This window comes from Flavobacterium sp. IMCC34518, assembly GCF_027111095.2.
In the GTDB taxonomy this organism is placed as follows: Bacteria; Bacteroidota; Bacteroidia; order Flavobacteriales; family Flavobacteriaceae; genus Flavobacterium; species Flavobacterium praedii.
The window spans coordinates 2270418-2328088 of record NZ_CP114284.2 but is presented as its reverse complement, the minus strand read 5'-3'; the positions used below and the strand labels follow the sequence as shown (position 1 = coordinate 2328088).

53 protein-coding genes, 1 tRNA gene and 1 riboswitch (1 of these 55 only partly in view) are annotated in these 57671 nt (G+C 33.2%); of the genes, 26 read left to right on the top strand and 28 right to left on the bottom strand.

The window, feature by feature from the left end:
• The 3 genes from infB to rimP form a co-directional block, all read right to left on the bottom strand.
• Nucleotides 1-423 carry the 5' end (the start) of a translation initiation factor IF-2 gene (gene infB, locus OZP06_RS09850; protein ID WP_269221709.1) on the bottom strand. It extends 2475 nt beyond the left edge of the window, so only the first 423 of its 2898 coding nucleotides appear in the window; the start codon lies at nucleotides 421-423; its stop codon lies beyond the left edge, outside the window.
• Between the two features lie 90 nt (nucleotides 424-513).
• Nucleotides 514-1767, bottom strand: a complete 1254-nt coding sequence (gene nusA / locus OZP06_RS09845) for a transcription termination factor NusA (RefSeq protein WP_281238031.1) — start codon at nucleotides 1765-1767, stop codon at nucleotides 514-516.
• 13 nt (nucleotides 1768-1780) lie between these two features.
• Entirely contained in the window at nucleotides 1781-2245 is a 465-nt protein-coding gene (gene rimP, locus OZP06_RS09840) for a ribosome assembly cofactor RimP (protein ID WP_281238032.1), read from the bottom strand.
• 173 nt (nucleotides 2246-2418) lie between these two features.
• Here rimP and OZP06_RS09835 point away from each other — a divergent pair, with 173 nt between their 5' ends.
• Nucleotides 2419-3243 carry a universal stress protein gene (locus OZP06_RS09835; protein WP_281238033.1) on the top strand — a complete coding sequence of 275 codons (825 nt, stop codon included), beginning with the start codon at nucleotides 2419-2421 and terminating at the stop codon, nucleotides 3241-3243.
• A 109-nt stretch (nucleotides 3244-3352) separates the two neighbouring features.
• Here OZP06_RS09835 and OZP06_RS09830 read toward each other — a convergent pair.
• A tRNA-Gln gene (locus OZP06_RS09830) sits at nucleotides 3353-3423 on the bottom strand.
• A 263-nt stretch (nucleotides 3424-3686) separates the two neighbouring features.
• On the opposite strand from OZP06_RS09830, the gene OZP06_RS09825 reads away from it, so the two are divergent.
• A complete protein-coding gene (locus OZP06_RS09825; RefSeq protein ID WP_281323660.1) occupies nucleotides 3687-6962 on the top strand; it encodes a DUF2723 domain-containing protein in 3276 nt (1091 codons plus the stop codon).
• A 168-nt stretch (nucleotides 6963-7130) separates the two neighbouring features.
• Nucleotides 7131-7784 (top strand): polysaccharide deacetylase family protein, encoded by a 654-nt coding sequence (locus tag OZP06_RS09820; protein ID WP_269221708.1) that lies wholly within the window; start codon nucleotides 7131-7133, stop codon nucleotides 7782-7784.
• Nucleotides 7785-7801: 17 nt separating this feature from the next.
• Here OZP06_RS09820 and OZP06_RS09815 read toward each other — a convergent pair whose 3' ends face one another.
• Nucleotides 7802-8098, bottom strand: coding sequence for a thioredoxin family protein (locus tag OZP06_RS09815; protein ID WP_269221707.1), 297 nt, complete (start codon nucleotides 8096-8098; stop codon nucleotides 7802-7804).
• Nucleotides 8099-8170: 72 nt separating this feature from the next.
• Nucleotides 8171-9406, bottom strand: a complete 1236-nt coding sequence (locus tag OZP06_RS09810; RefSeq protein WP_281323659.1) for a metallophosphoesterase — start codon at nucleotides 9404-9406, stop codon at nucleotides 8171-8173.
• Nucleotides 9407-9610: 204 nt separating this feature from the next.
• Between OZP06_RS09810 and polA the strand changes: the two genes are divergently transcribed.
• On the top strand, nucleotides 9611-12472 hold the full coding sequence (polA, locus tag OZP06_RS09805; RefSeq protein WP_269221706.1) for a DNA polymerase I: 2862 nt from the start codon (nucleotides 9611-9613) through the stop codon (nucleotides 12470-12472).
• Nucleotides 12473-12563: 91 nt separating this feature from the next.
• Here polA and OZP06_RS09800 read toward each other — a convergent pair whose 3' ends face one another.
• Nucleotides 12564-13583: a LacI family DNA-binding transcriptional regulator gene (locus OZP06_RS09800; RefSeq protein ID WP_281323658.1), complete on the bottom strand. Its 1020-nt coding sequence runs from the start codon at nucleotides 13581-13583 to the stop codon at nucleotides 12564-12566.
• Nucleotides 13584-13932: 349 nt separating this feature from the next.
• Here OZP06_RS09800 and rplM point away from each other — a divergent pair, with 349 nt between their 5' ends.
• The 4 genes from rplM to tsf all read left to right on the top strand — a co-directional run bounded on the left by rplM (nucleotide 13933) and on the right by tsf (nucleotide 16703).
• Nucleotides 13933-14388, top strand: a complete 456-nt coding sequence (gene rplM / locus OZP06_RS09795) for a 50S ribosomal protein L13 (protein ID WP_111409710.1) — start codon at nucleotides 13933-13935, stop codon at nucleotides 14386-14388.
• Nucleotides 14388-14774: a 30S ribosomal protein S9 gene (gene rpsI / locus OZP06_RS09790; protein WP_077371473.1), complete on the top strand. Its 387-nt coding sequence runs from the start codon at nucleotides 14388-14390 to the stop codon at nucleotides 14772-14774. Before rplM ends, rpsI begins: the two co-directional genes overlap by 1 nt.
• Before the next feature lie 173 nt (nucleotides 14775-14947).
• Entirely contained in the window at nucleotides 14948-15742 is a 795-nt protein-coding gene (rpsB, locus tag OZP06_RS09785; protein WP_269221705.1) for a 30S ribosomal protein S2, read from the top strand.
• 136 nt (nucleotides 15743-15878) lie between these two features.
• On the top strand, nucleotides 15879-16703 hold the full coding sequence (gene tsf / locus OZP06_RS09780) for a translation elongation factor Ts (protein WP_269221704.1): 825 nt from the start codon (nucleotides 15879-15881) through the stop codon (nucleotides 16701-16703).
• A 369-nt stretch (nucleotides 16704-17072) separates the two neighbouring features.
• On the opposite strand, the gene OZP06_RS09775 is transcribed toward tsf, so the two are convergent.
• Nucleotides 17073-18314, bottom strand: a complete 1242-nt coding sequence (locus tag OZP06_RS09775; RefSeq protein WP_269221703.1) for an MFS transporter — start codon at nucleotides 18312-18314, stop codon at nucleotides 17073-17075.
• Between the two features lie 236 nt (nucleotides 18315-18550).
• Here OZP06_RS09775 and OZP06_RS09770 point away from each other — a divergent pair, with 236 nt between their 5' ends.
• From OZP06_RS09770 to OZP06_RS09720, 11 genes are all read left to right on the top strand, one after another.
• The gene (locus tag OZP06_RS09770) at nucleotides 18551-19609 is read left to right on the top strand and encodes an exopolyphosphatase (protein ID WP_269221702.1); all 1059 of its coding nucleotides are present in this window, start codon (nucleotides 18551-18553) and stop codon (nucleotides 19607-19609) included.
• Between the two features lie 259 nt (nucleotides 19610-19868).
• Nucleotides 19869-20546, top strand: a complete 678-nt coding sequence (locus OZP06_RS09765; protein ID WP_269221701.1) for a hypothetical protein — start codon at nucleotides 19869-19871, stop codon at nucleotides 20544-20546.
• The gene (locus OZP06_RS09760; protein WP_269221700.1) at nucleotides 20546-21118 is read left to right on the top strand and encodes a DNA-3-methyladenine glycosylase I; all 573 of its coding nucleotides are present in this window, start codon (nucleotides 20546-20548) and stop codon (nucleotides 21116-21118) included. Before OZP06_RS09765 ends, OZP06_RS09760 begins: the two co-directional genes overlap by 1 nt.
• Before the next feature lie 71 nt (nucleotides 21119-21189).
• Nucleotides 21190-21285: riboswitch (TPP riboswitch) on the top strand.
• Between the two features lie 63 nt (nucleotides 21286-21348).
• Entirely contained in the window at nucleotides 21349-21555 is a 207-nt protein-coding gene (gene thiS, locus OZP06_RS09755) for a sulfur carrier protein ThiS (protein ID WP_269221699.1), read from the top strand.
• 233 nt (nucleotides 21556-21788) lie between these two features.
• Nucleotides 21789-23612, top strand: a complete 1824-nt coding sequence (gene thiC / locus OZP06_RS09750; RefSeq protein WP_269221698.1) for a phosphomethylpyrimidine synthase ThiC — start codon at nucleotides 21789-21791, stop codon at nucleotides 23610-23612.
• 71 nt (nucleotides 23613-23683) lie between these two features.
• Nucleotides 23684-24295, top strand: coding sequence for a thiamine phosphate synthase (locus tag OZP06_RS09745; RefSeq protein ID WP_269221697.1), 612 nt, complete (start codon nucleotides 23684-23686; stop codon nucleotides 24293-24295).
• On the top strand, nucleotides 24268-25023 hold the full coding sequence (locus tag OZP06_RS09740) for a hydroxymethylpyrimidine/phosphomethylpyrimidine kinase (protein ID WP_281323657.1): 756 nt from the start codon (nucleotides 24268-24270) through the stop codon (nucleotides 25021-25023). Before OZP06_RS09745 ends, OZP06_RS09740 begins: the two co-directional genes overlap by 28 nt.
• Nucleotides 25016-25654: a thiamine phosphate synthase gene (locus OZP06_RS09735; RefSeq protein ID WP_269221695.1), complete on the top strand. Its 639-nt coding sequence runs from the start codon at nucleotides 25016-25018 to the stop codon at nucleotides 25652-25654. Before OZP06_RS09740 ends, OZP06_RS09735 begins: the two co-directional genes overlap by 8 nt.
• Nucleotides 25641-26411 carry a thiazole synthase gene (locus OZP06_RS09730; protein ID WP_269221694.1) on the top strand — a complete coding sequence of 257 codons (771 nt, stop codon included), beginning with the start codon at nucleotides 25641-25643 and terminating at the stop codon, nucleotides 26409-26411. The genes OZP06_RS09735 and OZP06_RS09730 overlap by 14 nt, the downstream gene beginning before the upstream one ends.
• 118 nt (nucleotides 26412-26529) lie before the next feature.
• Nucleotides 26530-27642, top strand: a complete 1113-nt coding sequence (gene thiH / locus OZP06_RS09725) for a 2-iminoacetate synthase ThiH (RefSeq protein ID WP_269221693.1) — start codon at nucleotides 26530-26532, stop codon at nucleotides 27640-27642.
• 43 nt (nucleotides 27643-27685) lie between these two features.
• Nucleotides 27686-28396 carry a HesA/MoeB/ThiF family protein gene (locus OZP06_RS09720; protein ID WP_269221692.1) on the top strand — a complete coding sequence of 237 codons (711 nt, stop codon included), beginning with the start codon at nucleotides 27686-27688 and terminating at the stop codon, nucleotides 28394-28396.
• 137 nt (nucleotides 28397-28533) lie between these two features.
• Here OZP06_RS09720 and aat read toward each other — a convergent pair whose 3' ends face one another.
• The 3 genes from aat to OZP06_RS09705 form a co-directional block, all read right to left on the bottom strand.
• Nucleotides 28534-29172 (bottom strand): leucyl/phenylalanyl-tRNA--protein transferase, encoded by a 639-nt coding sequence (gene aat / locus OZP06_RS09715; RefSeq protein WP_269221691.1) that lies wholly within the window; start codon nucleotides 29170-29172, stop codon nucleotides 28534-28536.
• Between the two features lie 105 nt (nucleotides 29173-29277).
• Complete coding sequence (locus OZP06_RS09710; protein ID WP_269221690.1) at nucleotides 29278-29652, bottom strand: DUF3127 domain-containing protein; 375 nt, start codon at nucleotides 29650-29652, stop codon at nucleotides 29278-29280.
• Between the two features lie 32 nt (nucleotides 29653-29684).
• Complete coding sequence (locus OZP06_RS09705; RefSeq protein WP_269221689.1) at nucleotides 29685-30560, bottom strand: flavin reductase family protein; 876 nt, start codon at nucleotides 30558-30560, stop codon at nucleotides 29685-29687.
• Between the two features lie 254 nt (nucleotides 30561-30814).
• Here OZP06_RS09705 and OZP06_RS09700 point away from each other — a divergent pair, with 254 nt between their 5' ends.
• Nucleotides 30815-31960 carry a HAMP domain-containing sensor histidine kinase gene (locus OZP06_RS09700; protein ID WP_281323656.1) on the top strand — a complete coding sequence of 382 codons (1146 nt, stop codon included), beginning with the start codon at nucleotides 30815-30817 and terminating at the stop codon, nucleotides 31958-31960.
• A gap of 4 nt (nucleotides 31961-31964) precedes the next feature.
• Here the strand turns inward: OZP06_RS09700 and OZP06_RS09695 are convergent, their stop codons facing one another.
• The 3 genes from OZP06_RS09695 to greA form a co-directional block, all read right to left on the bottom strand.
• A complete protein-coding gene (locus OZP06_RS09695; RefSeq protein WP_269221688.1) occupies nucleotides 31965-33131 on the bottom strand; it encodes a transglutaminase domain-containing protein in 1167 nt (388 codons plus the stop codon).
• Nucleotides 33132-33208: 77 nt separating this feature from the next.
• Entirely contained in the window at nucleotides 33209-33598 is a 390-nt protein-coding gene (locus OZP06_RS09690; RefSeq protein ID WP_269221687.1) for an HIT family protein, read from the bottom strand.
• A gap of 170 nt (nucleotides 33599-33768) precedes the next feature.
• The gene (gene greA / locus OZP06_RS09685) at nucleotides 33769-34245 is read right to left on the bottom strand and encodes a transcription elongation factor GreA (RefSeq protein ID WP_269221686.1); all 477 of its coding nucleotides are present in this window, start codon (nucleotides 34243-34245) and stop codon (nucleotides 33769-33771) included.
• A gap of 277 nt (nucleotides 34246-34522) precedes the next feature.
• Between greA and OZP06_RS09680 the strand changes: the two genes are divergently transcribed.
• On the top strand, nucleotides 34523-34936 hold the full coding sequence (locus OZP06_RS09680; protein WP_269221685.1) for a hypothetical protein: 414 nt from the start codon (nucleotides 34523-34525) through the stop codon (nucleotides 34934-34936).
• 234 nt (nucleotides 34937-35170) lie between these two features.
• Here OZP06_RS09680 and OZP06_RS09675 read toward each other — a convergent pair whose 3' ends face one another.
• The 6 genes from OZP06_RS09675 to OZP06_RS09650 all read right to left on the bottom strand — a co-directional run bounded on the left by OZP06_RS09675 (nucleotide 35171) and on the right by OZP06_RS09650 (nucleotide 42286).
• Nucleotides 35171-37453 (bottom strand): TonB-dependent receptor, encoded by a 2283-nt coding sequence (locus OZP06_RS09675; protein WP_269221684.1) that lies wholly within the window; start codon nucleotides 37451-37453, stop codon nucleotides 35171-35173.
• Nucleotides 37454-37686: 233 nt separating this feature from the next.
• Nucleotides 37687-38088, bottom strand: a complete 402-nt coding sequence (gene arfB, locus OZP06_RS09670; RefSeq protein ID WP_281238060.1) for an alternative ribosome rescue aminoacyl-tRNA hydrolase ArfB — start codon at nucleotides 38086-38088, stop codon at nucleotides 37687-37689.
• Nucleotide 38089: 1 nt separating this feature from the next.
• Nucleotides 38090-40216 carry a DUF4301 family protein gene (locus OZP06_RS09665; protein WP_269221683.1) on the bottom strand — a complete coding sequence of 709 codons (2127 nt, stop codon included), beginning with the start codon at nucleotides 40214-40216 and terminating at the stop codon, nucleotides 38090-38092.
• Complete coding sequence (gene pnuC, locus OZP06_RS09660; protein WP_281323655.1) at nucleotides 40165-40800, bottom strand: nicotinamide riboside transporter PnuC; 636 nt, start codon at nucleotides 40798-40800, stop codon at nucleotides 40165-40167. Before pnuC ends, OZP06_RS09665 begins: the two co-directional genes overlap by 52 nt.
• Nucleotides 40801-40822: 22 nt before the next feature.
• Nucleotides 40823-41563, bottom strand: coding sequence for a geranylgeranylglyceryl/heptaprenylglyceryl phosphate synthase (locus tag OZP06_RS09655; RefSeq protein ID WP_281323654.1), 741 nt, complete (start codon nucleotides 41561-41563; stop codon nucleotides 40823-40825).
• A 66-nt stretch (nucleotides 41564-41629) separates the two neighbouring features.
• Nucleotides 41630-42286 (bottom strand): 4'-phosphopantetheinyl transferase superfamily protein, encoded by a 657-nt coding sequence (locus OZP06_RS09650; protein WP_269221682.1) that lies wholly within the window; start codon nucleotides 42284-42286, stop codon nucleotides 41630-41632.
• A 278-nt stretch (nucleotides 42287-42564) separates the two neighbouring features.
• Between OZP06_RS09650 and ahcY the strand changes: the two genes are divergently transcribed.
• Nucleotides 42565-43881 (top strand): adenosylhomocysteinase, encoded by a 1317-nt coding sequence (gene ahcY / locus OZP06_RS09645; RefSeq protein ID WP_269221681.1) that lies wholly within the window; start codon nucleotides 42565-42567, stop codon nucleotides 43879-43881.
• Between the two features lie 286 nt (nucleotides 43882-44167).
• Nucleotides 44168-46471 (top strand): patatin-like phospholipase family protein, encoded by a 2304-nt coding sequence (locus OZP06_RS09640; RefSeq protein ID WP_281323653.1) that lies wholly within the window; start codon nucleotides 44168-44170, stop codon nucleotides 46469-46471.
• A gap of 117 nt (nucleotides 46472-46588) precedes the next feature.
• On the opposite strand, the gene rpmA is transcribed toward OZP06_RS09640, so the two are convergent.
• Both rpmA and rplU read right to left on the bottom strand, forming a co-directional pair.
• On the bottom strand, nucleotides 46589-46849 hold the full coding sequence (rpmA, locus tag OZP06_RS09635) for a 50S ribosomal protein L27 (RefSeq protein WP_269221678.1): 261 nt from the start codon (nucleotides 46847-46849) through the stop codon (nucleotides 46589-46591).
• Between the two features lie 22 nt (nucleotides 46850-46871).
• On the bottom strand, nucleotides 46872-47300 hold the full coding sequence (gene rplU, locus OZP06_RS09630; protein ID WP_269221677.1) for a 50S ribosomal protein L21: 429 nt from the start codon (nucleotides 47298-47300) through the stop codon (nucleotides 46872-46874).
• Between the two features lie 260 nt (nucleotides 47301-47560).
• On the opposite strand from rplU, the gene OZP06_RS09625 reads away from it, so the two are divergent.
• Nucleotides 47561-48886: a pitrilysin family protein gene (locus OZP06_RS09625; RefSeq protein ID WP_281323652.1), complete on the top strand. Its 1326-nt coding sequence runs from the start codon at nucleotides 47561-47563 to the stop codon at nucleotides 48884-48886.
• 12 nt (nucleotides 48887-48898) lie between these two features.
• A complete protein-coding gene (locus OZP06_RS09620) occupies nucleotides 48899-50947 on the top strand; it encodes a pitrilysin family protein (protein WP_281323651.1) in 2049 nt (682 codons plus the stop codon).
• A gap of 210 nt (nucleotides 50948-51157) precedes the next feature.
• Here the strand turns inward: OZP06_RS09620 and OZP06_RS09615 are convergent, their stop codons facing one another.
• The gene (locus OZP06_RS09615) at nucleotides 51158-52024 is read right to left on the bottom strand and encodes a DMT family transporter (RefSeq protein ID WP_269221676.1); all 867 of its coding nucleotides are present in this window, start codon (nucleotides 52022-52024) and stop codon (nucleotides 51158-51160) included.
• A 108-nt stretch (nucleotides 52025-52132) separates the two neighbouring features.
• Here OZP06_RS09615 and OZP06_RS09610 point away from each other — a divergent pair, with 108 nt between their 5' ends.
• A complete protein-coding gene (locus tag OZP06_RS09610; RefSeq protein WP_269221675.1) occupies nucleotides 52133-52513 on the top strand; it encodes a heavy metal-associated domain-containing protein in 381 nt (126 codons plus the stop codon).
• Nucleotides 52514-52585: 72 nt separating this feature from the next.
• Here the strand turns inward: OZP06_RS09610 and gldD are convergent, their stop codons facing one another.
• The 5 genes from gldD to mutY all read right to left on the bottom strand — a co-directional run bounded on the left by gldD (nucleotide 52586) and on the right by mutY (nucleotide 57568).
• Complete coding sequence (gene gldD / locus OZP06_RS09605; RefSeq protein ID WP_269221674.1) at nucleotides 52586-53149, bottom strand: gliding motility lipoprotein GldD; 564 nt, start codon at nucleotides 53147-53149, stop codon at nucleotides 52586-52588.
• 7 nt (nucleotides 53150-53156) lie between these two features.
• On the bottom strand, nucleotides 53157-54452 hold the full coding sequence (locus tag OZP06_RS09600) for a gliding motility-associated protein GldE (protein WP_269221673.1): 1296 nt from the start codon (nucleotides 54450-54452) through the stop codon (nucleotides 53157-53159).
• Nucleotides 54453-54475: 23 nt separating this feature from the next.
• Nucleotides 54476-54916, bottom strand: a complete 441-nt coding sequence (ssb, locus tag OZP06_RS09595) for a single-stranded DNA-binding protein (RefSeq protein WP_281238073.1) — start codon at nucleotides 54914-54916, stop codon at nucleotides 54476-54478.
• Between the two features lie 137 nt (nucleotides 54917-55053).
• Entirely contained in the window at nucleotides 55054-56223 is a 1170-nt protein-coding gene (locus OZP06_RS09590; RefSeq protein ID WP_269221672.1) for a hypothetical protein, read from the bottom strand.
• A gap of 307 nt (nucleotides 56224-56530) precedes the next feature.
• Complete coding sequence (gene mutY / locus OZP06_RS09585) at nucleotides 56531-57568, bottom strand: A/G-specific adenine glycosylase (RefSeq protein WP_269221671.1); 1038 nt, start codon at nucleotides 57566-57568, stop codon at nucleotides 56531-56533.
• Nucleotides 57569-57671: the final 103 nt, after the last annotated feature.

The following is a 57671-nucleotide window of genomic DNA, read 5'->3' as shown; positions in this document are numbered from 1 at the left end:
TTCCGCTGGAGTAATTACTTTTTCAGCAACAATTGGAGCTGGAGCAGCAGTTTTTTTCGGATTTAGATCAATTCTACCAACCTGAACAGGACCAGATAAAACAGCTTTGGCTTTAATAACCTCTTGTTGTTTTAAACGTTCCTCTTCTAATTTACGTTTATCTTCTACTTCTTTTTCACGTTCTACACGTAAAGCTTCTTTCTCTTTCCTTTTTTCTTCTCCTACTTCTTTTGAAGCTTCCTTATTCCCCTTGTCGCCTGCAAACTGACTTTGTAGGATATTAAACTCCTGTTCAGAAATTTTTGTGTTTGGGTTTGATTCAATAGCAATACCCTTATCTTTTAGATAATCCACAGCTCTTTCTAACGAAATATTTAATTCCCTTAAAACCTTGTTTATTCTAATAATTCTCTCTTCAGACATAAAACCTTTTTATTTTTACCTTATTCGTTGTCCTACTTTTACCTTATGATAAAAATAGGAATTTATTTTACATGAAGAATTAATAGCGTGTTAACTATCAAACTCTTCACTTAATATTCTCATTACATCTAAAATCGTTTCCTCTTCTAGGTCCGTTCTTCTAACTAAATCTTCCACATCATGTTTTAAAATACTTTTTGCAGTATCCAAACCTATTTTTGCAAATTCTTCAATTACCCACTCTTCTATTTCGTCTGAGAATTCTGTTAATTCAACATCATCATCATCAGATATAGAACCTGCAACATCGCCTTCGCGAATAACATCTAATTCATAACCAGTCAACAAACCAGCTAAACGAATATTATGTCCTCCTCTACCAATTGCTTTTGAAACTTCTTCTAATTTCAAAAATACTTCAGCTCTTTTGGTTTCTTCATTAATTTTGATAGAAGAAACTTTAGCAGGACTCAAAGCCCTTGTAATATATAATTGAATATTACTTGTATAATTAATTACATCTATATTTTCATTTCCTAATTCACGAACAATACCATGAATACGAGAACCTTTCATACCTACACATGCACCCACTGGATCAATACGATCATCATAAGAATCCACAGCTACTTTAGCTTTCTCACCTGGAATTCTAACAACGTTTTTAACCATTATTAAACCGTCAAAAACTTCAGGAATTTCTTGTTCAAATAATTTTTCCAAGAACTTATCTGAAGTTCTAGACATAATAATTTGAGGTTTATTCCCTTTTAACTCTACACTTTCAATTATACCACGAACATTATCTCCTTTTCTAAAAAAATCAGAAGGTATTTGTTTTTCTTTAGGCAATATTATTTCATTCCCTTCATCATCTACCAAAATTACTACTCGAGGACGTACATGATGTACTTCGGCAGTATAAATATCACCAATTATATCTTTAAATTGTTTGTAAAGATTAGTATTGTCGTGTTCATGTATTTTTGAAATTAAATTTTGTCTTAAAGCCAAAATCGCTCTTCTTCCCAAATCAATTAGTTTAACTTCCTCAGAAACCTCTTCTCCAATTTCAAAATCGGCTTCAATCTTTCTAGCTTCAGTTAATGTAATTTCTTCATTTTCAAAATCCAAATCCTCGTCAGCAACGATTACTCTTCTTCTCCAAATCTCCATATCTCCTTTATCAGGATTTATAATGATATCGAAATTATCATCCGAACCGTATTTTTTTTTCAATGCATTTCTAAATACATCTTCCAAAATTGCCATAAGCGTTACACGATCAATAAGTTTATCATCTTTAAACTCTGAGAATGAATCGATTAATGCTAAATTTTCCATGCGAATTCTTTAATTAAAATGTTACTGTAACAATTGCTTCTTTAATATCTGAGTAAGGAATTTGTAGTTCTTTTTGAACAGTTTCTTTTCCTTTTCCAATTTTTTTAGGTTCTCTAGCTTTCCAAGACAAAATTATAAAAAGATCATTAGCTTCAACTAATTCTGCTTCAATATTTTCTGTATTGGTCTTTACAATTAAAGTTCTTCCAATATTTTTTTTATACTGTCTTACCAATTTCAAAGGAGATCCAACTCCTACTGAAGCGACTTCCAACGAAAAATCTTGTTCTTCCCTATCAAGATTCTCTTCAACTGCTCTACTTAAATCTATACAATCTTGTAAAACCACGCCTTCATCTCCATCAATGCCAATTATAATTTTATAAGAATCTGTAATAGTCAAATCTATTAAAAATACAGCTGGTTTATCTTGAAGAGCTTCTTCTACTACTTGCTTAACTTTTTCTTTAAATGTCATATCTTTATAAAAAGAGGGGACATTAGTCCCCTCATTATTTAAGTTTTAATAAATAACGGTGCAAATATAGTGTTTTTTTATAAATCAAAAAAAATTGAATGCTATTAAAAAAAATTATATCTTTAAACTATCAAATTAAAGCTAGTTTTTCTGGCAAATTAAACCAACCTACCATGAAAAGAATACTTATCCCAACTGATTTTTCTAAATATGCTGATGAAGCTATAGAAGTTGGCGCACAAATTGCAAAAAAAAATGACTGTGAAATTATCTTAATTCACATGTTGGAATTACCAGGCCAAATGAATGATGCCATAAAAGGCGAAACCAGCATTCCTGAAGTTATGCTTTTCAAACGCAAAGCAGAAGAAATATTAAAAAGCATCAAAAATCGCCCCTATCTATCTGGAATTCAAATAACAGAAATAGTAAGACTTGACGGGGCATATAATGGAATAAACAATTACATCAAACAGAACAGCGTCGATTTAATTGTTATGGGATCCCACGGAGCATCAGGTATCAATGAAATTTTCATTGGATCCAATACTGAAAAAGTAGTACGACAATCCGAAATACCAGTACTAGTAATTAAAAATAAAATCGAAAACTTTAATGTCAAAAACATCATTTTTGCTTCCGACTTTTCAAAAGAGATTAAAAAACCTTTTCAGAAAGTTCTTGATTTCGCCAAATTATTTGGATCAAAATTAAATTTGGTAATGATTTGCACCCCAAACAGCTTTAAAAGCACTTCGGCAGCAAAAAAAATCATTACAGAGTTCATTACTGATTTTGACATGCCTGAATATTCATTTGAAACCTATAACGAAAGTAACATAGAAAGAGGAATAATAAATTATTCAAACGAAAAAGATGCTGATTTAATAGCATTTTGCACTCACGGTAGAACAGCTCTCAACCACTTCTTTACTGGTAGTATCTCGGAAGACTTAGTAAACCATGCTACAAAACCCGTATTAACATTTAGAATTTAAAAAACCAAAACAAACAAAGCCTTTCAGAAATCCCGAAAGGCTTTGTCATTTTACAAAAAACATGAAAAAAATCCATAAAAAAAAGCCTCTCGTAAAGAGAGGCTTTATGTTGGTCTACAAGGACTCGAACCTTGAAAGACTGCACCAAAAACAGTTGTGTTACCATTACACCATAGACCAGTAAACTTGCTGACATTTCTGCTAAGCGAGTGCAAATTTAAAACAAATTCCATGCTGTGCAAACTTTTTTTGCCTTTTTCTTTAAAAAAAATTGAAAAAAAATTCAATTCAAAAAAAATACTTCTTTAAACATTTGAATTACAAAGCTTTCAGCAAATCAATAATTTTACATAAAATTATAAAAAATGGAACTCAAGTTTAAAAAAAAAAACATTTTCTTTGTATCACTTTTAAAAACATATAAAAAAACAGAAGACTAGTATATGACATCATTCAATTTCAATAAATGGAATACCATTACAGGTTGGTTTGCCTTTTCAATCGCACTTATAACTTATACACTTACTGTTGAACCCACTATGAGTTTTTGGGACTGTGGCGAATATATAGCTACAGCAGCTAAACTTGAAGTAGGCCATCCCCCTGGAGCGCCACTTTTCCAAATGATAGGTGCATTTTTTGCCATGTTTGCCATAGACAAAGAACACATCGCCTTAATGGTTAATATGACTTCTGTTTTTTCGAGTGCCTTTACTATATTATTTATGTTTTGGTCTTCGACGATGATTCTAAAAAAAATTATTGGACAATATTCAGAAATTACTACAAACAATTCAATAGTGATTTTGGGTAGCTCTCTCGTTGGATCATTAGCTTACACTTTTTCAGACAGCTTTTGGTACAATGCTGTAGAAGCCGAAGTTTATGCTATGGCAACTTTATTAATAGCGTTACTATTATGGCTGGGATTACGCTGGGAACAAGAAATGAATACACCTAGAGGAGATAGATGGCTTTTATTAATTTCTTTGGTAGTTGGATTATCTTTTGGAGTACACTTTATGTCTCTATTAACCATTCCTGCTATTGGTTTTTTATATTTTTTTAAAAACTACAAGGTTGTAACCGTAAAAAACTTCCTGATTGCAAATGTAGTTGTGGTATCCGTTTTGCTTTTTATATTCAAATTATTACTCCCGTTAACAATGGCTTTCTTTGGTAAAACCGAAGTTTTCATGGTAAATTCAATGGGACTACCATTTAATTCAGGAACTATATTTGTCACACTACTTCTTATCGCCTTTTTCTATTTTGGATTAAAAATTACCCAAAAAAAAGGACTAGTGCATTACAATACACTTCTGCTATGCGTTCTTTTTATATTAATTGGCTTCTCAACATGGCTAATGTTACCAATTCGAGCCAATGCAAATACAGTAATCAATGAAAATAAACCGTCCGATGCAGCAGAGGTACTTGCCTATTACAACAGAGAACAATATGGTGTAAATCCCTTGTTTTATGGACCTCAATACACAGAGGCTTTTGTTGGACTTGATGCTAACAATCCATATTTAGACAAAGCTCCTAACTACGAAAGAGATTATAAAACAGGAAAATATGTAATTGTAAATAATTATATAAAAGCTGAACAAAATAGTGACGACAACCAAAAAACTATTTTACCAAGAATGTGGAGTACAGATCATATTGAAAACTATATGAATTTTACCAATCCACCTGCTTTTAGAATGAATCCCGACTATCCTTACGAAGATGATTTAGCAAAATACGGATTAGATCCTAGCAAACTTAGTGAAGAAGATTACAACAAAGCTATAGCACAATTAAAAAATGAAACCGAAAAAACCATTGCCGAGTTTAGACAAGCTTATGCTCAAAAACAAATCGACAATGAAGGTTATGTTTCTTTTCTAAAACATTATGGAGATTATTTAATCATTGAAAAACCTACAACAGCAGATAATTTCAGCTTTATGTTTGAATACCAATTTGGCTATATGTATTGGAGGTATTTAATGTGGAATTTTGTTGGAAGACAAAATGACGAACAAGGCAAATACGATTACTTGGATGGAAATTGGATAAGTGGAATTCCATTTTTAGACAATCTTCATGTTGCCTCACAAGATAATTTACCTGCTGATGTTTTGAACAACAAAGGAAGAAATGTTTATTTTTTCTTGCCTTTTATACTCGGCCTTATAGGAATTATGTATCATGCCAGTAAAGACCGAAAAAGTTTTTATGTCCTGCTTGCTCTTTTCCTTTTCTTGGGTATTGCATTAAAAATATACTTAAACGAAAGACCATTTGAACCACGCGAAAGAGACTATGCCTTAGTAGGCTCATTTTATGTATTTGCAATGTGGATTGGATTTGGAGTATATGCTCTTTATGAAAGCGTACAAAAATACCTTGCGCCTAAAATTGCAGGTCCTATAATTATTGCAGCCACTTTATTAGCCGCTCCAGTTCTTATGTCTTATCAAAACTGGGACGATCATGACCGTTCTGGAAAATACACGGCTACAGCAATGGCAAAAGCTTATTTAGAATCATGCGATCCCAATGCTATTTTATTCACAATTGGCGATAATGACACCTTTCCGTTATGGTATGCGCAAGAAATAGAAGGCGTACGAACTGACATTAAAATTGTCAATACCAGTTTATTCATGACCGATTGGTATATCGACCAAATGAAAAGAAAAGCATATCAATCAGAGGGGTTACCAATATCTTTTACACATGATGAATATGTAGGAGACAAACTGGATTATGTAGCACATATCCCTAAAACAGAAAGTCGTTGGGACATAAAAGATTATATAGCGTTTATAAAGAATCCTAAATCAACAGTTGAAATGCAAAATGGACAAACCATCCATTTCTATCCAACTAATAAACTCAGAATTCCTGTAGATAAAGCTGCAATAATAAAAAACAAAGTAGTTGATCCAAAACTTAATGATTCTATTGTTCCTTATATTGACATTGAAATAAAAGGAAGTGCGATCTATAAAAATAGGTTGATGATGTTGGAAATTATTAAAAACAATAATTGGAAAAGACCCATCTATTTTAGCGGAGGAGCATTTGCCGAAGAAGATTATTTATGGATGAAGGAATATCTTCAATTAGAAGGTATGGTTTACAAACTAGTACCAATTAGAACTCCCTTATCTGAAGAATCAGGTCAAATGGACATGGGAAGAATTGACACCGAAAACATGTATTCTAAAGTAATGAAATGGGATTGGGGCAATAGCGAAAGTGATAAAATTTATCATGATCCTGAAACCCGAAGAGAGAGTTTGACCTACAGAATGAATCTTTCTCGATTGATGAATGAATTGATTGCCGAAGGAAAAATTGATAAAGCAAGAAACATTATTGAACTTGCGATGACAAAAATGCCATTGGATAAATTTGGTTATTACTCATTAGTAGAACCATTTGCAAAAGGCTATTATGATGTTGGTGAAAAAGCAAAAGCTCATGATTTATTAGATAAATTAATGGCAAAATACAAAGACAACCTTAATTATTATGCAAAAATAGCACCTTCAGAACAATCTAATGTAGAAATTGAAATCATAACTGATTTAGAGCGATACAGAGGATTACTAATTGTGATGAAAGACAGCAAAGACATGGACTATTACAATTCGAGTAAGAAAACTTTTAATACCTACATTGAAATATTTGCTCGTTTCGGTCGTAAAAAAGAATAACTGAAATACCTAATTATCTAAAAATGTAGTGCTATAAAATTGCACTACATTTTTTGTATAAAAAACATTGATTTGAAGTATTTAGTTCTAAAAAAGCCATGCGAACACAATACTTTTTTTGAAGACAAGACCATTACCGAATTCCTATAATTAAAATAGTTTCAAAAAATGAGATTATACTGGATCAAAACAAATTCATTTATAAAAAATATATTTTCAAATTACATTTGGAATGTCCCAAATACGGGGAATAAAATCTACCTTACCTTTGACGATGGTCCAACTCCAAAGATTACGGAATGGGTTTTAGAAGAATTAAAAAAGTATAATGCAAAAGCCACTTTTTTCTGCATTGGAAAAAACATTGTAAGCCATCCCGATTTATTTAACAACATAATTAATGAAGGGCACACTCTAGGAAACCACACCTTCAATCACTTAAATGGATGGAATACAGAAACAACAAATTACATTGAGAATGTGGCTTTATGTGAGTCATCACTTTTAAATCAAAAATCAAAAGAACAAAAGACAAACACAAAATTTTTCCGTCCGCCTTATGGCAAAATAAAAAAGTCGCAATCTAAAAAATTACGACAATTAGGCTATAAAATAATTATGTGGGATGTTCTAAGTGCCGATTTTGATCAAACCATTTCACCTGAAAAATGTTTAGAGAATGTATTACAAAATACAGTATCAGGAAGTGTAATTGTTTTTCACGACAGTGTTAAAGCTTTTATAAACTTAGAATATGCTCTTCCTAGAACATTACAAATTTTAAAAGAAAAAGGATTTAAATTTGATACATTACCTTATTAATAGTAATAGTTTAAAAACTAGATTTGTTCTTGAACTAAACCTATTAAAGTATTCGCATCTAATTCACCTGATTGTCTCCAGATCATCATACCTTCCTTATAAATCATTAAGGTAGGCAGACCTTTAATACGCAAAGCATCAGCTAATTCTTGATTTTTATCAACGTCAATCTTTATAACTTTAACCTTGTCACCAAGAGCAGCTGCTACATCTTTTATTACAGGATGCATTGACACTGAAGATTCGTTCCAATCTGTGTAAAAATCAATTAACACAGGAACTTGTGTATTTATAAGTTCTCCAAATTTTGACATAAAACCAAAATGTTTAATTTCTATTACTTTCGAAAAGAGATATTATGTTGCAAATTTAGCATTTTAAACCAACTATGCTAATTTTTTACCCTTTATTAGTTGAATTACTGTAATTTCAGGCATAATTCCAACTCTTCCTGGATAAGCATGAAAACCAAAACCTCTATTTACATATACATACCTACCTAAATTTTCATATAATCCAGCCCATTGTTTGTAGACGTATTGCGCCAAACTCCATTTAAAATATCCCGGAATTTCTATCCCAAATTGCATTCCATGCGTATGACCAGATAAAGTTAAATGAAAATGTTTTTCATCATGTTGAATCACTTCATCCCAATGACTTGGATCATGACTCATTAAAATTTTAAAATCTTGTTTCGTTAAATTTTGAGCTGCTTTCTTTAAATCACCAGCTTGTTTGAAATTTTTACCCCAATTTTCAACTCCAACCAAAGCGATTTTATCATTCCCTTTTTCAATAAAAGTATGCTCATTCAATAATAAAGTAAAACCTATTTGACCATACAAATTCTTAATAGCATCAAAGTTCTCTTCTTTATCAATTTGTGTTGACCAAGTCACATATTCACCGTAATCGTGATTACCGAGTACTGAATACTTTCCAAACTCATGTTTTTTGATTCTATTAAAAGTATCTATCCAAGGGTGCATTTCCTTCGCATGTGTATTCACTATATCACCCGTAAACAAAATCATATCCGAATTTTGAGCATTAACCAAATCAATGGCGTAATTAATCTTATCTGGATTATCAAAACTGCCACTATGAACATCTGATATTTGGGTAATTGTAAAACCATCAAAAGCATCTGGTAAATCTGGAAAATGAATGGCTTGTTTGATTACTTTATAATTGTATCTCCCTTCAAATATCCCATATATTAAAGACAGAAAAGGAACCGCAGCCAACCCTAAACCAACTTGACTAACAAATTTACGTCTAGAAGGCAAAAAATCATTATTACTATTATTGTCGATAAAATAGTTGATTGAACCTGCGGCCAAACGAAATACATCTTCGCCAAGAAGCACAACCGTCATAACAATTTTTGGTATATAAACCACAAGTAACAATCCCATTGTGAACATAGTTTGCTGAGTTTGCCCAACCGAACGATCAAATTGTGTGAAGGAATAAAGTATAAATACAAAAAGTAAAAGGCTTATTATTTGATACGAAATCAACATCCATCGCAACTTGATTAAAGTTTTAACAGCTTGAAAAGCATAAAGTTCAATAATAAAAAGAACAGCCCCAATAAGTAATAAACGTAAACCCATTATTTTTTAAAATTTTACACAAAGTAACAACTAATGAAAACGTTAAGGATTTATATTATCAAAATTTTAACTTTGGATTAACAATCTCATCTTTAAAGTTTAAATAGCTAACAAATGATTAGTTGTCGAAATGAAATTAGAAATTTCAGCAACAAATTCATTTTTAAAACTCAATTGCCTATTTTTACAGACTAAATTTTTTATATGTCTGCTCAAAAACGCCTTTACCTTCTTGATGCTTATGCATTAATATTTCGTGGTTATTTTGCCTTTATAAAAAACCCAAGAATCAATTCTAAAGGAATGGATACTTCGGCCATTATGGGTTTTATGAATGCCTTAATGGATGTCATAAAACGAGACAAACCCGATCATTTGGCCGTTGCTTTTGACAAAGGCGGAAGTACCTACCGATACGAAATGTATCAAGAATACAAAGCACATCGTGATGAAACTCCCGAAGCCATCAAGATTGCGGTTCCATATATTCAAGAATTATTAAAGGCCATGCACATTCCTATTATTGAAGTTCCCGGTTTTGAAGCCGATGATTTGATAGGAACCATTGCAAAACAGGCCGAAAAACAGAACTATCAAGTTTTTATGGTAACACCTGACAAGGATTTTGCCCAATTGGTTTCCGAAAACATATTTATGTACAAACCCGCACGAATGGGAAATGGAATCGAAATTTGGGGAATACCAGAAGTGTTGGAAAAATTTGAAATCACCAATCCTTTGCAAGTAATTGATTATCTGGGAATGATGGGCGACGCCGCCGATAATATTCCAGGATTACCCGGAGTAGGCGAAAAAACAGCAAAGAAATTCTTGGCAGAATATGGCTCTATGGAAAATCTTTTGGCCAACACGCATCAATTAAAAGGAGCTATAAAAGACAAAATTGAAGCCAATGCCGAATTGGGTATTTTGTCTAAAAAATTAGCCACTATCCTACTCGATTGCCCAGTGACATTTAATGAGGCTGACTACGAATTATCAAAACCCGATGTTGAAAAAACTGACGCGTTATTCCAAGAATTGGAATTTCGTCAAATGAAAGCGCAGTTTGACAAATATTTTGGAACTGGAAAAGAATACGACGAAATTGACACAAATGGCAACGGTAATACTGTCGAGAGTGAAAAAATAGTCAAAAAAACTCCAGCAAAAAAATCCAACGAAGACCAATTTGACTTATTTGGATTTTCGGATGAAGAAAGCAACGAAGTGCACTCTAATTCACATTATGCTACTTTAGAAAATACGGAACATTTTTACCAAAGTATTCAAGGAGATTTTGCAGTGAAATTACTTTTGCAAAACTTAATGAACCAAACCTCTGTTTGTTTTGACACCGAAACTACAAGAATTGATGCTTTGAATGCCGAATTGGTTGGGATGTCATTTTCTTTCGAAAAAGGTAAAGCCTTTTATGTTCCGTTTCCAGAAAATCAAGAAGAAGCTCAAATTTTAGTCGATAAATTCAAACCTTTTTTCGAAAGCGAAACCATCGAAAAAATTGGTCAAAACATTAAATACGATTTAAAAATCCTTTCTCATTATGGTATTCAAATAAAAGGAAAGCTATTTGACACAATGATTGCGCATTATTTAATCAATCCCGATATGCGTCATAATATGGATGTTCTGTCGGAAACCTATTTAAAATATTCTCCAAAATCGATTGAAGATTTGATTGGTAAAAAAGGGAAGAACCAAAAATCGATGCGCGAGGTGGCATTGGAAGAAATTAAAGAATACGCCGCCGAAGATGCTGATATTACTTTTCAATTGAAACAAAATTTCAGTCCGATTCTAGACAAAGCAGAAACAAAGAAACTGTTTGACGAAATTGAAATTCCGTTAGTTCCTGTTTTGGCAGCGATGGAATTGGAAGGAATCAATCTTGACGTTCCATTTTTAAAATCAATGTCAATTGAAATGGCTGTTGAAAGTAACGCATTGGAACAAAAAATTTATGAAACCGCAGGAGAAAAATTCAATTTGGCCTCACCAAAACAGTTAGGAGATGTTTTATTCGACAAATTAAAAATTGGCGGAGCAAAGCAAAAGAAAACCAAAACCGGTCAATATGCTACTGGAGAAGAAATCCTAAGTTATTTAGCCAATGACAACGAAATTGTTCGTGATATTCTCGAATGGCGACAAATGGTAAAATTGCAAAGCACTTATATTGATGCATTACCGAACCAAGTTGATAAAAAAACAGGCAGAGTCCACACCGATTATATGCAAACGGTAGCAGCAACTGGGCGTTTGAGTTCTAATAACCCAAATTTACAAAACATTCCCGTCCGAACCGAAAGAGGACGATTGATTCGAAAAGCCTTTATTCCTCGTGACGAAAATTACACCTTAGTATCTGCGGATTATTCACAAATAGAATTACGAATTATCGCCGCATTGTCTGGCGAAGAGAATATGATTAAAGCTTTTCAAAACAACGAAGACATTCACAAAAGCACCGCTGCTAAAGTATTCAACGTACCATTGGAAGAAGTAACCAAAGAACAGCGAAGCAACGCCAAAACGGTAAATTTCGGAATTATCTATGGGGTTTCGGCATTTGGATTGAGCAATCAAACTTCGCTTTCGCGAAAAGAAAGTGCTGAATTAATCGATGCTTATTATGCAACCTATCCAAAACTAAAATCATACATGTCCAATCAAGTTGATTTTGCAAGAGAACACGGCTATGTACAAACGGTTTTAGGAAGAAGACGTTATTTGAAAGATATTAACTCTGCCAATATGATGGTCAAAAGTGGTGCCGAACGTAATGCTGTAAACGCACCAATACAAGGGAGTGCCGCCGATATTATCAAAATTGCAATGATTAACATCCATAAAAAACTAATTTCTGAAAATTGGAAGAGTAAAATGTTATTGCAGGTTCATGATGAACTTGTGTTTGATGTACACAATTCTGAATTAGAAAAAATTCAGCCTATGATCAAATACGAAATGGAAAACGCTTTTATTATGGACGTTCCATTAGATGTTGAAATAGGTTTAGGAAAAAATTGGTTAGAAGCGCATTAAAAAAACACAGAATCGAGTTTGCTCATTTATATAAAACACTACAGCCGTAAAATAAAAAAAAGCCATTCAAAAATTCTGAATGGCTTTATTATTATTTAGTAGATTCTCTTTCTTTTAATTTTGTTTTAATAATAACCGTTTCATAAGGTTTGTGTTCTTCTTTTGATTCTAATCTATCAATTAACAATTTAACAGCTACTTCGCCAATTTCAATACCATGTTGACTGACAGTAGTTAAACTTGGAGACAAACGTCTTGAAGCAAGAATACCATCTGCAAAACCAATTATTTTAAGATCTTTCGGGATTTTATACCCTTTTTTGACACCTGTTTTCAATGCACCTACTGAATCATTTTCATCTAAGGCAAAAACTCCATCAACAAGATTATTAGTATACAAGTCATTTATCTTTTCAATAAGATCTATTTCAGTATCCGTACGAATGATAATATTTTCATTTACTTCAATATTATTATTACTCAAAGCTTTTAGATATCCTTCGGCTCTTAATTTACCCACACTTAAATTATCCACAGAAGAAATTAAAGCAATGTTTTTACATCCTAAATCAATTAGATTTTGAGTTGCATTAAGACCAGAGTCAAAATCATCAACTATAACTTTATCGCATTCTACTTCATCTGAAGTTCTATCAAACATAACAATTGGAGTTCCATCATTGATAATTTCTTTAAAATGATTGTACTCATGTAATTTTTGCGCTTCTTCAGAAATAGACAAAACAAAACCATCAATAGTACCATTACTTAACATCTCCAAAGTATGTGCTTCTTTTTCAATAGATTCATTTGAAATACACATAATAACGTTATACCCTTTTTCGTCGGCAGCTTTTTCAATACCACTAAAAACTTTAGCAAAAAATGAATTTAAAATATTAGGGATAATTACACCTATAGTTTTTGTTTTACGGTTTTTAAGATTTAAACCAATAACATTAGGTTTGTAGTTTTTAAGTTTGGCATACTCCTTTATTCTGATTTTTGTTTGTTCACTAATCTCTGGACTGTCATTAAGCGCCTTAGAAACAGTCGATACCGAAACATTAAGTTCTTTTGCAATTTGTTTTAATGTAGCTTTTGCTTTCATTGGATAATGGTATTTAGTACTTTTGAAGGTTCTTTAAAATAAATAAAAAGATAATGGATTAAACAAAAAATGCTTATTTTTTAATGATAATATAAAATTTTATAAGCATTTAAAAGAATAAAAGGGAAAATTACAAAAAATATATTAAATCAGAAAAATAAATTAAGCTTATTATTTAAAAAAACAAATCTGAAACTAAATACAAAACTACACATTTGAAATATACATTTGATTATCAGTATAAATCCATTAAAAAAATAATCAAATAAGCTATTTGTATTTAAAATAATTAATTGTACTTTTGCAACCCCTTTATTGGGGATGGAATGTTTAATTAAAATATATTATTGTGAACGCATTAAGCTACAAGACAATTTCAACAACAAAAGCCAATTCTACAAAAGAATGGATTGTTGTAGATGCTGACGGTCATAACTTAGGTCGTCTTGCTTCAAAAGTCGCTATGATTTTAAGAGGTAAGTACAAGCCAAGTTATACGCCACACGTGGACTGTGGAGATAACGTAATTGTTATCAACTCAGAAAAAATCAACCTTACAGGTAACAAAATGGATGAGAAAACGTACATCCGTCACACTGGCTACCCTGGAGGACAAAGAACTTTAACTGCTAAAGTATTGCAATCAAAAAACCCTGCATTATTAGTAGAGAAAGCGGTAAAAGGAATGTTGCCTAAAAACAAATTAGGAGCTGAACTTTTTAGAAATTTAAATGTTGTTGTAGGATCTGAGCACAAACAAGGAGCTCAAAAACCTAGAACTGTTAACCTAAACGATCTTAAGTAATGGGAGTTATTCACAAAATCGGTAGAAGAAAGACCGCTGTTGCACGTGTTTATGTTTCTGAAGGAACAGGAGTTATCGTTGTAAACAAAAAACCATTCGCAACTTATTTCCCAACTGCTACTTTACAGTACAAAGTTTTGCAACCAATGTCTATGACAGAAAATGCATCAAACTTTGACGTAAAAGTAAACGTTTACGGAGGAGGTTCAACTGGACAAGCGGAAGCTGTAAGAATGGCATTGGCACGCGTTATGTGTGAAGTAAATGCTGAAAACAGAGCTATCTTGAAACCAGAAGGTTTATTAACTAGAGACCCGAGAATGGTTGAACGTAAAAAATTCGGTCAGAAGAAAGCTCGTAAGAGATTCCAATTCTCTAAACGTTAATATTGCCTGTCTTGTGCAATATGTACAAGACATTCTAGAATGTATTAAAAATTTTAAAACAATGTTGTTGTTGTCCAACCGAGGTTGGAAATTAGTTTAGCATCTAAATGTATGTAGCCGAGAAATCGCCATTCCTACATTGCTAATCAACAGAACGTAAACTAGTACAAAAAATGTCAAACAAAGTAGAAGTAAAAGAATTACTAGAAGCAGGTGTTCATTTTGGACACATGACTAGAAAATGGGATCCAAACATGGCTCCTTACATTTATATGGAGCGTAATGGTATTCACATTATCAATCTATATAAAACTGCAGCAAAAATCGAAGAAGCAAATGATGCTTTGAAAAAAATTGCTGCTTCAGGTAGAAAAATATTATTTGTTGCTACCAAAAAACAAGCAAAAGACATCGTTGCTGATAAAGCAAAAGCTGCAAACATGCCTTACATCACTGAAAGATGGCCTGGTGGAATGCTAACTAACTTCGTAACTATCCGTAAAGCTGTTAAAAAAATGGCTACTATTGATAAAATGAAGAAAGATGGTACATTCATGACCCTTTCTAAAAAAGAGCGTTTGCAAGTTGATCGTCTTCGTGCTAAACTAGAGAAAAACTTAGGTTCAATCGCAGATATGTCTAGACTTCCTGCAGCATTGTTCGTAGTAGATATCAAAGCTGAACACATCGCAATAAAAGAAGCTCAAAAATTAAACATTCCAGTTTTTGCAATGGTTGATACTAATTCTGATCCACGTGAAGTAGATTATGTTATCCCTGCAAATGATGATGCTTCTAAATCAATTGATAAAATTTTATCTTTAGTAACTGCTTCAATTATCGATGGTCTTGCAAACAGAACATCTGACAAAGAAACAGATGCTACTGAAGTTGTTGCAGAAACCGAAGCTCCTGTAGCTGAAGTTCCAGCAGTTGAAGCTCCTGTAGCTCCAGCAACTGAAGAATAAATCAAATTTTAAATTCCAATTTTAAATTCCAAATTCCATAAAAAATTAGAAACACTATGTTGATAATTTAATAAAATTGGAATTTGGGATTTAAAAATTGGAATTTTTACTTTTATAACATTAAACACATTATATTATGGCAACAATTACTGCTGCAGACGTAAATAAATTAAGAACAATCACTGGTGCAGGTATGATGGACTGCAAAAAAGCTTTGGTTGAAGCAGACGGAGATTTTGATTTAGCTATCGAAAACTTACGTAAAAAAGGACAAAAAGTAGCTGCTAACCGTTCTGATAGAGAATCTACAGAAGGTGCTGCAATTGCTGTTGTTAATGCAGACAAAACTGCTGGAGTTGTTATCACATTAAACTGTGAAACTGACTTCGTAGGGATGAATGAAAACTTTGTTAAAATGGCTACTGAAATGGCTAATTTAGCATTGAACTACAACACAAAAGAAGAATTCTTAGCTGCTGATTTCAACGGAATCACTGTTGCTGAAAAATTAATCGAACAAACTGGAGTTATTGGAGAAAAATTAGAAATTAGAACTTTTGAGAAATTAGAAGGTGCTTTTATCGGTTCTTACATTCACTCTGGAAACAAAATCGCTACTTTAGTTGCTTTATCTGCAAACATTGCTGGTACTGATGAAGTAGCAAGAAATATTGCTATGCAAGCTGCTGCTATGTCACCAATCGCATTAGACGAAAACGGTGTTGATGCTGACACTATAGCTAAAGAAATCGAAATTGCTAAAGACGTATTACGTCAAGAAGGAAAACCAGAAGCTATGTTAGACAATATTGCTAAAGGTAAATTAGCTCGTTTCTTTAAAGACAACACTTTAGTTAACCAAGACTACATTAAAGACAATAAATTAAGTGTTGCTGCTTATGCTAAATCTTTAGACAAAGATCTTACTGTAACTGGCTTCAAGAGAGCTGCTTTAGGATAATCAAATTAAGAGTAAAGATTTTGTTTTTTATAAAATCTAACTTTATAAAATCCCATTTTGTTTGTTAACAAAATGGGGTTTTTTTTTAATTTGAAGTTTTACCATTTTTATAATAAAATCAAATCAATACTTCTTCGTAAATTAAAAAATTAAAGAATTAATTCAGTTTTACACAACGGATAAAAAAGCAATAAACAGTAAATCAAATAAGGACTTTTTTATACTTTGACAAAGTAAATCAAGAAATGAATTCTGTCAAAAAACAATTCCAATTAACGATAAACCATTTTACAACATTAGTTTTTCATATAAAAAAAGTGGATAATCATAAGAATATCCACTTTTTTAGCAATGCTTTATTTAGAAATATTATTCGTCAAGAAAAATAGCATCAACTTTTCTATCATTATTATTTAATTCTTCCTTCTCAACCATATGGAACAATTTAAATACCAGCAAAGAACCTGCTACACCTAATCCAGCCATAAATAACCAGTTTGTCTCATACCCATATACTTGAATTATCTCCATACCAGATTTAGCACTTAGAATATGAGCAAAACTATAACTCATAGTAAATGCAGCCATATACTTTCCTTCATGAGATTCGTACGATCTTCCCATTGCAAAAGAGTTTGCAAAAGGAAAAGTTAACATTACTCCAAATGTCATAAATAGCATCATTGGTATCAATGCACCCTCCCAAGGAAACAATAAGAGTAAAAAGCTAGTTGACATAAACAATAACCCAATAAAAATAACTCTGTGGTTGTTTATTTTATTTCTAATTACATAATTTACTATTGGAAGTTCAAAAAGCAAAATAAGCAATCCATTTAAACTTAAAAGCAATCCACTATCAAACTCAGACATATTAAATCTTTCCTTGTGATACAAAGGCAAAGTAGTAAAAATTTGAAAAAACAAAATCCCCGTAATCATACATATCAACAAATGCAACATAAAAGGATGATCTCTTCTTATAGAAACTTTTTTAGGAGCACTATTACTTGCTTTTAACTTAACAGGTAAAGCCTTTTCCTTAACAAAAAGCATAAACACAATTATAGCTAAAATACAGGTTGCGCCATCAACATAAAATATATATCCATATCCCATTTGCATAATTATCAATCCTCCTAATACAGGTCCAAAAAGAAATCCTAAGTTAACAGCCGCACGAGTTAACGCAAAAGCACGAGCCCTATTTTCCTTTTTGGTATAAGTTTTTAGACAGACCAACATAGCAGGTCGAAACATATCAGCAATACTAGTCAGTACAAGTATACCTATACAAAGCTCTTCGAAAGTAGTTGCATATTGCAACAAAATAAAAACTATTCCGCTAGCAAATAAACTAAAAACCATCACCTTATAAAAGCCGATTTTGTCTGATAATTTACCACTAAGCCACGTCCCAATTATTGAACCAACTCCAAAGAAAACCATCACCCAGCCAATTTGACTGTAACTGAATTGCAAATTTTCCTTCATGTACTTTGAGAGAAAGGGAACAACCATAGTTCCAGCTCTATTGATAAAAGTAATTAACGTAAGTATCCAAATTTCTTTTGGAAAATCTTTAAAATTGTTTAGGTATTTTTTTATCATAATTTAATTTTTTTGGGGCAAAAAATTTATTCATTTTGGCAAAAATAGATTTTTTTTTCAATCCTCCAACAATCAATAAGTTAAAAATACAAAACAATTTAAAAACAAATAATTAACAATTTGAAAACGAGCTAAACTTTTAATAAAAAAAACTTAAATAAAAAAACAATAAATAAAAGGAAATCATGGATTTTTAATTTAGATTTGCAAATGTCAAAACCCCAAAAACTTATAATATGAAAGAGAAATTACACTACTTAATTGCCTGCCTAATACTCTCCTATTCTGCTCAGGCACAACTATATGGTGGAATAGAAATAGGAAGTAAAGGAATAAAAATGACTGTTCTTGATGTAGAAAGTATCAAAAAAAACACTTACGATGTAAAGGAATTTTGGACTGAAAACGTTGGAATAGCCGCTGGTATTTCACAAGATGGTACCCTTTTTAAAGAAGATATTGAAAAAGCAGGAACTGTAGTTTATAACAATTACAAAAAAATGCTTAGCGAATACAAAATTGAAGATAAAAACATTTTCATTGTAGCCTCATCAGGAGTAGGTCTAGCTACTAATACAGCAGAATTAGTAGACAAAATCAAATCTTTAACTAATAAAAAAATAGAAATAATCTCCTCATCACTAGAAGCAAAATTGCTTTTAAGAGGTTGTATCCCTCCTAAAAATTATTTAAACTCAGTTATTATTGATATCGGAGGAGGAAACACTAAAGGAGGATATGCTAAAGACATTAATGGTTCCTCTGTATTTTTCCCAATATCTTGTGACTATGGAACAGTTACATTAACTGAGCTTATCAACAAAAAATGCAAACAAAAAACAGTTTTTGAATTTAGTGAAGTCTTATTCGATTACTTACCTACAGTAAGAGAGAGCTTTAAAAAAATGTATTCTAGTAGAGCTGAATCACAAGAAAAAAGCAATGTATACATTTCTGGAGGTGCTGCATGGGCATTTTACACACTTTCTACAGGAATTAAAGCAGAAGAAAATTTCACTCAAGTTCAGTATGATGACATCTTAAGCATTAGAGCAACCGCTGAAAACAGTTTCCAGAGATTTGAAGCTAATGGTAGAGAAAACGTAGAAATCCAAAGAGTATTAAACACTTACCAACGCAAGTATTTAATAGCCGCTTTTAATCTACTTGAAACCTCACTAGAAGTCCTTCCAAACATACAAAGTAAAAAAATATATTTTGCTAAACAAGGTCAAATTGCTTGGTTAGTGAGTTATGTATTTGATAATGCTAAAGGAGTTAAACAAGTCTTTTAAACTTAATAATAATATAATTTTTTTATAAAATCCCATTCTTTTTGTAGAATGGGATTTTTTTTACCAACTAATTTGATTTAATAAACTACACAACATAACTTTATTTTTGAAAGACTAAATTCTCATTATATCCAAATTATATTTCTTATAATCCAAAAAAAATAAAATTCTCAGATTTATAATATTTACAAATTCATCCCATTTAAATTTAAAAATAAATTAAATTTGAAATAAAATTCCAAACTACAAAACTATTATCATGTTGCAAATTAAAACAATTGTCTTTTTTATAATTCTGGCAGTACTTGTTAGTTGCGGACAAAATAATCTTGAAGAAAAAAATCAAAAAACAACTAGAATAACCAAAATCAAAAATTTGGCATTCGATAGTGTTTTTTCGGAGAAAAGAGACACTTTAAATAATTATGCAACAACAACTTCAAAAGAGAACGATATACAAAATAAAAAATATAAAAGCACAAAAAACGACAACCTAAAAACAAAAATAACAACACCACCTTCTCACCCTATCCATACCCACATAAACCCTATAAGCAAAAAAGAAGAAATGACATCGGAAACTCCAATTAGAAACTTATTAAAAAATGGAGAAGTTGGAAAAACCTATAATAAAAAAGAACTCATAGAAAACTTTAAATTCACAAAAGAAGCCGTTACCATAATAAAACAAATAACTTATCTAGGACCAAATAAATTACATTTCAAATGGGGGTCCACTTGGTTTATTGAAAAAGTTTCTGATGCAAAACTGCGAAATGGCACCATGACTTTTGTATTCAAACAAAATAAAACTTACATTTCCGGGGATGCCTTAGGCATCAAATACAACAAAAAAGTATTTACCGATTTAATCCTTGTAAATGGCGCTGCTTACATCCCCTCAGTTAAAGGGTACCACTGGGAAATAAAAAAATAATGAAAACACAACGTAAAAGATGCAGTTGGTGCACTTCCAGCGAATTATATCAAAAATACCATGACGAAGAATGGGGAGTCCCTGTATATGATGACAAAACCCTTTTCGAATTTTTAATTCTAGAAACCTTTCAAGCTGGATTGAGTTGGATTACCATTCTTAACAAAAGAGAAAATTTCAGAGCAGCTTTTGATGCATTTGATTATATAAAAATTGCAAATTATACCGAAGCTAAAATACAAGATTTACTACAAGATCCGGGTATTATTCGCAACCAATTAAAAATACGTTCCGCTGTTTCAAATGCCATTTCCTTTATAAAAATTCAAGTAGAATTTGGCAGTTTCTCAAAGTACATTTGGGATTTTGTAGATGGAAAACCCATTATAAACAACCGCAAAAACATAAGTGAAGTACAAGCTACAACTCCCCTATCTGATGCAATAAGCAAAGATTTAAAAAAACGCGGATTTAAGTTTGTCGGCTCAACCGTTATTTATGCTCACATGCAAGCTACAGGCATGGTCAACGATCATACAGAAGATTGCTGGAAAGCACCTCAACATCAATAAGAAGAGTTACAGTTGTAACAACTTTTAACTTCCAAACGATTAAACTTCCAAACTTTTTTACATACATTTGTTTCCAACTTTAGGGGTGTCTACAATTGTAGGCTGAGATTTTACCCTCTGAACCTGATCTAGTTCATACTAGCGTAGGGAAAAGTAAGATGACTTCCGTGTACTATTACGTACCGTTTTGGCCATTCCTAAAGTATAATATATACTAAATCTTAAAAGGAATGGAGCTTAAAATCAACAATCAATACAAACAATTCTCACTTGAAAGTCTAACTATTCAAGCACTTCTCGATTTGGAAATTCCCGAAAAACAAAACGGAATCGCCGTAGCCATCAACAATACCGTCATTCCAAAAACCAATTGGAATTCACACCAAATCAACGAAATCGACGATATACTTATTATTTCCGCTACACAAGGTGGATAAAAAATAACACCCTCTTGGTTAATAAAAACCATTAGGGCGTGCCACCATTAAGAAAAAGGGCCAACTTATCATACCTATTATTAGGCCCTTTTCCTTAATGCTGTCGAGCTATCCGTGCTACTTCGGTAGCTTACTTCTATCCCTCACGCAAAAACACAAACCAAGAACATCTCTTTTAAACATTGAATATCCATTTTCAAAACAGAAAACAACATACTGTATTATAAAAAATTATGACCAACGAAGAAAAAATATCCAGAAAACCATTTCCTAATTCGACAAAAATTTATGTTAAAGGTGAAATACATCCCATAAAAGTTGCTATGCGAGAAATTAAGTTAGCCAATACTAATTTATCGAATGGAAGAATAGAAGAAAACCCACCTATAACCGTCTATGATACTTCTGGACCCTATACAGATCCAAATATAGAAATTAACATTAGAAAAGGATTGCCACGCATTCGAGAACAATGGATACTAGATCGTAATGATGTAGAAATATTAAATGAAATCTCTTCTGATTATGGCAAGGAACGATTAAATAATGAAAAATTAAACGATTTACGTTTCGAATATTTACACCAACCAATGCGAGCCAAAAAAGGCGCAAATGTATCGCAATTGTATTATGCAAAACAAGGCATCATCACTCCCGAAATGGAGTACATCGCCATACGCGAAAACCAACGTATCGAACAATTGAATGCGCAAACCAAAGCGATGCAATTCCAACATCATGGAAACAGTTTTGGTGCCAATACCCCAAAAAGCAAAATTACCCCCGAATTTGTGCGCAGCGAAGTAGCTCGAGGACGAGCCATAATACCCAATAACATTAACCATCCCGAAAGCGAACCAATGATTGTAGGACGCAACTTTTTGGTGAAAATTAATGCAAACATCGGTAATAGTGCTGTAACATCAAGCATAGAAGAAGAAGTTGAAAAAGCAGTTTGGGCATGTCGCTGGGGAGCTGATACCATTATGGATTTATCAACCGGAAAAAACATACACGAAACCAGAGAATGGATTATTAGAAATTCTCCTGTACCCATTGGAACAGTACCCATTTACCAAGCTTTGGAAAAAGTAAACGGAATTGCAGAAGATTTAACTTGGGAAGTTTTCCGAGACACCCTTATCGAGCAAGCCGAACAAGGCGTTTCTTATTTCACCATACACGCTGGAGTTTTATTGCGCTACATTCATTTAACAGCCGAAAGGGTTACAGGCATTGTTTCCCGCGGTGGTTCTATAATGGCCAAATGGTGTTTATTTCATCATAAAGAAAATTTTCTGTATACCCATTTCGAGGACATTTGCGAAATCATGAAACAATACGATGTAGCGTTCTCATTAGGAGATGGATTACGCCCAGGATCTATTGCAGATGCTAATGATGCCGCTCAATTTGCTGAACTTGAAACATTAGGAGAACTAACAAAGATTGCTTGGAAACACGATGTTCAAGTATTTATTGAAGGTCCTGGTCACGTTCCCATGCACATGATCAAAGAAAATATGGAGAAACAATTGGAACATTGTGACGAAGCACCTTTTTATACTTTAGGTCCATTAACTACCGATATTGCTCCTGGTTACGACCATATCACCTCAGCAATAGGGGCAGCAATGATTGGATGGTATGGCTGTGCTATGCTATGTTATGTCACTCCAAAAGAACACCTAGGATTACCCAACAAAAAAGATGTAAAAGACGGAGTCATCACTTATAAAATTGCCGCACATGCCGCCGACTTAGCCAAAGGTCATCCTGGTTCACAATACCGTGACAATGCTTTGAGCAAAGCGCGTTTTGAATTCCGTTGGGAAGATCAATTCAATTTGTCATTGGATCCAGACACTGCCCGAGAATTTCATGACGAAACTTTACCGGCAGAAGGAGCAAAAGTGGCTCATTTTTGTTCTATGTGTGGACCAAAATTTTGCTCCATGAAAATCTCACAAGAAATACGTGATGTCGCTGAAGCCGAAAAAGGTATGCAAACAAAATCAGAGGAATTCATTGAACAAGGAAAAGAAATATACGTTTAACCAATTAAAAGCCAACTGATAGCAGTTAGAAATTATTAACTAACTGCTATCCTATTAATCGTAAACCAACAATGATAGTAATCACAAATCCAATTCCGATCACCAATGAAATCGCCACCATACATGCTCTTTTTGAGAGCAATTTGGAGTTGTTACATATTCGAAAACCATCTTTTTCGGATTCAGAAATGAAACAATTTCTATCAGGCATCCATCAAAATTATAGCTCCCGTTTGGTTATACATAGTCATCATCATTTAGCAGAAGAGTTTAAAATAAAGCGTATCCACATTAGCGAAAGCAAACGAAAAGTTATACAATTACTACCAAACAATACACCTTTTGACTCCTACAAAACAAAAGAATTTCATTTATCTACTTCAGTTCACAGCATAGAAGACTTTAATACTTTGGATAAAATTTTTGAATATGCTTTTATTAGTCCCATTTACCCAAGTATTTCAAAAGAAAACTATTATTCAGAAATAAATTGGTTGGAAGCGATTAATCATAGAACCAATTACACAACAAAACTCATCGCTTTGGGTGGTATAGAATCGAACAAAGTTGAAAGAACATTAAAAATCGGATTTGACAATGTAGCCCTATTAGGAACTATATGGAACAGCAATAATCCCATAAAAAACTTTAAATCATGTCAGAAAATCGTCCAATCGTTTTAACAATAGCGGGATTTGATCCATCTGGTGGTGCAGGGGTTTTGGCAGACATCAAAACTTTCGAACAGCACAAAGTATACGGTTTCGCAATCAACACCGCAAATACCATTCAAACTGATCAACTATTTTGTAAAATCGAATGGACCTCTCTTGATTTTATATTGGAATCCATAACAACTCTATTTGAAAATCATTTGATTGAAGTAGTGAAAATTGGAATTGTACCCTCTTTGGATTATTTGAATGAAATTATTTTTTGTCTTAAAAAAATTTTTCCAAGTATAAAAATAATATGGGACCCTATTTTAAAATCTTCAACTGAATTTGATTTTTTATTTTTAAAAAACCAAACTCTTTTAATAAAAATACTAGAACAAATCGATTTGATTACTCCTAATTACAATGAAATTATGCATTTTAATCCTGAAGCAGAAAATATCAAAACGACAGTAAAATTGTATTCCATTTATTGTTCAATTCTATTAAAAGGCGGACACAACCCAACCGAAATTGGTGTTGATTATTTATATTCTAAAAATAGTACTTATAGATTTCCTCCTAAAACTAACAAATGCCATGAAAAACACGGTTCAGGTTGTGTCCTTTCGGCAGCAATTACAGCCAACCTTGCATTAGGGCAAAACCTAAAAACAGCTTGTAAAAATGCAAAAATGTATACCGAAAACTATTTGCAATCTAACCCAACCAAACTAGGATTTCATTATGTATAACAAACTACAATACATCTCACAAGGAGACACTGTCAAAGAACAATTATACAACATTCACCAAGCCTTAGATAACGGATGTGACTGGATACAAATGCGATTCAAAAATCAAGATTCAAAAAAATCATTTGCTTTGGGAGAAGCCGTACATTTTTTATGCGAAGAATATCTCGCCAATTTTATAGTGAACGACAATGTACATTTAGCAGAACAAATTGCTGCAGACGGGGTTCATTTGGGACTCACAGACATGAGTATACAAGAAGCGCGAAGTGTTTTAGGAAAAACAAAAATCATCGGAGCAACGGCAAATACTCTGGAGAATGTTATTAATCATATCCAAAATGAATGCGACTATATTGGTCTTGGTCCTTTTCAATTTACAAAAACCAAAGACAATTTAAGTCCAATATTGGGACTTGATGGATATAATTCAATAATTCAAAACTTAAATGAAATTCAAAAAGAAACACCAATTTATGCCATTGGCGGAATTACATTAGAAGATTTAGAATCACTCATGGAAACAGGAATTCATGGTATTGCGGTTTCGGGTATTATTACAAATAGCGATCAAAAAAGAAAAATCATCACTCAACTTAACAAAAAATTATATGGCAATGTCATTATTTAAAATAGGAGACAAAGTACTTCAATCCCGATTGTTTTTAGGAACAGGCAAATTCGGATCTAATGTAGCAATGGAAGAAGCTATTCTAGCATCCCAAAGCGAATTGGTAACCGTCGCTCTCAAAAGAATTGATCTAGAAACTGATACCGATGCGATTTTAAATCATTTAAAACATCCTCGGATTAATTTATTACCCAACACATCTGGGGCTCGCAATGCCAAAGAAGCAGTTTTTGCGGCACAACTAGCCCGAGAAGCTTTAGAAACTAATTGGGTAAAACTTGAAATTCATCCCGATCCAAAATACTTAATGCCGGATGCTATCGAAACTTTGAAAGCGACTGAAGAATTGGCTAAATTAGGTTTTATTGTTTTGCCCTATATCCATGCTGATCCCGTATTGTGCAAACATCTGGAAAATGCAGGAACAGCGGCAGTTATGCCTTTGGGATCACCCATTGGCAGCAATAAAGGATTGAAAACTATAGATTTTCTGGAAATAATTATAGAGCAAAGCAATGTTCCTGTCATTATCGATGCGGGAATTGGATCACCCTCAGATGCCGCAAAAGCAATGGAACTGGGTGCCGATGCTGTATTGGTCAACACCGCAATTGCCGTAGCTGGAAATCCAAAATTAATGGCCGAAGCCTTTAAGGAAGCCGTAATCGCCGGACGAAAAGCTTTTGAGGCAAAACTGGGACTGCAATACAAACAAGCCATTGCTTCAAGTCCTTTGACTACTTTTTTAAATGTGTAATTATCTAAAATTTAACCGCAAAGCGCGCAAGGATTTACGCAAAGTTTGTTAAGCTTTGCGAACTAAACTTTAGTTTCAAACTATAAAACTTTGCGAACCTTGCGGTAAAAAAAACATTATGAAAACATTCAAATCGGTTTTTAAAGAATTTGATTGGGACAGCATTCAAACCAAAATATACCAAACAACCCCTAAACAAGTAGAACAAGCTTTAGCAAAAAGCAAAAGAAACCTAAACGATTTTATGGCTTTAATTTCGCCTGCGGCATCAACTTATTTGGAGCAAATGGCACAGGAATGTCACGAATTGACCAAAAAACGCTTTGGAAAAACGATTCAGATGTATGCCCCATTGTACTTGAGTAATGAATGTCAGAACATTTGCACCTACTGTGGATTTAGTCTGAACAACAAAATCAAACGTAAGACCTTAACCGATTCTGAAATAAGATTAGAAGTTGATGATTTGAAAACGGCTGGTTTTGACAGCGTGTTAATAGTAACAGGAGAAGCCAATTATACTGTAAACATTAATTATTTCCTAAATGCAATCTCACAAATAAAAGAGCGATTTTCGACAATTTCAGTAGAAGTACAGCCCCTTTCTACCGAAGAATACCAACAATTGCATCAAGCAGGTGTGTATTCAGTAATGGTATATCAAGAAACCTATCATCAGGAAGTCTATAAAAAATACCATACCAAAGGCAAAAAATCCAATTTTGATTATCGCTTGGAAACTCCTGATCGAATAGGGAAAGCGGGTATACACAAAATTGGATTGGGCGTATTATTGGGTCTTGAAGATTGGCGTACGGATAGTTTTTTCAACGCTTTGCATCTGGATTATTTACAAAAAACCTATTGGCAAACTAAATATTCGGTATCCTTTCCGAGGTTGCGTCCAGCCGAAGGAATAATTGAACCCAACTTTATTATGGATGACAAAGATTTGACACAATTAATTTGCGCCTATCGTTTGTGGAATGAAGATTTGGAAATTTCCATATCAACCCGAGAAAATGAAAATTTCAGAAACAACATCATTCCAATTGGAGTTACCAGTATAAGTGCGGGGTCTAAAACAAATCCTGGAGGTTATGTAGTTGACCCACAATCTTTGGAACAATTTGAGATTAGCGATGAGCGATCGGCTCAAGAAATAGCCAAAATAATTAGGGATCAAGGATATGAACCCATTTGGAAAGACAATCCCTATCTCATTTCCTAATATCAACATTTTCGATAAATAAGAATCAAAAATCTAAAACCCCATGAGTGCAATTCAAGATTATTTAAGATACAATCGCCAAATGATGTTACCAGAAATAGGCGACGAAGGGCAAGAAAAATTAAAAAAAGCTAAAGTTTTAGTCATCGGCGCTGGCGGATTGGGTTGTCCAATATTGCAGTACATTGCTACTGCTGGTGTGGGTACAATTGGAATCATCGATTTTGACAAAATTGAGATTCATAACTTACACCGCCAAATTTTATATACTGAAAATCAAGTAGGACAAGGCAAATCTTTAACAGCAAAAAAGACTTTAGAATTATTGAATCCTTTGATTTCTATTCTCGCATTCGAAGAAAAATTGAGCTCAGAAAATGCCACGCAAATTTTGCAGGATTTTGATTGCATTGTCGATGGCTCCGATAATTTTGCAACCCGTTATTTGGCAAACGACACTTGTGTGGCTTTAGGATTGCCATTGGTTTACGGAAGCATCTTGAAATTTGAAGGACAATTGGCTGTTTTCAACCATAACGGAAGTAAAAATCTTAGGGATTTGTTTCCGGAACCACCGAATCCGAAAGACGTACCCAATTGCAACATGAATGGTGTATTGGGGACATTACCTGGAATAATCGGTACCCTGATGGCTCACGAGACCTTGAAACTAATAATGGATTTACCTACTATGAAAAATGAATTGATATTGTTCAGTACTTTGGATTGGGGTTTTAAGAAGCTAAAATTTTAGTTTTCAGGCTGATTTTTTCAGGCAACAGTAAAAAATAGCAACACTAATCTACTACTTTCATAATTGATTCCATTCAGTTTCAATTATCGAAATAAAAATCTACAACTGTTTTACTGTCACCGAAACTATGACAAGAATTACTTTTGTTTCAAAAGTGTCATAAAAGCATCTCGTTCTATTTCTCTACAACCCAAACTTTCAAGGTGTTCATTATAAACTTGACAATCCAATAATTGATAATTGTCTTTTTTAAGTTGATTCACCAAGGCGATAAATGCCACTTTTGAAGCATTGGAGACTAATGAAAACATACTTTCTCCACAAAAAACATGACCTAAATCTACTCCATATAATCCACCAACCAACACCTCATTTTGCCAAACCTCAATTGATTTTGCGATTCCCAATTCGTGAAGTTTGCAATAAGCATCAATCATTTCATTGGTAATCCATGTTCCTGTTTGTCCATCGCGCTTTACTTGTTGGCAATTAGAAATAACATCCCTGAAATTTAGATTAAACGTAACTGTAAAAATATTTCTGTTCAGCACGTTTCTCATACTTTTAGAAACAATAAGTTCATCTAAGAACAAAACCATTCTAGGATTAGGTGACCACCAAATAATGGATTCCCCAGCATTGAACCAAGGAAAAATTCCACTTTTGTATGCGAGTTGCAAACGTTCTGGAGACAAATCACCACCAACAGCAAGAATTCCATCGCTATCAGCAAAGGAAACAGGAGGAAAAAACAAATCTTGGGTTAAATAATACATTTTTAACAGCAAAATTAAATTACAATTAAAAAATAATTCGAAAAAAAAGTCAGAAATTCAAGTACACTCAAATTTCTGACTTCTAACTTCTAATTTCTATATTTCTTAGAATGGCAAATCGTCTGCTTCTTCTTCATTCAAATTAGTTGCTGGTGCAAATGTAGCAGCTGCAGGCATTGGAGGAGCTTGTTGAGCAGGTGCATCAGTAGCTACTCTTTCGATTCTCCATCCTTTAATACTATTGAAATATTTGGTTTCTCCTTGTGGATTAACCCATTCTCTACCACCTAAATTGATAGAAACTTTTACATTTTCACCAATGTTATAATTGTTCAACAAGTCCGTTTTGTCTTGAGTAAATTCAATCATTATAGATTGAGGATATTGTTCATCAGTAGTAACAACTAGTTCTCTTTTTTTGAATGACGCACTAATTTGTTGTTCTGCACTAATCACTTTAATTTTTCCTGTAACTTCCATCTTCGTTATTATTTATAATTGTTGTTTTGAATTTATTTTTTTGCTAAAAGCAATTTCCAAGACGAAAGCACATCATTATTCAAAAGAAACCTTTTGGCTTCTAAATGTACTTTTTCGACATCATCTGAACTCAAAACTGCCTTTACAGCAAAATTTTGGTTTACAAATATACTAACTTCTTCACTAGTAGGCAAGGCTTCAATATTACCCAACATTCCTAGATCATTTCCATCAAAAACGGGACTGTTTTTGATAAAATCAGGAATAGAATCTACTCCTATTCCAAGCGTTGTCAGTGGTTTTGGCACTTCAAACAAACCCTGATTGGATCTCGAATACCAATTGCCGCCTAATCTAGAAACCAAATCAATTTTATGTTGATCTATAGCCCCTTTTTCATTAAGAATCGTTTCACTTATATGCATACGCACCACTTCACATAAGATTAAATTTCCGGCACCACCTTCGGTTCCTAACGGAATAATTTGGGTCACCTTACACTCAAATTGAACTGGGGATTCTTTAACTCTATACGGTTTGACAATATCCGAAGGAATAGCAGTAAACCCAGATTTTAAAAATTCATCTACACCTTCAGCATATTCGGTGCTAGCCAAGGAGGTTTGTTGCACCATGTCGTAATTAACAACATTAATCACCACTTCACCAGTAGCTTCAGCATTTATTAAAGTATGCTTAACCGTATTGTCCCTGACACGACGGGCGGGTGAAAAAATAAGTATGGGTGGATTGGCACTGAATACATTAAAAAAACTAAAAGGAGACAAATTAGGAATCCCATTTACTCCTAAAGTACTGGCAAAAGCAATTGGCCTAGGCCCTACTGAACTTTGTAAATACCCTTGTAATGTGACAGTGTCTATGCTTTTTGGATCAATACTAATCATAAAATTTTATTTGGACAAAAATAACAAAATAGTAGTATCTAAATAATTAAATCACAAAATATGTTATAACAACTAAAGCCCTAGCCCTGATGGAAGTGGCATCTCCCGATTTAAAAAAACAAGGCTTTTTGCCGTAGTTTTTGTTAATCGGGAATATAACGGACAGCAGGAATAAGCTCCAAAGAACAATGTTTTAGTTGGCACACAATCCATCATCTATTATTTCGTTATATTTATACCACAAATTTACTTTTATGAATTTTACTCAGAACAGCAACCCTATTCGTTGGATTATAATTATTATTTCGTTTTTGATAATTTCTATTATTCTTTGGAATACGTATACTTTTTTTCAAATATTCAAAAATGAGGAACGTATAAAAATGAATCTTTGGGCAACTGCTCAGAAGACTTTAATCAATGCGGAAGAGAATACCGAAGTTGATCTGCCGTTGCAAATTTTCAACAACAACACTACCATACCCTTAATCTTAACAGAAAACGATAGCATTATAAATTATGTCAATATTGATGAGGAAATCATTAAAGACAAAACAAGTGCATTAGAATATTTGAATGAATTAAAGAAAGAAAATGAACCGATAAAGATTATTTACGCGCCAGGTAAATTTCAAAAATTATATTATGGAGATTCTTCCTTGATAGACAAACTCAAATATTATCCAATTGCGTTATCCCTAATTATAGTTCTTTGTGGCATTCTAATTTATAATTTTTATCTCAGTCATAAAGTTGCATCACAAAATAAATTATGGGCAGGAATGGCCAAAGAAACGGCGCATCAAATTGGCACACCCCTTTCTTCTTTGATTGGATGGTCAGAGATCTTAAAATTGGAAAATATAGAGGAATCCATAACTTTTGAGATTGAAAAAGATATTGAGCGCCTGCAAACCATTACAGATCGATTTTCAAAAATTGGTTCAGAACCCAAACTAGAATTGAAGGATGTAGTAGAACTAACGTGCGAGTCCTATAATTATTTAATTTCAAGGCTCTCCAATCAAATTGAATTTAGTTTTAAGGCACCTTCAAAACCGATACCTATTTTATTAAACCCAACTTTGCATAGCTGGACCATAGAAAATCTGGTCAAAAATTCAGTAGATGCTATGAAAGGAAGAGGTAAATTACACCTAGAAATAGAGGAAGACAGTCATTATGTAAAAATAAAGGTAACCGACACTGGTGGTGGCATCCCAAAAAAGGAATTTCAGCGTATTTTTGAAACGGGTTTTACAACCAAAAAAAGAGGTTGGGGATTGGGACTTTCATTAACTAAAAGAATTGTAGAAGAATATCACAAAGGCACGATTAAAGTACTTCAATCCGAGATTGGCAAAGGTACTACAATGCAAATTAGCCTAAAGAAAACGTAACTTTCTATCGTATAGGCATGCCAAAAAAAGTCACTTTATTGAACATTGCTTTTCTTCCCAATTTGCTTTTACTTAAATAGTCGTTCACAAATTTTTCATGAATTTCTATTTGCTTCAAAATATCGATAATTGCAATTTTTAGTGATTTTACGTTTGCGACATTCGAATCATTATACTTTCCAATAGTATAAATTCGATTTTGACAATCCATAATTTTTTGCTTTGGAGTTTCAATCATTGCTTTAATCGCTTCATCTGGTAATATTGGCATGAACCTATTATTACGATAATAAATAAAATCATTAAATAGTGTGATTGCTTGATTATAATCATCATTTATAGCGTTAAGTCGCTCCATTGCTTCGTTATTTTGAAGTGCATCAATTTCGCTCTTTTTGAAAAACACCATCTCTTGTATCAATTTATTTTTGACACCATTTTTCTCCATGCGAATTAAAGAAGTCCTTGCTTTATCCAAATCTGACATTTTATCATAATCTTCCATTTGAGATGCAAAATCAAAATGGGGTTTGGTTTTATTCAATTGTGTATTTCCATCCATAAACTCTTGATTCGTAATGGGAAAATTTAAAAATTGCCATAAATAATCAAAAGGCATGTGAGTGGCAATATATATACTTGGTTTTGCTTTATAATGAAAGTTATTTATTTTTTTGTAAAACTTCTTTTTATCAACATAACCGGCACCCCAAGTAGGATCAAAAACCCACCAAACAGCATCAATTCTAGCTGCGCACCAAGCATGTGAGAGTACATCTATTTTTCCGTTTTGCTTGGTATATCCTGATATAATATAGGATTTGATTCCCACTTTTTTGAGAATATCATTAAAAACTTCGGCATAATGAATACATACTCCCTTCTTTGTTAAAACGGTATTGTTTATTTTATCTTGAGCAATTTCTTTATAATCAATTGTTTCTAAATTCTCGATATCATATCTGATATTTGATGCTGTCCAATAAAAAGCGGCTCTAGTTTTATCATTTTCTGTTTTGAAATTGGCATTGATATAATCTGCAATTCCAGTAGTAGATGTACTTAAATCTTTAGGAATTTTATCCATTTTTGCATCTACCAACGCATACGGATTTTTGGGTTGACCAAAACTATAAACTGTAAAAAACAGCAACAAAAATAAACGCTTCATATACTTTGATTTTGGGCATAAAAAAACACGAATCTTTTAAATTATAACTTAAAAGATTCGTGTTCATTGTCGTTTTATTACAAATTTGCTTGAATACTTTTGGCCAAAGATTCAAATTCTTCTTTTGACATACTCACTTTGTGTCTAAAAGTCATTTCTCCCATTTCATTTAATGGAATTAAGTGTACATGTGCATGAGGGACTTCGAGACCTATTACTGCCATTCCAATTCTCTTGCAAGGAACTGTTTTTTCCAAAGCAATAGCCACTTTTTTGGAGAAGGCCATTAAGCCAAGATACAAATCATCTTCAATTTCAAAAAACTTATCAATTTCTTGCTTTGGGATACAAAGTGTATGTCCTTTAGCATTAGGATTTACATCCAAAAATGCTAAAAAATTATCATCCTCAGCTACTTTGTAACAAGGAATTTCACCATCAATTATTTTTTTAAAAATAGAACTCATTTAAAGTTAGAAGTTAGAAGTTAGAAGTTAGAGGTTAGAGGTTAGAGGTTAGAAATTAGAAGTTAGAAGTTAGAAAAGGGATTAAAGATAAAATACGATCCTCAACCTCAAAATACGCACCTGGTCATTAAAACATAATTTTAATTCCCCCTTCGGGGGTTAGGGGGCTTTTATTCTCTAGAAATCTCCAAAATTTCAAATTTCAAAACACCGTTAGGCACAGTAATTTCGGCTACTTCGCCTACTTTTTTACCTAATAATCCTTTCCCAATTGGAGAAGTAACCGATATTTTACCAGTTTTCAAGTCCGCTTCACTTTCGGCAACAAGAGTGTATTTCATCTCCATTCCGTTCGTTTGGTTTTTGATTTTCACAATTGACAAAACCAACACTTTAGATAAATCCAAATGTGTTTCATCAATCAATCTCGCATTAGAGTGAATTTCTTCTAACTTAGCAATCCTCATTTCTAGCATTCCTTGAGCTTCTTTGGCTGCATCATATTCTGCATTTTCAGACAAATCGCCTTTATCCCTTGCTTCTGCTATATCTTGAGATGCTTTTGGACGCATCACACTTTTTAAATAATCTAATTCTTCTCTTAATTTTTTTAATCCTTCCGCTGTGTAATACGATATTGCGCTCATAATGTTATCATTTATATAAAATAGAAAAAATCCCATCAGGACGGGATTTCTTTCCACAAAGATAGTATAATTTTATTTTTAGTCTACAATTAAATGTTAATCATAACAAATTCAAAGTTAAATAAATTAAATTTGTTTCACTAATAGATTTTACTTAATTTTTGAGATTGAAATAAACGCATTAAACTGTTGATTATTACAACCATTTATAGTGCCTGACACGATCAAAAACGAACAATCTAAACATCCAAAATTCGACAATAAAAATTGTTTTCATATGAAAAAAAACATTCTAATATTTATTACATCACTGTTTTTGGTTGGATGTAGCAATAGTGATACTTCAAATAAAAACCCTTATATTCCCAATACTAATTTCACGGTAGACCTCAACATGAATTTACCCACCTACTCTATTTTAAAATATGCAAGCAATGCTATTTATTATCCTAATGTTGGCGTTAGAGGTATCATTGTATTTTATACTGGCAGCACCTATAATGCATTTGATGCCGCTTGTCCCAACCAAGAACTTAGCGATTGCTCTACCATGACCATCAAAGGAATCAATGCTATTTGCGCTTGCGATAGTAAAGAATACAATCTATTCACTGGCCAAGGAGGACAACAATACCCTATGAAACAATACCGAGTAGAAGTAAACGGAGATGTACTTCGAATATATAATTAAGATTATTTACTTCTTCAATTCGCTTACCATCATGTGGGCGTGTCACCATAAAGAAAAGCGGCCAACATACATTCCGCTTATTGGGCCACTTCTCTTTATGCTGTCAGGCTGTTGCTGCTACTTCGGTAGCTTAGCCCATCCTTCACGCATGACCCACAACATCATTATAAACAAGAAAATCCTGAAAGTCATGAAGCTCTCAGGATTTTTTTTAAAGAATCTTTTCAAAAAACATTAAAACTTCAACGTCATTCCTGTCAAAAAATTAACTCCCGCTTGTGGGTAATAAAAATTTTCGGTTACAGCAGCATCTGTTGAAGCTTGTGGGCGATAATAATAACTGTAAGTATATCCATTTGAAACATATTTTTCATCAAAAACATTATTTACTAACATGTTAAAACTTATTTCTTTAATCCATTTTGGTTTTAATTTATAAGAAATCGAAATATTATTTACAAAATAGGCTTTCATACTTCGGCTATCTGTAGAAGTATTATCTAAATATTGCTTACCCACATACTTCGATATCAATCCAAAATCCAGATTTTCAATTGGCGAAAAAGTCAAAGTACCCCCAACGATTGTTTCTGGAGAAAAAGCAATGTTTGTGTCTTTATATTGTGTTACTACAGGCGCATATGAAACCACATCGAAAGTATTTGGATCATACTGTGTATCATAAACTAAATAATCAAATGCCTTGATTTTATTTTCACTAAAAGTAGCATTTGCATCAATTCGCAATAGTTTTGAAATTTTATAACCAGCCTGAAGTTCTATTCCTGTTCTGTGACTTTTGGATACATTTTGACGAACCCCATTCCCTACATCATCTATTTCTCCTGTAAGAACCAATTGGTCATTGTAATCCATGTAATAGAAATTTGCAGAAGCTACTATTTTTTTAGATTTCATTTTATATCCCAGTTCATAATCTATAAGTTGCTCGGGTTTTGGTTCTGTTGGATTTTTAGTCAAATCGTCTCCGTTTGGCTCTCGATTTCCAACAGCTACGGATGTGTAAATTGTATTTTGTGAATTCAACAGATACGTCAATCCTGCTTTTGGATTAAAAAAAGAATATTTTTTGTCAACATTTATGGCAGCAACGCTTGATGACAATCCAGCAGATTTATAACTTACATCTCTAAACTGAATGTCAGCAAAACCAATAAAACTATCACTAAATTGATATTCTCCTTTTAAATAAATACTAGTATCTTCTTTTAATATACTGCTTTCATAATATTTTTCAGAATAAGGCAATGGAGTTTGAAATTGGCTCCAAATGATCTCACCAAAACGCGATCCGTCATATTTATTATATCCCCCACCAAAATTAAAACTAACCTTATCCTTATTGTAATTCAACGAATATACTAAAGCATAAAAATCACTTTTCGCCCATTTTCTTCGAATTACATCGCTTGTATCATCTCCATTTGGACTTGATGGAAAATATTTCTTAAACTTATCATTTGCTTTGAATTCTTCATAATACCCTTTTCCAGGCGTAAAATTTCCCGAAATTGTAGCCGATAAATTATCATTAAATTGATGCGAAAAATGCAATTGATAATGATATTGCTCATAATTATCTGTTTGATTATCATAGGTATAAAAATTATACGTTCTACCCGAATTCAACAGATTGTAGGCTTCTGATGCCGAGCTGTAATTTCGAGCTATAAAAGCATTAATTCCATCAACATCACCATTTACCACCGCTTCAGGAGTACCATACCAAGATTGATACGTTTTTTCTTTTCCTCCAAAAACAATTGCTTTTACCGAAGTATTTTCACTTATAAAACCAGCTTCAGTGTAAAACGATTTTAAATCCGAAAAAGCTCGATCTATATAACCATCACTTGCAATTTTGGATAGTTTTCCTGTGGCATAAAAACCATTTTTTATACCTGAACCTACACTCAAAGTATGTTTTCTAGTACCAAATGACCCAAAAGAATTAGAAATTATTGCAAAACCTTCGGCCGATGGCTTTAGTGTTTTTAGATTCAAACTTGCGCCAAAAGCTCCCGATCCATTTGTAGAAGTTCCAACACCCCGTTGCAATTGAACATCTTCTAGGGAAGAAGCAAAATCTGGCAAGTCTACAAAATAGGTTCCTTGGCTCTCGGCATCATTATACGGAATTCCGTTGATAGTAACATTCACACGTGTAGCATCGCTTCCACGAACTCGGATACTGGTGTAACCAACACCTGCACCTGCGTCAGAAGTTGTAACTACAGATGGCAATTGATCTAATAAAATAGGTAAATCTTGTCCAAGATTATTTTTTTCGAGTTCTTTTTTGCTAACATTTGTAAACGGAAAAGGAGATTTATCTTTCACTCTAGTTGCGTTTAATAACACTTCATCGAGCTGATTGACCTTTAATGTGTCTTGTTGTTTTTCCTGCGAAAAAGAGAATAGAGAAAATAGAGAAAAGAAAATAGACATCAAAAGCTTTGTACTTTTAAGGTCAATAAAATGAATTAGATTTTTCATCCGTAAAAAGATTACGAATAAAAGGGGGAATTATTCTTTTTTTAAAATTAATAAATGAATGTTCTACGACAAATCGTTAGTGTGCACGCTAATTTTTGGTCGTATTTTCCCTTGGCAGCATTACCCGCCCAGGTTCTTTGGGTATGATCTCAGCTCGTTATTTAGAGCACCCCTTTGAGACAGCGCAAAACTAATTATAAATTGTGAATTATAAATTATGAATTGGAATAAATTTAAAAATCGGGTTTTCTACGATTTCGTTTTACCTCCGAAACATTTTTTTTATCCTTGATTCTTTTTCGAATCACTGATTTTGGAATTTTTGTAGGCTTACGTTCTTTGGGGACGTACAACCCTTTTTTTATAATCTCCAAAAACCGCTTTGTGACAATCTCTTTATTCTTGAGTTGGCTTCTATCTTCATCACAATTTAAAATCAACACCAAATCATCAGTCAATCTATTGTGTAAATTGGTTTTCAACAACAATTTTTCTTCCTCAGAAAATCCCTGAGAATTGGACAAATCAAAAGTCAACACCACCTTAGACGAAACTTTATTCACGTTTTGACCTCCAGCGCCGCTACTTCTAACCGCTTTATACTTTACCTCTGAGAGGATAATTTGAATTTCCATTTTATAACGGTTGATGGGCTTGTTTTAATAAATCATTTACCGTTTTTACTGGATTAAAAGTAAATAACGGAACTTCTACAAAAACCGTTAACCAGTTTGCCATAGCCCCATTCCATAACCCAGGTAACTCGTATGCTTTCAAATCAATTCCTGCATGGTTTTTGTGTACAATAAAACCACTATTGGGATCAACAAAACGTTTTAGATCAAACGATTCACCTTTATAATTTTTCAATCCACAAACCAAATCCACTGGATTAAAATGAGTAGCATTGGCCAGTATTTTCAATTGTTGTTTGTTATTTAAATCAACTTGAGAGGTTTCCACAATTTGCAAAGTCAACCTGCCATCCGTTCCTCTTACCCAAAATGGTCCACCTCCAGGTTCGCCTTCATTTATGACCATTCCGCAAACTCGAATAGGCTTGTTTAGTATTTCTTTGAGTTTACTAATTTGATTCTTTAGCTTGAATTCATGAAAATCATCATTCCATTCAATATTCAATTGCTTTTTGAGAAATACCAAAATTTCATTTATGCTTATGGAATCTACTTCTTTATTATCCAAAGTTTTTAAAAACCCAAAAATTTGAAATTGTAATTCTATTAAAACTCCGGCTAAAGCTTTTTTATAAAAAGATATTTGCTGAATATTATTTTGAATTACATTGTCAATATTTTTAATAAAAACAACATCCGCATCGATTGCATTAAGATTCTCAATCAGAGCACCATGCCCACCAGGTCTAAAAACCAACATCCCTTTTTCATTGCGAAAAGGTTTATTTTTAGCATCTACAGCAATGGTATCCGTTTCCATTTTTTGATACGAATAACTTACCTCTATGTTGGTATTTGATTTTGCTTCAATTTTACCCTTTTCCTTTTTAATAATATCCTCAAATTGTGTTTGATGGTTTTCAGTAACTGTTAGATGCAAATTGGACTGATTATTCGATGCGGCGTAAAAAGCACATTCATACAGATGCTCTTCAATTGGAGTTGCTACATGAGTTTCGTATTTGTGAAACGGTAGAATTCCTTTTGGTTTATTAGCAAAATCAAAATATTTTGGTGACAAAAGCATCTTTATGAAATAATAGTTTTTATAATCTCTTTCCAATGCATTAAAATCAGGATAAATCTCCTTTAATTTTAAGTCTACGGCTTCAAAAAAGGAGAACTTATCCATCCCAACAATAAAAAGTGATAATTCAGTATCTTTTTTTCTATTGATATAAGCATTTATAGTTTCATTTCCGAAATCAAATTCATTCAAAAAAGTACTTAAAAACTTAAACATTCTGGATGCTGCCCCTGATGCAGGAACAAATTTCTTTATTTTAAAAGTGTTTTTATTAGCATCAAAAAGGTTTGCTTTTTGCTCAAATTCAGCTTCTGATAATTTTAGAATTCCATTGTTTATAGTCGCAGGTTGAACCAAAATACTTTTTAATATTCCATCATTAAAAATAGCCAATTGATTTTTAATGTTTTCAAATGAAATCCCATGCTCATAAATTTGCAAATAATCCAAAGATGTGAAACCCATTTGCAAAGCTAGAGTCAATTCTTCGATGATGGCAACTGCTTTTTTCAAACGAATTTCCTTATTGCCTGAAATGGTAATAAATGGTTTTTTATTATCAATTAAGGATTGTTTAAAAACTTCAAATACAGTTTCCCTACCCTCTGGACTATCTCTTAGCCCATCATCTTCCCATGGCACATCAATATCAGTTAGAAAAAACAAATCATATTGATGAGCACGAGCTGCTTTATCCAATAAAGAATCACAAAAATCATAATACAATTCAGAAAAAACCTTGGTTACCAATAAATTTGTATCGCAAAAAAGATATTTATTGGCTATTAATGTGCTTTCATTTTCCAACTTAGTTTGTCCATACGCAATTGGAAGCATATCATCAATATCACAAATACCACGACCACTATCTAATTTTTCCTGTAGATAATCGCGTGCGAATTCGGGAACCCAAACCGTCTTGTAATATTCTGCGAGCTGTGTAGCCAAAGTAGTTTTTCCAGTAGATTCTGGGCCAAAAATGGCAACTTTTATAATTGGTGTAGCTCCTGATTTTGCGAGCTGTTCAAGATTTTCTTCCATTCTAAATAGCCATAAACGGCAATAATTGTGAATACTATATATTGAAAACTTGTAAATGTATATCCTTTTGCAAAATAAAGCGGTATCGAAAGTAAATCTCCTACAATCCAAAATAGCCAATTTTCAATTTTCCTTTTGGCCATTAACCACATTCCAACAAAAAAGATAGCAGTCAAAAAGGTGTCTAAATACGAATACCAGCTTGTAAATTTATTAAAATAAAGATACACTATAATTACAAAAATGATGGTAAATACAAAAATAAATGTCCCAATAATTTTTTCTTTGTTAGTCATTACCGAAATCGGAAATTCATCAACATCTCCTTTTTTTCGTGTCCAATGATACCAACCATAAATACTCATTACAAAATAATAGACATTGATCATCGAATCTCCTAGCAAACTCCACTGCCAAAGCAAATAAGCATAAATAAAAGTACTAATTAATCCTGTTGGAAAAACCCAAATATTATCTTTTTTGGCACACCAAACGCTCCAAAGCCCAAAAAAAACGGCTATAAGTTCCAAGTACACTTCATGAACAGGGTATTCTTTATATTGAAAAAAAAAATAATCGAACATTTATATTTTAAAGTTTAGAAGTTTAAATACTGTGATTAAAAAAATCCGGATCATTTTCAAAAGCGGTTCCAATCACTACCAAATCGGCTCCGGCTTCATAAGCATTTTGAATCCCTTGCAAATCTATAATTCCGCCACCTACAATTAGTGGAATTTCGATATTATTTGAAACTTTTTTTATCATTTCAATAGGGATAGCCTGTTTGGCACCACTACCCGCTTCGAGATAAATAAGTTTATGACCTAACATTTCCCCAGCTTGAGCGGTATGCATCACATAATCACTATTATTTCTATCTAATGGCTTGGTGTTACTAACTCTAGCAACAGCTGTTTCATCACCGCTTTCGATTAATAAATAACCAGTAGAAATAATTTCGAGTTGGGTTTTCTTTAAGATTGGAACCGCATTTATTTGATGCGTTATCAAATAATCCGAATTCCGGCCAGATATTAGGGAAAGAAACAAAATCGCGTCAGCATTGGCTGAAATTTGAGATGGATTTCCAGGGAAAAGTACAATTGGTAAAACATCCTGCCCTATTAAGGTGGAATTTTGACGAATTGTCAGAATCAATTCGTCTAATATGTTATTTTGAACTTGACTTCCTCCAATAAAAATATGCGTTGCTGGCGATTGATAGATTTTTTGGATTAAATAATCCATTTTATTCAAGTCAATTTTATCGGGATCAAGTAGAATGGCGAGTAACTTACGGTTTTCGGTCTTAGCCTGAAGAATGGCATTATAAATATTGGTCATAGGCAATTACACAGAGATTCGCAAAGAGAAAGCAAAGCTACGCAAAGTTTTAAAATTATTTTTCTATTATTCAAAAGCGTACACAAGAGTGAAATTTTGCTTAATTCCTTTTTCATCATAAGAATCAAATTCCTCAAAACAAACCTTAAAATCTCTGATTATAGCATCAAAGTGAAGTTCTGTTTTGGCTTGCGTATCATTCATTTCAAAAGCATCGACTTTAATATGATCTTTGAAACTGATTCCTTTTTCGTTTCTGATTTTAAAAATCGCTTCTTTGGCGCCCCAAATCACGGTCAGTTTTCGAATATATTCCTCTTTTTGATCAGGATTCAAAAAAGAAAACTCCGTATCAGCAAATTTATCGGCGATGCGGATGATTTTCTCCCGTTGCAATTCAATGTCGATTCCAACGACTGCATCACTTAAAATAATAGCCGAAAATTGATGGGAATGCGTAATAGAAATGTGTTTGCCATCATGCAAATGTGGTTTTCCAAATTCATCATAATACAAATCAAAATCCGTATAATCTGCAACTTGAAACAATTTACGAACACTCAAGAAAGCGCGTTGGTGTATTTCGGATTTCATATTGTTCAAACGTTTCAGGTTGCTGTCATTGAGAACAACTGCTTCAAAAAGTTCTTGATACGATTCGGTTATTTCCCAAACGAGGATTTGGGTTGAGGAGTTTAATATAATGGTTTTGTATAATGGCATTATTGAAATATGAGTTTCGAATGATGAATTATGAATTATTAGCTCATAAACGTTGTCTGTATTTTTAGCCCCGATAGCAGTGGAAATCCTTTTTTGAGCCGATTTTTCTTCGGCTTAAAAAAGATTGTAACGAATAGCGGGATTAGCTCCTAAAAAATATTTATCTAATGTTCAAAAGATTAAGACATTAAACAAATCACAAATCTCGTATAAATTAGTTTATTTCTAAACTTATTGCCTAAATTTGCAAAAAATTTTACAATACAAATATACTATAAATGAGTACAACGACTATGCCTTTTGTGGCTTTCAAAGTAAAAGACATTTCTCTAGCAGCCTGGGGAAGAAAAGAAATTGAACTAGCTGAAGCTGAAATGCCAGGTTTAATGGCACTTCGTGCAGAATATAAAGACGAACAACCACTTAAAGGTGCTCGTATTGCTGGATGTTTGCACATGACGATTCAAACTGCTGTTTTGATCGAAACATTGATTGCTCTTGGTGCTGAAGTGACTTGGAGTTCTTGTAACATTTTCTCTACTCAAGATCAAGCTGCTGCTGCTATTGCTGCTGCTGGAATTCAAGTGTATGCTTGGAAAGGTTTGAACGAAGTAGATTTTGACTGGTGTATTGAGCAAACATTATTCTTTGGTGAAGACAGAAAACCATTGAACATGATTCTTGATGACGGTGGAGATTTGACTAATATGGTTATTGATCGTTACCCAGAATTGGTTGCTGGAATCAAAGGATTGTCTGAAGAAACCACAACAGGAGTTCATAGATTGTACGAAAGAGTAAAAGCTGGAACATTACCAATGCCTGCTATCAATGTAAATGACTCGGTTACTAAATCAAAATTCGACAACAAATACGGATGTAAAGAATCTGCTGTAGATGCCGTTCGTCGTGCTACTGATATCATGTTGGCTGGAAAAAGAGTAATCGTTTGTGGATATGGTGATGTTGGAAAAGGTACTGCTGCTTCTTTTAGAGGTGCTGGATCTATTGTAACCGTTACTGAAATAGACCCGATTTGTGCGCTTCAAGCGGCTATGGACGGTTTTGAAGTTAAAAAATTAAACACAGTTGTTGCTAATGCTGATATCATCATTACAACTACTGGAAATAAAGATATCGTTCTTGGAAGTCACTTTGAGCAAATGAAAGATAAAACTATCGTTTGTAACATTGGACACTTTGACAACGAAATTGATATGGCTTGGTTGAACAAAAACCACGGTGCATCAAAAATTGAAATCAAACCACAAGTTGACAAATACACTATTGCTGGAAAAGACATTCTTATCTTGGCTGAAGGGCGTTTAGTAAACTTAGGTTGTGCTACAGGTCACCCAAGTTTTGTAATGAGTAATTCCTTTACAAACCAAACTCTAGCTCAAATTGAATTGTGGAAAAACAGCGCGGCATACAACAATGACGTGTATATGTTACCGAAACATTTGGATGAAAAAGTGGCTTTCTTACACCTTGCAAAATTAGGCGTTGAATTGGAAACTTTACGTGACGACCAAGCAGCTTACATTGGAGTTGAAGTTGAAGGTCCATTCAAACCAGAATATTACAGATACTAAATCTATTTTAGATTTCTGAATTTAGATTTTAGATTCATGAAACCCTTGCAGCGATGTAAGGGTTTTTTTGTTATTACATAAAAACACAAATATCGAATATCAATTCATCATAAAAAATACCTCCCTTAATAACAACTACTTAAATAGTATTTTTGAAATAAAAACACACACATCTTACAAAAAAATAGTAAGTTTACAAATCATTAGACTCTTTTTTAAGAAGTAAAACTGACTCAATTCCTGAACATTCTTAAACTTTACGCCCTTGAAAAAAAAATGCTGTTTATTGGTCTTATTATTTTCACTAGCACTTTCTCAAGTTATTTCTGCACAAGAAAAAAAACCTAAAGTAGTTTTGGTATTAAGTGGAGGCGGTGCCAAAGGTATTGCACATATACCTCTTTTACAAACCTTAGACTCCTTACACATTGTTCCCGACCTTATAGTTGGAAACAGTATGGGAAGTGTTATTGGAGGCTTGTATGCTATGGGATATTCTGGTGACAGTATTGCAAATATTACCAAAAACATAGATTGGGACAAATTACTAGGAGGAGGAATGTCTTTAAAAAGTGTTAGCGTTGAAGAAAAAAGTGAGTTTCAACGCTATTTAGTCGGTATAGGAATAAAAGATGGAAAACCAAATAGTGTTAGTTCTATATTAAACGACCAAAATTTAAGAGAATATCTTTCTGAGTTAACCTTCCCTGTATACAATATTAAAGATTTCGACAATTTGTCAATCCCTTTTAGAGCAATGGCTACCGATTTAGTATATGGTAAAGAAATTGTTCTAAGCAAAGGAAGCTTAGCCTATGCCATGCGCGCAAGCATGTCTTTACCCGCGGTATTCAAACCCATGCCTTACGATGAAACAATCTTGGTAGACGGCGGTGTAATGAATAATTTTCCGACTGATGTTGCCAAACAAATGGGAGCTGATATCATAATTGGTAGTGATGTTGGAGGAGGAATGGAACCCAAAGACAAACTGGACAGTTTTCTAACTGTATTAATGCAAACGAGTATGTTTCCTAGTAACATCAAAGATCCAGAAAATCGAAAACTCTGTAACATCTTAATAGACCACATGCCGAATTTGCGCTTTTCTACAGCAGATTTTGCAAAAAGCAATGAAATCTACAAAGATGGTAAGATAGCCACAAACCTTAATCTAAATGCATTAGTTACTTTATCCGAAAAATTAAAAGGATACAAACAACGAACACATGAATTACCAAAAGTCTCGAACGAATTTATCATCGATACCATTGTTTATAAAAATATTAGCAAGGAAAACATTCCACTTGTAATCGCGAGAACAAACATTAAAACACATACAAAATATACAACCAAAGATTTGATTGAAGGCATCAATAGAGCCATGGGCACCAATCTTTTCACTCAAATCACCTATAGCTACTTTTTAAAAAATGGAGACAAACTTGGACTTCTATTAAATGGTTTTGAATATGCAAAAAATCAAATCAATGCATCACTTCATTTTGACACCTATAGAGGCGTTGGTTTAATTCTTAATTACACAGCAAGAAACGTTTTAGCAGAATCATCTCGGTTAATTATTACTGGAGACATTGCCGAACAACCAAAAGTTAGAATTGATTTTCAGAAAAATTTTGGAAAAAAGAAAGACTGGTGGTGGGGATCCGAATTGTATGGTGCTTTTCTAAATCAAGAAATTTTTATTAATGGAAAATCTGCAGACAATATGAAATACAATACATTCGAATTCAACAATGAGGCAAATCTGAATCTGAATTCTCTTAAAAGCTATGTTGGTTTTGGATTAAACTACCTATTCACTGAGGTAAAACCTAAAAACGACCCTAAATTAAATCCGAATATACTTTCCTTAAATAATTATAACTATGAAAACATTGAGATAAATGCTCATTATTCTTATAATGATATGGACAAAGTTTTTTTTGCTACTAATGGCACTATTCTAAAAGCAAACATAAACCATTCCCTTTTAAGCAATGCTAGCATTAATTTCACTGATCCCAATTATATAGATCCTTCAGGACCTACAAATGGATATACGAAAATGGGTTTTACATTTGAGAAAAGATTTAAACTAAAAAACAAAACAACTTATATAATGGGGTTTGACTCCAACTTTATTTTCCAAGATGATCTCAAAGAGAATGAAATTTCTTTCTCAGATTATGGCTATGCAGCAAAAAATTTCCTTGGGGGAATTATACCTTGTTCTGGAAGCAATCGCTATGCGTTACCTGGATTATATGAAGATGAACTGAGTGTAACTCAATTTATGGGAGTTCGCTTGGGAGTACAATTTAATCCGACTGGCAAAATCTATCTTACTCCTCATTTTAACATTGCTTCTGTTGGGTTTGATAATTTTAACGATTATATAGGCAATGCATTTTTCCCAAAAGGGAATTGGGATTATAACAAAGAAACTAGCTTTTTAATGTCAGGAGGAGGCACAATATCATATCAATCCATTTTAGGTCCAATTCACTTTGATACTTCATGGATTAACAATATCGACAAAGTAAGATTGTTTTTTAGCGTTGGTTTTTCATTTAATCCATCAAATTAAGCCAGACAATCTTAATAAAAACAGCACCAATTACAATAATAAAAATTTATACCAGATCTAACAAAAAAAACCCGCTTCTTTCGAAACGGGTTTTGAAATGCTATTAAATCTTTATGATTATGCTTCAAATGGAAGTATAGAAACATAAGATTTATTATCTTTTTTCTTTTGGAAGGCAACAACACCATCAACTCTTGCATGTAAAGTATGATCTTTACTAATGTAAACGTTTTCACCTGGATTATGTTTTGAACCTCTTTGTCTTACGATGATGTTCCCAGCAATAGCAGCTTGACCACCAAAAATCTTAACGCCTAAACGTTTTGATTCTGATTCTCTACCATTCTTCGAACTACCGACACCTTTCTTGTGAGCCATGACGTATTAGTTTATTTTGTTATTATTCTTGTGTATCTTCTTTTTTAGCTTTAGGAGCTTTTTTTACTTTAGGAGCTACTGCTTCTTCTGTAGTTGCTTCAACAGCTGCTTTTTTTGGAGCTGCTTTTTTAGCTGATCCACCTGCAGTAATACCTTCAATTACAATTTGAGTAAGATATTGTCTGTGACCGTTTCTCTTTTTGTACCCTTTTCTTCTTTTCTTTTTGAAAACGATAACTTTATCTCCTTTTAAGTGTTGTAACACTTTAGCTTCTACTGAAGCACCTTCTATAGCTGGGGCGCCTATTGTGATTGAACCGTTGTCGTCTACTAAATAAACTTTGTCAAAAGAAACTTTTGAACCTTCTTCATTTGCTAAACGGTGAACGTAAACCTTTAGGTCTTTGCTAACTTTAAACTGTTGCCCTGCTATCTCTACGATTGCATACATACTGAATTGTTTTAATAATTTTTAAGGTTGCAAATATACAATTAAATATTTACCCTGCAATCCTTTAATAAAAAAATATTACTAGTATGATTTAAAGCAACTTTATGCCTCTTTTGATCGAAATTAATCTCGATTCAGTAAAATAATGTTAATTCTTTATTAAAGTAGAATAACCTTACTTTTGTAGCACAAAAAAAAGTAATTTTGATGTAACTAAAATCTATTAAAACTACTAATAGAGAATAAAATTATTAATCTTTATGAAAAAATCAATAATGATGTTAAGTGCTGCATTAATGTTAGGCGGAGTTGCTTCGGCTCAAAAAGTAGCTTTCGAAGAATACGATTTAGACAATGGACTACATGTTATATTACACCACGACGCATCTGCACCAGTCGTAATCACATCTGTAATGTACCATGTAGGCGCCAAGGACGAAAACCCAGACCGAACTGGCTTTGCTCATTTTTTTGAGCACTTACTGTTCGAAGGAACACAAAATATTAAAAGAGGGGAATGGTTTAAGATTGTAACTTCGAATGGAGGAACCAACAATGCCAATACCACAGACGATAGAACTTACTATTATGAAATATTCCCATCCAATAATTTAGAATTAGGACTTTGGATGGAATCCGAAAGATTAATGCATCCGATCATTAACAAGATTGGAGTAGACACTCAAAATGAAGTTGTAAAAGAAGAAAAAAGAACAAGTTATGACAACCGCCCTTATGGAAACATTCTTTCGGCTGTTAAAGAAAATATGTTCAAAAACCACCCGTATCGCTGGACAACCATTGGCTCTATGAAAGATTTGGATGCTGCAACACTAGAAGAGTTTCAAGCTTTCAACAAAAAATTCTACTTACCCAACAACGCCGTTTTGGTAGTTGCAGGTGATTTTGAGAAAAAACAAGCCAAAGAATGGGTTCAAAAATATTTTGGCCCAATTGCTAAAGGCGAAGTAATTCCTAAGAAAACATTCTTAGAAGAACCAATTACACAAACCATAAAAGCTACTTACGAAGATCCAAACATTCAAATCCCAATGTTGGTGGCCAGTTACCGAACTCCTTCTATGAAAAGCAGAGATGCTCGAGTATTAGACTTAATTTCTTCCTACTTAAGCGATGGAAAAAGCTCTAAATTATACAAAAAAGTAGTAGATGAGAAAAAAATAGCCTTGCAAATTGGCGCAGTTGGTTTTAGTCAAGAAGATTATGGTATGTATATATTGTATGGCTTGCCAATGGGAAATTTTACCACTACGGACATTCTAAAAGAAATTGACGAAGAGATCGTAAAAATTCAAACCGATTTGATTTCTGAAAACGATTATCAAAAACTACAAAACAAGTTTGACAATAATTTTGTCAATACCAATTCAACGATCGAAGGTATTGCCAATAATCTTGCCTCTTTTTACTTACTGTATAAAGACGTAAACTTAATCAATACAGAAATCGAACTGTATCATTCCATTACACGTGAAGAGATAAGAGCCGTTGCACAAAAATACCTAAATCCAAATCAGCGTTTACTTTTAGATTATATACCCGCCAAAGCTAAACCTCTTAACTAAGAAACCGATATCATGAAAAAAACAAGTATACTATTCATCCTTTTATTTCTAACAGGAATCATGCAAGCACAAGATCGCACGCAACCCAAACCAGGAAAATCACCAATTATAAATATCAAAAAACCACAGACCTTTGTTTTGGCCAATGGCATGAAAGTACTGGTTGTAGAAAATCATAAATTACCAAGAGTTTCCTTTAATTTAACTTTGGATAATGCTCCTTTTACTGAAGGCAACAAAAAAGGCGTTGATGAATTGACCAGTAATCTAATTGGCAATGGTAGTAAAAAAACAAACAAAGTAGCTTTCAATGAAGAAATTGACTTTCTGGGGGCAGATATCAGTTTCAGTTCTCATGGCGCTACCGCAAACTCTCTTTCTAAATATGGCGGCAGAGTATTAGAGCTAATGGCAGAAGGCGCATTACACCCAAACTTCACTCAAGAAGAATTTGACAAAGAAAAAGCCAAATTAATCGAAGGAATGAAATCAGAAGAAAAAAGTGTTCCTGCAATTGCCAATCGTGTAGTTGATGCTTTAGCATACGGTAAAAACCATCCATCCGGAGAATTTATGACCGAAGCAACCTTAAACAATGTTACTCTTGCAGATGTTGAAGCAAATTACAAATCCTACTTTGTTCCTGAAAATGCATATTTAATAATCATTGGAGATGTAAAATACAATAATGTAAAAGTTGCTGTAGAAAAATTATTTGGTACATGGGAGAAAAAAAACACTCCAAAAACGACTTATGACACTCCGATAAACGTATCAAATTTACAAATCAATTTAGTTGATGTGCCTAATGCAGTACAGTCTGAAATCACATTGGTAAACACTGTAGATTTAAAAATGGGAGATCCTGACTTTTTCCCGGCAGTAATCGCAAACCAAATATTAGGAGGCGATTTCAACAGTTATCTAAATATGAATCTACGCGAAAAACATGCTTGGACATATGGAGCAAGATCAAATGTAGGAGCTGGAAAATACACTTCAAAATTCTTTGCCAAATCTGCTGTAAGAAATGCAGTAACAGATAGCGCCGTAGTAGAATTTGTCAAAGAAATCAAAAGAATCCGTACCGAAAAAGTAAGCGATGAAGTCCTAGCAACCGTAAAAGCTGGTTATATTGGTAGATTTGTTATGCAAGTTGAAAAACCTCAAACTGTAGCACGATATGCCTTAAACATCGAAACCGAAAAACTTCCCGCAGATTTTTACGAAAAATACATTCAAACCATTAACGCAGTAACTGCTGACGATGTATTGCGTGTGGCCAACAAATATTTCCTTATTGACAACATCCGAATTGTAATTGCTGGAAAAGGATCCGAGATTGCTTCAGGATTGGAAAAACTAAAAATTCCGATGTTTTATTTTGACAAATACGGAACGCCTCTTGAAAAACCAGTTTTGAAAAAAGAAATTCCGGTTGGAGTTACAGCCAAAACCGTTTTTGAAAATTACATCAAAGCTATTGGTGGAGAGAAAGCAGTTGCATCTGTTAAATCCATAGCTATGGTTGGATCGACAACTATTCCACAAGCACCCGCTCCATTAACCTATACTTCCAAAACAGACGTTAAAGGAAATTCAATGGTAGAAATTGCAATGGGAGCCATGAGTATGATGAAGCAAGTAATCAATCAAAAGGGAGCCTATGCAATGCAACAAGGACAACGCAAAGATTTCACAGGTGCCGAATTGGCCGAAATGAAAGCAGCAGCAACTCCATTTGAAGAAGTACTTTTGTTAAAAAATCCTGCTTTGACCATCGACCGTATTGAAACCATCAACGGAAACGATACTTATGCCATCAAAAACGGGAAAAACACTTATTTCTACGACACCAAAACTGGTCTAAAACTTGCTGAATCCAAAACCATTGAGCAAGGTGGACAAACAATGACGGTAACTACAAATTTTGGAGATTACAAAGAAGTAAAAAGCATAAAAGTACCTTTCAACATCATCCAAAATGTAGGTATCGAACTAGACATCAAAATGTCTGAAATCACTATCAACGAAGGAGTAAAAGATACCGATTTTCAATAATCAAAATCTCACTTAAATTACTAAAGACTGTCTTAATCGGCAGTCTTTTTTTTGTAAAAAAATTGGGGTGTGCCACCATTAAGCAAAGGGGGCAACTTATCGGACCGCTTATTCGCCCCCTTTGCTTAATGCTGTCGGGCTATTGCCGTTACTTCGGTAACTTGGCGCTATCCCTCACACGGCTTTACGGTATTAAAGACCAATTTTAAACTATTTCTTAGCAGACAAATAAACCCCAATCAAAATCACAAAAGCACCAACACCCTGAACAGGAGTTAACATTTCATGATCCAACAACCCCCAAAAGAAAGCCACTACAGGAATTAAATACGTTACCGATGTCGCAAAAACAGGTGATGAAATTTGAATCAGCTTAAAGAAAATAATATTGGCAATACCGGTTCCAACCACACCAAGCACAAGAATAAACAATAAAGAATGTTGTACTTTTTCTACCTGAACTACATCAAAAAAACCAGTGAAAAACAAAATTCCCAAAGCTGGGAAAAGCAATATCAAAAAATTTCCTGTTGTGATGCTCAAAGGCGTCAAATCCGACAAATACTTTTTAAGCAAATTGACATTTATAGCATAACAAATCGATGCAATCAAAACCAAAATTGCATAATAATAATTTTGTTCCGGATGATTTACAGCACCATTAAAAACCAAAAGCATACTTCCCAAAAGTCCAATAACAACTCCCCAAATCTGACTTCTTCTAAAAGTTATCCCAAAAAAAGCCGCTCCCAAAATCAAGGTATTCAGTGGGGTCAAAGAATTTAAAATCGCCGTAATAGAACTGTCAATCTGAGTTTCGGCAATCGCAAAAAGATAAGCAGGAACAAATGTACCAAACACAGAAGTCAACGCTATATATTTCCATTGATGATGCGGAATTTTAATCAAACTCTTAAATCCAATGAGCAGCAAAAAAAGGGCTGCAAAAATAATTCGCAAAGAACCCAACTGAAAAGCAGTTAATCCTACTAATCCCTTTTTGATCAATATAAAAGAGCTTCCCCAAATTAGGGCAAGTACAAACAAATAAACCCACTTCAACTGCTTTGTCATCATAAACACTATTTTGATGCAAAATTGTAATAATTTTAGAAACTTCCACTCCTTTTTTTATTAATTTTGCAATCAATTACAAGAAACTAAATCAATTAAAAACTTATCATAATGAATTTCACAAAATCAATTGCAATCATAGCGCTTTCGAGTTTGCTTTTTGCTAGTTGCAAAGACAACAAAACAGAAGCAAAAACAGAAACTGCTACAACAGAAACTGCCGCACCGAAAGTCAAAAAGGAAATTGCTGCAGCAAATTTACAAACAGCAAGTTTCACTATCGAAGGAATGACTTGTGCTGTAGGATGTGCAGCAACAATTCAGGACGAATTAAACGGATTAGACGGTGTTCAAACTGCAAAAGTTGATTTTGACAAAAAACTGGCTACAGTTACTTTTGACAAAACGGTTCAAACTCCAGAAAGTCTGACCAAAGTAGTTCAAGCTACAGGCGATGGAAAAACATACAAAGTTTTGAATATGAAATCATAAAAAGACTTGACTTTTACAAAAAAAGCATTCGTTATTGGCGAATGCTTTTTTTATTGATTTCAATATAGAATTTTATTTCCACTTCAAAGTTTCCATAAGGCGTTGCATGTCATTTTTGATATAACTCGCGGCTGGCATAATGGAATCAAAATTGGGTTTGGCATAAAAATAAACCGAACCCGTTACGAAATGCTTTATACTATCAGTAGCATAAAACTGTGAATTGGTAGCAGCGTTTCCATCGACTTGATAAAACATACCATACACTTTTTTGTCTGGATTTATATACGGTTGTTCCAATATATCATCGGCTTTGATAACGTGCTCATAAGTTAACTTCTGAGCGTCTCTAAGTAATTTATTCATATTATTACTTACGGGTTTATAAGTCAAATAAATAGTCGCTTTCATTTTTGGATAGGTAATCGAATAACCGCAATCTTTATCTTCCTTAACAATTGCTTTTGAATTCATATCAAATTCAAATGGACAATTTCCTTTATAAGTAATATAATCTGCTTCAGGATAATCCAGTCGTAAGTAACTGGAAGGTTTTGGCAAAACATCATTTTTACACCCTACTACAGAAAAGAAGAATACAAAGAGTAGTGCTATGACAGTAATTTTTTTAAGCATTTTTATTTTATTCAATTGTTACTTTAATTTGTTTAACTCGCTTTTGATCAACAGATTCAATCACAAACGTACAGTTTTCGAAAACCATTTTTTGCCCCTTTTTAGGGAAATTACCTAAAATCTCTAGAATAAAACCAGCCAAAGTTTCTGCTTCTCCTTTTTGTTCATCGAATAAATCTTCATCTACATCAATAATTCTGTAAAAATCCTTTAGGTTTATTTTGCCTTCAAAAATATAATTTTTATCATCTATTTTAGAAAAATTAACAGGAGCATCGTCAAATTCATCGCTAATCTCACCAACTATCTCTTCTATTACATCTTCTAAGGAAACTAATCCTGAAGTTCCTCCATATTCATCGACAACAATAGCCAAATGGCTTTTCATACTCTGAAAGTCTTTGAGCAAATTATCCAGTTTTTTATTTTCGGGTACAAAAAACGGCTCTCGCAATAAGGTTGTCCATTCAAACGCTGCATCATTAATAAAAGGAAGCAAATCTTTAACAAATAAAACACCTTCTATTTGATCAATATTATCTCGATATACTGGAATTCTAGAGAATCCCTTTTCTATTATTTTGACACAAATTTCAGCAAATGGTTCCGTGATTTCCAAAGCAAAAACGTCAATTCTCGGGCTCATTACCTGCTTGGTATCGGTATTTCCAAAAGAGACAATCCCTTCCAATATTTTCTGCTCTTCGGTTGAAGTTTCATCAGTAGCGGTTAATTCTAAAGCTTGAGACAACTGGTCTATTGAAAAATTTGATTTTTGTTTACCCAATTTATTTTGCAAAAATAAAGTTACCGAACGCATTGGCGTACTTATAGGTGATAAGATTTTATCCAATCCAGAAATAGGGTAAGCAATTAGTTGAGCAAATTTTATATTATTACGACTGGCGTAAACTTTGGGTAAAACTTCACCAAAAAGCAATAACAAGAAAGTAACCAAAATCACTTCCGCTATAAATTTTAAAACTGGAGAATGTATCGTTGCAAAAACATCTTTTCCAACAAAAGAAAACAAAATAACAACTGCTATATTTATAAAATTGTTGGCTACGAGTAATGTCGCTAAGAGTTTTTTGGGTTTCTCCAAAAGGGCTGAAATTATTTTTCCTTTTGAATTATTTTCTAAAATAGAATCCTCTAAATCTTTTTGTGATAAGGAAAACAATGCAACTTCGGCACCTGAAACTAATGCAGAACAGAATAACAAAATTATGATTCCGATAAAACCGAAAACTAAAGTAAAATCAACTTGAGAAGCAATCTCTAAACTGGGCTCTGGGTCCAAATTAAAATGAATTAGTTAAACAATTAAAACGGCAAGTCATTGATAGGCAAACCGTTATTTTGAGGGTCAAAGTTAGTGTTTTTTGTGGATTCAGAAGAATTTATTGCTTTATTGCTTTCGGTATCTTTTTTGGTGGTCAAAAAAGTAAACTCGGTTACTTGAATTTCTATGGTATGTTTGGTAGAACCATCTTCAGCTTGCCATTGTCTGGATTTGATACGCCCCTCAACGTAAATCTTATCTCCCTTAGAAAGGTATTTTTCACATATTTCGGCGGCTTTATTACGCACTACTAGATTGTGCCACTCCGTAGAAGTGATTTTTTCATTGGTGGTTTTATTGACATACACTTCATTGGTAGCCAATTGAAATCTTCCAATGCAGTTTCCCCCGTCAAAATAATGCATTTTGACATCGTCACCAAGATGACCTATAAGCATTACTTTATTTAATGTTCCGTTCATGATTGAGTGGTATTTCTACCAAAGGTACATTTTTTTTGAAAACTATTTTTATGCGATTTATTTAAAAAATCAGTTCCAATTCTATATCCCTAAAATACTTCATCTTACAAATTTCAAATCACCCTTTATACAAAAAACTACTTCCCACTTTTTTTAATCAAAGCCCAAACACTTTCGTTAAAATTAGCTTTATTTATCCCTGTTAGTTTTTCCAATACTTTAAAATAGTTGTCATTGGTTTTTTCATATTTACCACAATTCAACAATTCTATAACAGCTGTAAATCCTTTTTCTTTTTCGATTTTATCAACGATTAAAGCGTTAATCAAATAACTTACTATTAAATGTTTTTCTTTGCTTTCGCCAAAATTATAAAAGCCATCGTACAAGTTTAACCAATCGGATTTGGGATTGGAAGCTACTTTTTCTTTAAATGTTTTTAGGATTTGCGACCAACTAATCCCCCAGCTTCCACCATAAAGATAAGCACAACCTTCATCTACGGGTTTGTTGATTGTATTTTTGGGAAAGGCATTTCGAACCCTTTCGTGCCATAAATCGTGTGGATCAAATCCGTTGAAATTGGTATTGTATGTTCCATTTACCAATAAAGTGGTGTTATTTTCATTGGCATTAATTGTACTAACAGAGCGTCCATTATATTCTAATTTGTATAAAACCCCAATGTTTTGCATGACCTCTGGCATATCATTACAGCCATACCAATCAATATTACTTTGGGACGCGTTAAGCTTCTTATCAAAAAAAGCGATGTCTTTGACATACTCAGCGGCAACCTTGGTATTTAATTCTTTTTTGTAATGAAAAATGGCATTCCCAATTTTTTTAGTTTGCCAAGAAAGCGTGTTGCGTTTCAAAGGGGATAAGAAATAGAATTTATCATCTCTATATTTAGCAAGAAATTCGAAACTACCAGATAAGATAGGAATGCTTTCACTTAGACCTATATAAGAAAGTTGAATTATGAAATTCGTTTTATCAATTTGTACCACATTGGTCAAATAGCCTTTGTAAAAAGAATCATTTTTTAATTTGGGGCTCTTTTCAATTCCTTTCAATTCATCTAGAAGAATTGAAGTTTCCAACAAATCTTCTTTCAATATATAAGTATTCTCTTTGTTGGGACTTTCTTTTTGATTTAAAAAACCATTTAAGGATTCCACCAATTGTTTGGCAACCAAAGTATCTTTTGGCAAAACAATATTTGCAGGAACAATTAAAGGATTGGTTTGTGCGAATACTGCTAATCCTAGATGCAGGCAAAATAAAAGTGTGATTTTTTTCAAAATAAAGTTTTTTAATTATCGAAAGATAGAAATATCCTACTTAAGAATCAAAAGGCTTTAATTTTTATTTAACATTCAAAGTGTTATTCCAAATTTGAACCATTTAATAATTTTAAGTTCACTTATGCATTAAGCTATTTTGATAGATTTCTATTTAAGCACTAAACAAGTCGTTTTACTGCTTGGGTGAGGGATGGAAGCAAGTTACCGAAGTAACGCGGACAGCCCGACGCTATAAACCAATGGAGCCGAATGAGCGCCCCTCTAAGTTGGCTCCATTGGTTTATAGGGTCACCCCCAACTAACTTTACAATTCCTTTTCAATAAAATTATGAATCACAATAGGGAATGGAAATGCTTTGACGGCTTCAATGTCAATTCCATTTTCGATTGCACCTTTTAGACTTGCTTTCCAAAACTTGATATGCAAGTGTTGGTGCGAGAGTTTATGAATGATACTTTCCTCATTATATTCTAACAGGCTTATCATTTCATTTTCATGAAAAAAGTGATATTGAATTTGCTGGGCTATTGTGTCGAAATTTTCAATTTTTTCGGTTTCAATCAACGGGAATTCGTAGAGATTATGCCAGATTCCTTTGGCTGTTCTCTTTTGGATTAAAGTGTTACCAAAATCATCCGTTGCGACTATATAATTAAAGTAACGGTTTCGAACTTTGGTTTTCTTGGATTTTACAGGTAATTGATCGACTTTCTTTTTTTGCAAAGCAGCGCAACTTGAATTGAAAATACAAATTGCACAATTGGGGCTTTTGGGAACACATTGCAGGGCGCCAAACTCCATAATGGCTTGGTTGAATTGTGCAGGGTTGTCTTTCGGCATTAATTCAAGAGCCAAAGCTGCGAATTCTTTTTTGGCGGAAGCTTGAGCAATATCCGTTTCTATATCAAAATAACGCGAAAGTACCCGAAATACATTTCCGTCTACCACAGGAACGCATTCATTATAGGAGAAAGATGCTATTGCAGCTGCGGTATACTCTCCAATTCCTTTCAGTTTTAACAAATCGTTATAATTATCAGGGAAAATGCCTCCCATTTCGAAAGCGACTGTTTGAGCTGTTTTGTGCAAATTTCTAGCACGAGAATAATATCCTAATCCTTGCCAAAGTTTTAGAACTTGCTCTTCATTGGCTTTTGCCAAATCAAAAACGGTTGGAAAAGCTGTTGTAAAAGAGAGAAAATAAGGCATTCCTTGGGTGACTCTTGTTTGTTGCAACATGATTTCGGAGAGCCAAATAGGGTATGGATTGGTTGTTTTTCGCCAAGGCAAATCGCGCTTGTTTTGTAAGTACCACTTTATTAACGTATTATGAAATTTCATTGTAAAATATTAGAAAACAAAAGTAATTGTTTATGTAATTAAAATTTAACGAATTAGGTTGATTTATTGTTTTTTAAATTCATATATTTGCAAACTCAAAAAA

Coding starts and splice junctions, on each gene's coding strand:
- tsf (WP_269221704.1), top strand. CDS start 15,879: ATGGCAACAATTACTGCTGCAGACGTAAATAAATTAAGAACAATCACT.
- OZP06_RS09620 (WP_281323651.1), top strand. CDS start 48,899: ATGAAAAAAACAAGTATACTATTCATCCTTTTATTTCTAACAGGAATC.
- OZP06_RS09770 (WP_269221702.1), top strand. CDS start 18,551: ATGAAAGAGAAATTACACTACTTAATTGCCTGCCTAATACTCTCCTAT.
- pnuC (WP_281323655.1), bottom strand. CDS start 40,800: ATGTTCGATTATTTTTTTTTTCAATATAAAGAATACCCTGTTCATGAA.
- OZP06_RS09700 (WP_281323656.1), top strand. CDS start 30,815: ATGAATTTTACTCAGAACAGCAACCCTATTCGTTGGATTATAATTATT.
- OZP06_RS09820 (WP_269221708.1), top strand. CDS start 7,131: ATGAGATTATACTGGATCAAAACAAATTCATTTATAAAAAATATATTT.
- OZP06_RS09825 (WP_281323660.1), top strand. CDS start 3,687: ATGACATCATTCAATTTCAATAAATGGAATACCATTACAGGTTGGTTT.
- ssb (WP_281238073.1), bottom strand. CDS start 54,916: ATGAACGGAACATTAAATAAAGTAATGCTTATAGGTCATCTTGGTGAC.
- OZP06_RS09650 (WP_269221682.1), bottom strand. CDS start 42,286: ATGCCATTATACAAAACCATTATATTAAACTCCTCAACCCAAATCCTC.
- nusA (WP_281238031.1), bottom strand. CDS start 1,767: ATGGAAAATTTAGCATTAATCGATTCATTCTCAGAGTTTAAAGATGAT.
- OZP06_RS09690 (WP_269221687.1), bottom strand. CDS start 33,598: ATGAGTTCTATTTTTAAAAAAATAATTGATGGTGAAATTCCTTGTTAC.
- polA (WP_269221706.1), top strand. CDS start 9,611: ATGTCTGCTCAAAAACGCCTTTACCTTCTTGATGCTTATGCATTAATA.
- OZP06_RS09665 (WP_269221683.1), bottom strand. CDS start 40,216: ATGGAAGAAAATCTTGAACAGCTCGCAAAATCAGGAGCTACACCAATT.
- OZP06_RS09740 (WP_281323657.1), top strand. CDS start 24,268: ATGTCAGAAAATCGTCCAATCGTTTTAACAATAGCGGGATTTGATCCA.
- OZP06_RS09810 (WP_281323659.1), bottom strand. CDS start 9,406: ATGGGTTTACGTTTATTACTTATTGGGGCTGTTCTTTTTATTATTGAA.
- OZP06_RS09735 (WP_269221695.1), top strand. CDS start 25,016: ATGTATAACAAACTACAATACATCTCACAAGGAGACACTGTCAAAGAA.
- rimP (WP_281238032.1), bottom strand. CDS start 2,245: ATGACATTTAAAGAAAAAGTTAAGCAAGTAGTAGAAGAAGCTCTTCAA.
- gldD (WP_269221674.1), bottom strand. CDS start 53,149: ATGCTTAAAAAAATTACTGTCATAGCACTACTCTTTGTATTCTTCTTT.
- OZP06_RS09720 (WP_269221692.1), top strand. CDS start 27,686: ATGAGTGCAATTCAAGATTATTTAAGATACAATCGCCAAATGATGTTA.
- OZP06_RS09815 (WP_269221707.1), bottom strand. CDS start 8,098: ATGTCAAAATTTGGAGAACTTATAAATACACAAGTTCCTGTGTTAATT.
- OZP06_RS09710 (WP_269221690.1), bottom strand. CDS start 29,652: ATGGAAGTTACAGGAAAAATTAAAGTGATTAGTGCAGAACAACAAATT.
- OZP06_RS09745 (WP_269221697.1), top strand. CDS start 23,684: ATGATAGTAATCACAAATCCAATTCCGATCACCAATGAAATCGCCACC.
- rpsI (WP_077371473.1), top strand. CDS start 14,388: ATGGGAGTTATTCACAAAATCGGTAGAAGAAAGACCGCTGTTGCACGT.
- OZP06_RS09765 (WP_269221701.1), top strand. CDS start 19,869: ATGTTGCAAATTAAAACAATTGTCTTTTTTATAATTCTGGCAGTACTT.
- OZP06_RS09775 (WP_269221703.1), bottom strand. CDS start 18,314: ATGATAAAAAAATACCTAAACAATTTTAAAGATTTTCCAAAAGAAATT.
- OZP06_RS09800 (WP_281323658.1), bottom strand. CDS start 13,583: ATGAAAGCAAAAGCTACATTAAAACAAATTGCAAAAGAACTTAATGTT.
- rpsB (WP_269221705.1), top strand. CDS start 14,948: ATGTCAAACAAAGTAGAAGTAAAAGAATTACTAGAAGCAGGTGTTCAT.
- OZP06_RS09615 (WP_269221676.1), bottom strand. CDS start 52,024: ATGATGACAAAGCAGTTGAAGTGGGTTTATTTGTTTGTACTTGCCCTA.
- OZP06_RS09835 (WP_281238033.1), top strand. CDS start 2,419: ATGAAAAGAATACTTATCCCAACTGATTTTTCTAAATATGCTGATGAA.
- OZP06_RS09675 (WP_269221684.1), bottom strand. CDS start 37,453: ATGAAAAATCTAATTCATTTTATTGACCTTAAAAGTACAAAGCTTTTG.
- thiC (WP_269221698.1), top strand. CDS start 21,789: ATGACCAACGAAGAAAAAATATCCAGAAAACCATTTCCTAATTCGACA.
- thiH (WP_269221693.1), top strand. CDS start 26,530: ATGAAAACATTCAAATCGGTTTTTAAAGAATTTGATTGGGACAGCATT.
- mutY (WP_269221671.1), bottom strand. CDS start 57,568: ATGAAATTTCATAATACGTTAATAAAGTGGTACTTACAAAACAAGCGC.
- arfB (WP_281238060.1), bottom strand. CDS start 38,088: ATGGAAATTCAAATTATCCTCTCAGAGGTAAAGTATAAAGCGGTTAGA.
- OZP06_RS09655 (WP_281323654.1), bottom strand. CDS start 41,563: ATGACCAATATTTATAATGCCATTCTTCAGGCTAAGACCGAAAACCGT.
- OZP06_RS09705 (WP_269221689.1), bottom strand. CDS start 30,560: ATGATTAGTATTGATCCAAAAAGCATAGACACTGTCACATTACAAGGG.
- OZP06_RS09610 (WP_269221675.1), top strand. CDS start 52,133: ATGAATTTCACAAAATCAATTGCAATCATAGCGCTTTCGAGTTTGCTT.
- rpmA (WP_269221678.1), bottom strand. CDS start 46,849: ATGGCTCACAAGAAAGGTGTCGGTAGTTCGAAGAATGGTAGAGAATCA.
- thiS (WP_269221699.1), top strand. CDS start 21,349: ATGGAGCTTAAAATCAACAATCAATACAAACAATTCTCACTTGAAAGT.
- OZP06_RS09680 (WP_269221685.1), top strand. CDS start 34,523: ATGAAAAAAAACATTCTAATATTTATTACATCACTGTTTTTGGTTGGA.
- aat (WP_269221691.1), bottom strand. CDS start 29,172: ATGTATTATTTAACCCAAGATTTGTTTTTTCCTCCTGTTTCCTTTGCT.
- rplU (WP_269221677.1), bottom strand. CDS start 47,300: ATGTATGCAATCGTAGAGATAGCAGGGCAACAGTTTAAAGTTAGCAAA.
- greA (WP_269221686.1), bottom strand. CDS start 34,245: ATGAGCGCAATATCGTATTACACAGCGGAAGGATTAAAAAAATTAAGA.
- OZP06_RS09695 (WP_269221688.1), bottom strand. CDS start 33,131: ATGAAGCGTTTATTTTTGTTGCTGTTTTTTACAGTTTATAGTTTTGGT.
- OZP06_RS09730 (WP_269221694.1), top strand. CDS start 25,641: ATGTCATTATTTAAAATAGGAGACAAAGTACTTCAATCCCGATTGTTT.
- ahcY (WP_269221681.1), top strand. CDS start 42,565: ATGAGTACAACGACTATGCCTTTTGTGGCTTTCAAAGTAAAAGACATT.
- OZP06_RS09760 (WP_269221700.1), top strand. CDS start 20,546: ATGAAAACACAACGTAAAAGATGCAGTTGGTGCACTTCCAGCGAATTA.
- OZP06_RS09625 (WP_281323652.1), top strand. CDS start 47,561: ATGAAAAAATCAATAATGATGTTAAGTGCTGCATTAATGTTAGGCGGA.